Source organism: Paucibacter sp. KCTC 42545 (genome assembly GCF_001477625.1).
In the GTDB taxonomy this organism is placed as follows: domain Bacteria; phylum Pseudomonadota; class Gammaproteobacteria; order Burkholderiales; family Burkholderiaceae_C; genus Paucibacter_A.
In genome coordinates this window covers 2,225,049-2,281,034 of the sequence record NZ_CP013692.1, presented here as the reverse complement: position 1 = coordinate 2,281,034, position 55,986 = coordinate 2,225,049, and the positions used below count along the sequence as shown (strand labels likewise).

The window sequence follows — 55,986 nt, the reverse complement described above, 5'->3', positions numbered from 1 at the left end:
TTGGCGGTGGAAGATGCTTTTGTCGGGATTGTGGGTGGCACGACCTCCGAGCAGGGCGATCGTTTTGTCTACAACCTGTCCACCGGCCGGCAGAGATTCACCATCGGTGAAGGGTTTCTTTTAGTCAATACGGCGGCCAATGGCCTGAATCGGGCGGCTTTGCAGTCGAATCCGCGCTGGGCGGGTGATCGCGTGACGTTGGGCCGCTTCGCCTTCAATAACTGGAAGCTTGATCTGTTTCACGTCGAGCCGGACGAGATGCCCGAGCTGGATTCCAAAACCCAGATTCAAGGCGTGAACCTTGAGGCCTCGGCGCTTGGGGACTTCAATTTGGGCTTTACCGCACTGCATGTGCCAAAGTCCAAGTCGGTTTATTACAAAGACGCCAATCAGTTGCCGCGCGAAGGGCTGCGTGTGGCTGATATGCGCATGCGCTGGCAGCCCGCGCCTGCGGGCAAGGCGGGGCCATTCGCGGCGGCAGAGTTGGCGCGCCAAACGCACAGCAAGTTTGATATGGAGGCCTGGGCCTATTTTGGCGAACTCGGCTATGTGTTTGCGCAAGCGCCGTGGACGCCTACCCTGAGCTACCGCTATGCGCGGTTTTCGGGTGATCAGGCCGATTCCCAGAAATTCGGTCGCTGGGATCCTTTGTTGTCGGGCGGCAATGGGGAAACCTGGGTTCAAGGCATCAACCACTACAAGATCTTCCAGGATTCGAATCTGGTGGCGCATCGCATCCAAATGCGACTGCGGCCGCAGCAGCAGATTGAACTGGTGCCGCAACTCTGGTTCTTCAGCGCCGATTCGCTGACCAATTTGGGTGGCAACCCGGCCTTGTCGTTCTTGAAGTCCAAGAATCTGGGCACTGAGCTCAATCTCACCGCCAAGTACTTCATGTCCAGGAATGTGATGTTTCAGGGACATATCGCCGCCACTTTTGCGGGCGACGCGATCAAACAAGGGCTGGGCACTTATTCCAGCCCCTGGATCAGCACGATGTTCTTTGTGCGAATCGGTTACTAGTCTTGTCCACCAACCCATGGAGATAGCGATGGAACGCAGAGATTTGATGAAGGGTGTTGCAGTGATGGCGGCCGCAGGCGTGGCAGCAAGCAACGCATCCGCGCAGTTTCAGGCCAGCAAGCAGGCGCCGGTTGGCGTCAAGGATGTGGACCCGGTGGCTGAGGACTATTTCATCCCCGGCCGCTTCAAGGGAAAGACCCTGATCGTGACCGGTTGCGCCCGAGGCATGGGTGAGGCTGTGGCTATTCGCGCGGCGCGGGAAGGCGCTAATGTTGTTGGCGTCGACTGGATCAAGGACCTGGGCGCCCGCACCATTGACCGCATCAATTCGGCGGGCGGCAAGGCCGTGTTCGTGCATGGCAGCGTGGGTGATTCCGCGACCTGCGATCTGATGGTCAAGGCCGCAGTCGATAACTTCGGCGGCTTGGATTTCGCCATCAACAACGCCGGGGTGATGGACGGTGTCTACTCGGGTGACCCCATCGACTACGAGAAGCAAAAGTCATTGATCTTTGCCCCGATCCACGAAGCCACCGATGAGTATTGGGACCGGGTGTTCCTGAGTAATGCGGCCGGTGTCTTCCGCAGCTTGCGTGCCGAACTCAAGCAAATGGTCAAGCAAGGGCGAGGTGGTGCCATCGTCAATGTGGGCTCCATCGCCGGCTTGACCGGTTTGGCCGGCAATCCTGCTTATGTGGCCAGCAAGCACGCGGTCAATGGTTTGACGCGCAATGCGGCGATCGACTACGCGCCCTACGGCATTCGGGTGAATTCGGTCAATATGGCCGCTACCGACACGCCGATGGTGGCGCGTGCGGGTCAGTTGGTGATGGCAGCCTCCAAGGCCTCTACAGGCCCCAAGATGGGCACCATCAAGACGCAGAGTGTCTTGGCTTACGCCGATTCCAAGCGTCGCCCGGCGACCGTGGGTGAGCAAGTTGGCGTGATGCTGTTCTTGTTGTCCAGCGAGGCTTCCAACCTGACCGGCGCGATGTACGCCACGGATGGTGGCTGGACCGCCTACTGAGGGTCTAAGCAGGAGCCGCTGCGGACTGGGCTTGCCAGCGCAGCGAGTTGAGCTCCGGCGGGATCTAATGATTCCGTATGGGCCTGCCTGAGCGGCAGGCCTACAGGATTGGGCTTTGAGCGGAGGAGGGCGCAGCCCTCCGGCTCGTCTTGCAGTTTGCTTGCAACGCTTTCTTGCCAACGGCCGCTGGCGCCCATGCCGGCTCAGCGGCCGTCAAGCTGGCTCAGTGCAAAGGCTGATCCGCCGGTGCGCCGCCAATCACGCTGAACACGGCTTCGCCCAGGGTGCCGGCTTCGATCTCGGCTTCCGTGGCATCACGCACATCCAGCACCTTCATATGCATGCGAAGGCCGAGGCCGGCCAGCGGGTGGTTGCCGTCCAGCACCACATGCTCGGGGTAGACATCGGTGATGGTGTAGAGCGCGTGCTGGGGCATATCGGGCGTGGCTGCGCCTTCAGGCAGGCCTTCGAGTTGCATGCCGGGCTCCACTTCGTCGGGGAAGAGGGTGCGTGACTCGAAGCACACCAGGCTGGAGTCGTAGTCACCAAAGGCTTCTTCGGGCTGCAGGGCCAGGCTCACTTCGTAGCCGGCGCCTTGGTCCAGCAAGGCTTCCTCGACCTTGGCAAAAAGGTCGCTGCCGCCGTAGAAAAACTCCAGCGGCTCGGCCAATTCGTCGATCAACTGCCCTTGGGCATCTTCAAGTCGCCAGCTCAAGGCGACAACACAGGGGGCGGAAATTTTCATGCCGCCATTGTTTCACATGCCTCGCCGGGCTGCATTCGGCGCGCGCGGCATCAAGCACAATGTCGGCCATGGATATCTCCGCAAACTTGGCTCTTTTGGGTGGCCTCACGCCCGAACAATTCATGCGCCAGTACTGGCAGAAGAAGCCCTTGGTGGTGCGCCAGGCCATGCCCGGCGTCAAGCCGCCGGCCTCGCGCAGCGAGTTGGCCGCCCTGGCCGCCAGTGAAGACACCGAGTCTCGCTTGGTCAGTGCCTTTGATGGCCGCTGGGCCATGCGCAAGGGCCCGATTGCCAAGCTGCCGCCGTATTCCAAAGCCGGTTGGACCTTGCTGGTGCAAGGCCTGGAGCAGCATTTGGATGCCGCCTACAACTTGCTGGAGCAGTTCCGTTTCGTGCCCGAAGCGCGGCTGGATGATTTGATGATCTCCTACGCTACCGATGGCGGCGGCGTGGGGCCGCATTTTGACTCCTACGATGTGTTCCTGATTCAGGTTCATGGCCAGCGCCGCTGGCGCATCGGGCAGCAAAAGAATGCTGAGCTGCGCGACGATGTGCCGCTGAAGATCATCGCCAACTTCGAGCCCGAGCAAGAGTATTTGATGGAGCCGGGCGACATGCTGTACCTGCCGCCGGGCTGGGCCCATGACGGCGTGGCTGTCGGCGAATGCATGACCTGCTCGGTGGGTTTTCGCACGCCGTGGCGTGCCGAGCTGGCCAAGGACTTGCTGAGCCGCTTGATGGATGATGAGGATCAGCATTACGCCAACAAGATGTATGCCGACCCCAAGCAGCCCGCCACCGCCACACCGGGCTTGGTGCCCCAGCAATTGCTGGACTTTGCCCGTGACGCGGCCGAGCGCGCGCTGCGCGAACCCTTGGCGCTGGAGCGGGCTTTGGGTGAGGCCTTGACCGAGCCCAAGCCAAAAGTTTGGTTTGAATCCGGCGAGCCCTTGCCTGAAGGCGCCGACGCCGTGTTGGATCGTTGCAGCCGCATGCTCTACGACGCCGCCCATGTCTTCATCAACGGCGAATCCTTCCGCGCTGCGGGCCGCGATGCACGCTTGATGCGCACCTTTGCGGATGAGCGGCGCCTGACGGCCAAGCAGCTGGCGCAGTTGTCAGAAGGCGCGCGCGAACTGCTGGACCAGTGGGCGGAGGACGGCTGGGTTCGGGCTGCCTGAAGCTCGCCATCGTTTGACAGGCTAGATGAGCGAGCCTGCGAAGGAGCAATCCATGCAAGACCAAAGTGGCAGCTTTGAGGGGCGGCAGGCGTTTTCCTCAGCCATTTCGCAGGCCATCGCTTGGGCGGCAGAGCAGGGCTGCCGAGAGGTGTTCTGGTTGGATCGCAGTTTTGCCGACTGGCCCTTGTCGGATGCAGCGGTGCTGGCGCATTTACGCCAGTGGGCCCAGCCCGGGCGGCGCTTGCACTTGCTGGCCGAGCAATATGACGACGTGGCTCGCCGCCACCCGCGCTTTGTGCAGTGGCGGGCTCGCTACGGCCACTGCGTTCATGCCCGCGCCTTGGATGAGCCGGGGCTGCCACCCGGTACTCGCCACCAAGCCTTGTTGATCGTCAAAGGCGCGGCCGGGCAGTTGGGCCTGCGTTTATTCGACCAAGGTCATTGGCGCGGTCATATTTCCCTGGACAGGGCCGAGGTGCAGGCATTAAGCGAAGAGTTTGATGCAAGCTTGCAACGGTCTTACGAATCATTCGGCTCAAGGACCTTGGGCCTGTGAGGCGTGACAAAAGTACCAGCTATACTTGTAGGCTAGGCGATGGAAGCGCTCGAGGTTTCCTCGTCTTGTGACGTCGAGGCACGCGACGGCTTGATTCTTAAGGGAATCGATGCAATCGCGATGCTTCAAAAAATTACCGGTAATTGAATCGTCGTTTAACGAATTTTGAGGACAAGTATGAACAAGTCGATCCTGTTGGCTACCCTGTTGGCTGCTGTTGCCCTGACCGCTTGCGGCAAGAAGGAAGAAGCCGCTGTTGTGGCTCCCGTCGCTGAAGCCGCTTCGGCTGCTGCCAGCGCTGTTGACGCTGCTGCTTCCGCTGTTGCTGCACCGGTTGCTGACGCCGCTTCGGCTGTTGCTGACGCTGCTTCGGCCGTTGGCGCCGCTGCTGCCAGCGCTGTTGACGCTGCCAAGAAGTAATCGACTCCCGTCGGTTCTCTGAAAAAACCGCCCGGCGCAAGCCCGGCGGTTTTTTTACGTCTGGGCTTTTCAGTCGATCGTGAACCAGTCGCTGCCCAGCTTTTGATCGGCCACCGGGATTTCGTCTGCGGTGCCGCCCAGCACCGACGCCAGGGCGGCGGCGGCCAGCTCGGGTCGGTTGTTGCGCTCACTCAAATGGGCCGCCAGCACGGTTTGCAGGCCGGTATGCAGGCATTGCTGCAGCAGCGTGGCCGATTGGGCATTTGAGAGATGGCCGTGGCTGCCTAGGATGCGGCGCTTCAGGTTGGCCGGGTAGCTGGAGTTTTTCAGCAAGTCTTCATCGTGATTGCACTCCAGCAGCATGGCATCCAGCCCTTGCAAGGCGGCGAGCACCGAACTGCTCGGGCAGCCCAAATCGGTCAGCAAGCCCAGGTGTTTGGCGCCGTCGTTGCAGCGCAGGTGCAATGGCTCGTTGGCATCGTGCGGCACGGCGAGCGGCTGCAGTTGCAGATCGCCCAGCTCAATCAATTCGCCGTCGCGGGCGAAGTGCAGCAGGCTGGGCTCAAAGTCCGGGTTGCCGACGGCACGCCAGGTGCCGCGACTGGTCCACAGGGGCACTCGGTATTGTTGGCAGAGCCTGAGCGCGCAGCCGATGTGGTCGCCATGCTCGTGGGTTATGAAGACGGCGGTCAGTGCCTCGGGCGCGCTGCCGGCGCGCTGCAAGCGGCGGGTCAATTCGCGCAGGCTGAAGCCGCAGTCCACCAGCAGCTGCGTGCTGGTGATGCCTTGGCTGGCTTCGACCAGGGTGGCGTTGCCGCCGCTGCCGCTGCCTAGGCTGCAAAAACGCATGCGTGGCCTCGTTGGAATAAGCTGATGAGTGGGAAATGAAAAACGCCACCAGCCCGAGGGTGGTGGCGTTGGGATGGTTTCGCAGCGCTGTGGTTTAGCGCAGGTCGTCCATCAGCAAATTGAGAATGCGCTTGGAGATCTCGCTGCTCTGCTTCTGGCCCTTGTCATCCAGCACGGTGACGGTGCTGCGCTCGCCCTCGGACTTGACCGAGACCCGGTAACGCACCTTGGCCGGGCCGTCGTCCTTGCTGAACAGGCGTTGGAAGAAGTTGGGCTCTTCCTTGCCGGCTTGGCTGGGGTCGGCATAGCGCAGATAGAACAGGCCTTGCTTGCGGTCGCGGTCTTCGATGGTGAAGCCGTGGCGATCCAGCGATTGGCCGACGCGGCGCCAGGCGCGCTCGAAACCTTCATTGACCTTCAACTCGTCCGGCACATCGGCCAGGCTGCGGCTTTGCGCTGAGACAGCGGCTGCGGCGGTGCCGGCCACCGCAGCCGTGGCCACGGGGGCGGGCGCTGCTGCGGCTGCCACAGCCGCCTTGGCGGCTTCGTCCTTGGCGCCCAACTTGACCATCAGGCGGGACAGCATCTCGGCTTCCAGCTGCGGGTCATTCGGGCGGGGTTGCCAGGCGGTGGCTTCCTTTTGCTGATTGGTATAGACCTCTTGCATGCCTTTGTGGGCAATGAAGATGTCGGTGCCGCCCTTGGGCGAGCGTTCGACGCGGGTGCGGAACATATCGCGCTCACCGGTCGAGTAGAAGCTGTCAAACACCTTGCCGATGGTGGAGCGGATCACGTCTTGCGGCAGCTTGGCGCGGTTCTCGTTCCAGTTGGTTTCCAGCAGGCCGATGTCGGCTTGATCCTTGGCGAGCTCGAAGCCGCGCTCAACCCAGAAGTCCTTCAGGGGTTGCCACAGCTGCTCGGGCGTTTGGTCCACATGCAACCAACGCTCATCGCCAACGCGCTCCAACTGCACCTTGCCGGCGGCGTTCAGAGCGACGGTGTTGGCGGCGGCTGTGGCAGGTGCAGCCTTGGCGGCGGCGCTGCTTTGTTGGAAGCTGGCGGCGCTGACGGCCGCACCGGGCGCGCGGGTATCGCGGGCCAACTGGGTCAGGTCGGGCGGGATGTCCAGGCCGGTGGTCTGCTTGGCGCCGCTGCGGTAGTCCACCTTGTCGGTGGAAATCACGTTGTCAATCGACGAGCAGCCGGCGGCCAGCGAGCCCACCAGCATCAGCGTGGCCATGCGCAGCGGGGTGCTTTGGGCGGTAAGGGGTGCAGAACGAGTCACGCTAGACATCTCCGGGAGTCAGGGTTGCAGCTGCTGGGCCAGGCCAACAGCGGCGTCGAATTCAGTGGGGCGATTAGAGCAGAAGAAGCTGCGGGGCCGCATGTGTTGCCGCCCCGCATGCCCTGCCTCTACAGCAGGCCGCCCTCTTTCATGGCTTGTTCAACCACGGCTTGGCCGGCCGGCGTCAAGCCGGTGATGGGCAAGCGCAGATGAGGCTGAATGCGGCCCAGCTTGGCCAGCGCCCACTTGGTGGGGGCTGGGCTGGGCTCGCAGAACAGGTTCTTGTGCAGGCTCAAGAGTTGGAAGTGGATGCGGCGGGCGGTGGCGATGTCACCGGCCAGCGCAGCCTTGCACAGCTCATGCATGGCGCGTGGCGCGACGTTGGCCGTCACGCTGACATTGCCGTGGCCGCCTAGCAGCATCAGGGCGATGGCGGTGCCGTCGTCGCCGGAATAGATCGAAAAGCCCTTGGGGGCGTTCTTGATCAGCCAGGCGGCGCGCTCGATATTGCCGGTGGCTTCCTTGACGCCGAACACGCCGGGCAAGCTGGCGCAGCGCAAGGTGGTTTCGGGCTGCATATCGGCCACGGTGCGGCCGGGCACGTTGTAGAGCATCATGGGGATGTCTACGGCCTCGGCGATGGCCTTGTAATGCTGGTAGATGCCTTCTTGCGAGGGCTTGTTGTAGTAAGGCACGACGGACAAGGTGCAGTCGGCGCCGACTTCCTTCGCGTAGCGGCTCAACTCAATGGCTTCCGAGGTGGAATTGGCGCCGGTGCCGGCCATGATGGGCACGCGGCCCTTGGCATGCTCAACCGCAGCGCGAATGATTTCGCGGTTTTCTTCCATGCTGACGGTGGGCGACTCGCCGGTGGTGCCGACCACGCAGATGCAGTCGGTGCCTTCGGCGATATGCCAGTCAATCAGCTTGCGCAGGCTGGGGTAATCAACGCTGCCATCTTCAAGCATCGGCGTGATGAGTGCGACGATGCTGCCAACTAGTCCGTTCATTGAGCAATCCTTGTAATCAGTCGATTCTACTCAGCCGCAAACCTTTTTACGGGCGGGGCAGGGCATATCGCTGGAAAACCCCCTCGTCTTCAGACGCGGCGCGAACAGCCGCAACGCGCTGGACGAAGCGGCCGTTGACCGCCGCTGGGCTAATTTCACCGGGAGCAGACTCAAAACCATCTTCATAGCCCACCACGCGCAAGCCCGCGCAGGCGCGCAGCAACTCGCCGGGCTGCAGCAGAAAGTCGGCACGCGCTGGGCGGCCAATGCTCTGCTGGCCATGGGCAAAGGTTTCGTAAATCAACCAGCCGCCCGGGGCTACTGAGGCGATGATTTGCGGCAGCAGCGGGCGCCAGAGGTAGTTCGTCACCAGCACCAGATCGAATTGCCGCCCGGCCAGTGGCCAGGGGCCGGTTTCGATGTCGGCGGTGATGATTTCGGCCAGGGCTTGCAGCGGGGCGGTGGCCGCGCTGTCGCGGTCGACACCGGTGACGCGCATGCCTTTCTCAGCCAGGTAGCGCAGATGGCGGCCGCTGCCGCAAGCCAGATCCAGCGCGGTGGCGCCGGCAGGGGCGGCTGCGGACCAGCGCAGCAGCCAGGGGGAAATGTCAGAGGTCAAAAGCAAGCCCAGATTTGTTCGGAAAGATTGATCATCAATGCGGGCTGAATATAGGCCAGGAACACCAAGGCCAGCAGCACGGCGGCCAGCAGGCGCCACCACCAAGCCCGCGCGATCCGTTTCATGCTGGTGCCATCCGCCGCTCAATCGCGGTTTCGCGCACGGGCAGATTCACCAAGGCCGCCATCACGCCCAAGCCCACCGCCAAGTACCAGACCACGTCGTAACTGCCGCTCAGGTCATAGAGCCGCCCGCCCAGCCAAACGCCCAGAAAGCTGCCGATCTGGTGGCTCAGGAACACAAAGCCGCTGAGCATGGACATGTGCTGAATGCCGAAGATCTGCGCCAGCACCGCATTAGTCGGCGGCACGGTGGATAGCCACAAAAAGCCCATCACGCCCGAGAACAGATAGACCGAGGTGGGCGTCAGCGGCACGCTCAAAAAGCAGACGATGGCGACGGCGCGCAAGGCGTAAATGGCCGAGAGGATGTAGCGCTTGGGGAAACGCTGGCCCAGCGAGCCGGCCGCGTAGGTGCCGAACACATTGAAGAGGCCGATCAAGGCCAGGGAATAGGTTGCCACCTGCGGGCTCAGGCCGTGATCTTTCAGGTAGCTGGGCATGTGCACGCCGATGAACACCACTTGAAAACCGCAGACGAAATAGCCCAGCATCAGCAGCTGGAAGCTGCGGTAGCCAAAGGCCTCGCGCAGCGCTTGGCCAATGCTTTGCTGGTGGCCCGGTGCTGCTGCGGCGCCCTTGGGTTCACGCAGGCCCAGGGCCAAAGGAATGGTGATCAGGGCCGCGCAGCCCAGCACAAATAAGGCGTTCTGCCAGCCGGTATAGCCGATCAGCCAGTTCTCCACCGGCACCATCAGGAACTGCCCGAAACTGCCGGCCGCTGCGGCCACACCCATGGCCCAGGAGCGCTTTTCCGGCGCCACATTGCGGCCGATCACGCCGTAAATCACGGCGTAGGTGGTGCCTGACTGCGCAATGCCCAGCAAGAGCCCGGCGCTGCCGGTGAAGGCCAGGCCTGAGGTGGACAGTGCCATCAGCACCAAGCCCAGGGCGTAAAGCAAGCCGCCGACCATCAGTACCCGGAAAGGGCCGTAGCGATCCGCCAGCATGCCGGTGAAGGGCCCCGCCAAGCCCCAAGAGAGGTTTTGAATCGCCAGCGCGAAGGAGAAGGTCTCGCGCGTCCAGCCGCGGTCCATGGTGATGGGCTGCAGCCACAGGCCAAAGCCGTGGCGTATGCCCATGGACAGGGTGACGATCATGGCGCCGCACAGCAGCACCTGAAACATCGAAAGTTTCGCAGGGGCTGGGGATGCTGGAGGCAGAGGGTGGGGATGTGCGGCAGTCATCCCAGCACTCTAGCCAGAATTTGGCTTTCAGGTTGTCCCGCAGGCGAAGTCGTCTGCGGCGCGACCAGGCTTACTGGCTCAGCAAACGACCTTGTTTGACCCGCAGCAGGATGCGGCCCAGGCTGTCCAGGTCATTCAGAGGGTTGCTCTTCAGCAGCAAAAAGCTGGCCTCGCAGCCCTCGTCAAAACAGGCGATGCGGCGCTTGGGGAACAAGGCGCGCGGCGTGTCGACGGTAGCGATGCGCAAAAGCGTGGCGCGATCCATCACCGCGAGGCTGTCGAGCTGGCGCAACTCGGCAAACGCGGTGCCGTTGTAGAGGTCGGAGCCCAGCAGCAGGCTGACTTTCGCATCCAGTAAGCGGCGCAGGTTTTCGGCCTGCAACTGACGCAAGGCGGCTAAGCCGGTATCGCTGGGCTCGAAGAATCGGCTGCCCGAGATGGCGGTGATCACCGCCACATGGCGCTTGGCGGCTTCACTGGCGGCCTCGGCGCTGATGCGGTAGCGCTCTGGTGTTGTGCCTTCAAAAAAATACAGGCCCGGCAGGCGCGCCACCAGGTCCACCCCGCTTTGCACCGCCACCGTGAAGTCGGTCGCGGTGTCGGCCTGGGCCACCACCTTGAAACCATCTTGCTTGGCGCGTTTTACGATGGGGGCCACCAACTCGGGCTTCAGCCCTAAGCGGCCGAACTGTTTGGCGTCGGCACGCAGTTCGGGGCTTTCGCTGCGGCTGAGCATGAGCTTGACCCAGTCGGTCTTGCGCCCGGCCACCAGCGGCCACTTGGCGTTCAGGTCGGCGCTGCTGTCCATCACCAAGACCGCCTTGTCGGCGAAATCTTCGGCCTTGAGCTTGGGGTCGTCGCCGATCAGTTGGGCCAGCGGTTGGCCGTCGGGGGAGGTGATGCAGACGGAGGTGAACAAAACCTCGGGCGAGGCCGGCTGCGCGGCGATGGGCCGCATTTCCGCTACCGCCTTGGGCTCGCCGCATTGCATGGCGGCGTAAAACACACCGTCGCGCAGATAGCTGCTGGCATAGCGGGCAAAGCCCCAGAGGGTCTGCAAATTGTGGTTGTGCGCATCGGCCAGCGGCGGTAGCAGGAATTGGCCTTTCAGGTCCATCTGGCGCTGCGGCTTGCCCTTGGGCTTTTTGCGGGTGAAGCGGCCTTCTTGCACGTACAAAGTGCCTTGCTGGACAAAGCCCTTGCCATCGAACCATTGGGCGTTCTTCAGCTCCATGCTCATGGGGGCGCTAGCCTTGAAGTAAGGCGTTTCAGGCTCGGGCAGCGGGGCCGGGGCGCTGTGGGCCAGTTGGCTGAGGCCGAGCGCGGCAAGAATGAGAGCGAGAGCACATTTCGTCATAGGGGCGCCATGCTAGCCCGGATATTTCACAAGGTCGGCCCCGGCGGACTTGAAACAGCAATGTCCAGCAGGTTTTCTCCGCTCAATATCCGATCCAATTTGCATCCAGGGGTCTACGCGGGCTTGCGCGGCACAGGGCTGGCTGGCCCTCAACTCCTCGTCAATGCCTTTGGGCATTGCCTGTGGCCGTCTCGGGCCATCCCGCTGCGCCCTGCACCACACAATTCCCGCGTCCCTTGTGAAACATCCGGGCTAGTGCAAACTGCAGGCATACCCAGTTCAAAGGCGCTTGAGCTTGCGCCGAGATCTGCTTGCAGCTACCCGAGGACCCGTCTTGAAAACCATCTACAACGACAAGCATCCGGCGCACGCCGCCACCCATGAATTCTTCCGCGGCCGCCTAGTGCCGGCTTTTGAGACGCCGGCGCGGGCTGATTTCATTCTGCAGGCGGTGCAGGGCGCCGACTTGGGGCCTATCCTGGCCCCGGTCAATCATGGCTTGCAGGCCTTGGCGCGGGTTCACAGCTCGCGTTACTTGAACTTTCTGGCCGGCGCTTGGGAGGAGTGGCAGGCCTTGGGCGGGGAGGGGGATGCTTTCCCTGCTGTGTGGCCGGTGCGCAGCTTGCGTCACGATATCGAGCCGCAGAGCTTTGCCGCCCGCATGGGGCTTTATTCCATGGACAGCGGCACGCCGCTGACCGCCGGCGCCTGGGATGCCGCTTTTTGGGGCGCCCAAGCCGCGCTGACCGGACTGGACCTGTTGCTGGCCGGTGAGCGCAGCGCCTATGTGCTGACACGCCCGCCCGGCCATCACGCGGGCAGCGACTTCTTTGGCGGCTATTGCTTCGTCAATAACGCGGCGGTGGCGGCACAGGCTGCGCTGGACCAAGGCCTGAAGAAGATCGCCATCCTGGATGTGGACTACCACCACGGCAACGGCACTCAAGCGATCTTTTACGAGCGCGCTGATGTCTTTTTCGCCAGCATTCATGGCGACCCGCAGACCGAATACCCCTTCTTCCTGGGTCATGCAGACGAAGCCGGCGCTGGCGCCGGCCTGGGCTTCAATGCCAATTTCCCGCTGCCTGCCGGCGCCACGAATGAGCAGTGGTTTGAGCGCCTGGAGGCCGCGCTGGCCCGGCTGCAGGCCTATGCGCCCGAATTGCTGATCGTGTCCCTGGGCGTGGATACCTTTGCCGGTGACCCGATTTCGCATTTCCAGTTGGACCAGCCGGAATTTACCCGCCTGGGCGAGCGCCTGGCTCGTTTTGGCTTGCCCACGCTGTTTTTGCAAGAGGGCGGCTATGCCACCGAGGCGATCGGGCTCAATGTGCTGGCGGTCTTGCAGGGCTTTGAACAGGGGGCTTAAGCCTTCTTGGATCCGACGGCGCCCTTTTTCGGGGCAAGGTGGGAATCCTGCTCTCTACAATCGCCGCCATGGCGACGACTAAAGGCACTACCAATTCCTCCCCCGCTTCCTATGGCGAAGCGTCCATTCGCGTGCTCAAGGGGCTTGAACCCGTCAAGCAACGCCCGGGCATGTACACCCGCACGGACAATCCGCTGCACACCATTCAGGAAGTGATCGACAACGCGGCCGACGAGGCCCTGGCCGGTTTCGGCAAGCGCATTGACCTGACCCAGCACCAAGACGGTTCGGTGACCATTGCCGACGACGGCCGTGGCATCCCCTTCGGCCTGCACCCCGAAGAGGGCGTGCCGGTGGTGGAAATTGTGTTCACCCGGCTGCACGCCGGCGGCAAGTTCGACAAGGGCTCGGGCGGGGCTTACAGCTTCTCCGGCGGCCTGCACGGCGTGGGCGTCAGCGTGACCAATGCGCTGGCCAAACGCCTGGAAGTGACGGTCTGGCGCGAGGGCCAGGTGGCCACGCTGGCCTTTGAGAACGGCGATGTGGTGGAGCCCGTGGTGGCCCGGCCCGCCGTGCGCGGCGACCGCAAGCAGGGCACCACTGTGCGTGTCTGGCCCGATGCCAAGTATTTTGAAAGTGCCGAACTGCCCAAGCATGAGTTGGTGCATCTCTTGCGCAGCAAGGCCGTTTTGATGCCCGGCGTCATCGTGACGCTGACGAACGAGAAAACCGGCGATGTGCAGACCTGGACCTACCAGGGCGGCCTGCGCGACTATCTGCTGCAGACCCTGACGGCCGAGCCGCTGATCCCGCTCTACGAGGGCGAGCAATACGCCAGCAAGGCTGAGACCGAAAACTTCGCCGAAGGCGAGGGCGCGGGTTGGTGCGTGGCCTTCACCGAAGAAGGCGCGCCCATGCGCGAGAGCTATGTCAACCTGATCCCCACCGTGGCCGGCGGCACCCATGAGTCGGGGCTGAAGGACGGCTTGTTCGGCGCCATCAAGGGCTTTATTGAGCTGCACAGCCTCCTGCCCAAGGGCGTCAAGCTGATGCCGGACGATGTGTTCTCGCGTGCCTCCTTCGTGCTCTCGGCCAAGGTGTTGGACCCGCAGTTCCAGGGCCAGACCAAGGAACGCCTGAACAGCCGCGACGCACTGCGTCTGGTCTCCACCTACGTCAAGCCCGGCCTGGAGCTGTGGCTGAACCAGCATGTCGAGCATGGCAAAAAGCTGGCCGAGCTGGTGATCAAGCAGGCGCAAACCCGCCAGCGCGCCAGCCAAAAAGTCGAGAAGCGCAAGGGCTCGGGCGTGGCCGTGTTGCCGGGCAAGCTGACCGATTGCGAGAGCCGCGATCTGCTGCATAACGAGGTCTTCCTGGTCGAGGGTGACTCGGCCGGCGGCAGCGCCAAGATGGGCCGCAACAAGGAAACCCAAGCCATCTTGCCGCTGCGCGGCAAGGTCTTGAACACCTGGGAGGTGGAGCGCGACCGCCTGTTCGCCAATAACGAGATCCACGACATCGCCGTGGCGCTGGGCGTGGACCCGCATGGCAAGAACGACTCGCCCGACCTCAGCGGCCTGCGCTACGGCAAGGTCTGCATCCTCTCAGACGCTGACGTGGACGGCTCCCACATCCAGGTGCTGTTGCTGACGCTGTTCTTCCGCCACTTCCCCAAGCTGGTCGAAGCTGGCCATGTTTATGTGGCCCGCCCGCCCTTGTACCGGGTGGATGCCCCGGCGCGCGGCAAGAAGCCGGCCGCCAAGATTTACGCGCTGGACGAGGGCGAGCTCACCGCCACCCTGGACAAGCTGCGCAAAGAAGGCGCCCGAGAAGGCAGCTGGAGCATCAGCCGCTTCAAAGGCCTGGGCGAGATGAGTGCCACTCAGCTGTGGGACACCACCCTGAACCCCGAGACCCGCCGCCTGTCACCGATCAGCTACGGCCACTTGAGCCTTGGCGAGACCGAAGTTGCCATCAACAAGCTGATGGGCAAGGGCGAAGCGGCCTCGCGCCGTGAGCTGATGGAAATCAACGGCGACGCGATTGAAATCGACGTCTGATTGAGCCATGAGCCCGCCCACGCCCCGCATCCATCTGCGCCCCACCATGCTGTCCGATCTGGACTTCGTGGTGTCGGTGGAGCAGGACGCGGCCAATGTGCCCTTCATCACGCCCTGGGAGCGCACCCAGCATGAGGGGGCGCTGCGCTTCCCGGATTCACGCCACTTCATCGTCGAGATGGGGCCTGAGGCCAAGCGCGGCGGCTATGTGATTTTTCAGGGCTGCCGCAACCCGCATCGCTCGGTGGAGCTCAAACGCATCGTCTTGCTGCCCAAAGGCCAGGGCCAAGGCCTGGGCCGGGCGGCGATGCGCTTGCTCAAGAAAATGGCCTTCACGCAGTTGCACGCGCACCGCTTCTGGCTCGATGTGAAGGCGCTGAATCAGCGCGCGTTGCGCCTGTATGCCAGCGAAGGCTTTGTCGAGGAAGGGCGTTTGCGCGAGAGCGTCAAGCTCAGCGGCCAGGGTGCCGACGGCTATGACAGCCTGATCGTCATGTCCATGCTGGACCGCGAATACCAAGCGCGCGTGGCGCTGGGGCAGGAGGCTGGGTGAAAGCGCGCTCGCTGCTCCTGTCCAGCATCATGCTGCTGCTTGGTGTTGCTGCGCCCGTGCAGGCCGAGCTGTGGGGCTTTGTCGACGGCAAGGGCGTTGCCCATCTGGCCAGCAAGCCTTTGAACGGCAGCTATTCCCTGGTGCTGGCCGGGGCCGGCAAGCCCGCTGGCGCGGAAGCAGGAAATGGCCGCGTGCCGGGCAAGAGCGACGGCAGCCAGGGCCTGCTGACCTGGCTGGAGATTGCGCCCGAGGTGAAGTCGGTGCAGCCTTTTTTGCGCGAGGCCGCCGCGGCCCATGGCGTGGACATGGAGCTGCTCAAGGCCATCATCGCGGTGGAATCGGGCTATAAGCGCGATGCCCTGTCGCCACGAGGCGCTGTGGGGCTGATGCAGATCACCAGCATCGCCGCCAGCCGCTACGCCAGCGCCGGCTTGGTGGCCAACGCCAATGCCAATTTGCAGCAATTGCTGTTTGACCCGCGCACCAATGTCATGACCGGTGCGCGCATGTTGGCGGATTTGATCAAACGTTTTGGCCGCATCGATGCGGCCTTGGCGGCCTGGAATGCTGGCGAGGGCGCGGTGCGCCGCGCCGGCGGGCGCGTGCCGCCCATCGCTGAAACCCAGGCCCATGTCCATTTGGTGCTAGAGCTTTACTGGGCCCTGCTGCAAAGCCGGCTGCCGGCCCAGGCTCAGCACTTGAAGATTCACTCATCCTGACCATGAACCAGACCCCTATTGATTTTGATTCGCCGGAGCAAGTGCCGGAAAACAAGCCGGACAACAAGCTGGAAAGCGCAGCGGAGCAAACGCCGGAACAGATGCTGAGCGATGTGAGTGCTCAAACGCCGGACTCGCAAGCCGCCGCGCCTGCAGTGCCACCCGCGCCGCCCGTGCCCCCTGATGCCGGCAGCGGCTCAGGCTCGGGCGATGAGCCCGGTGATGCCCTGACCCTGGGTCGCTACGCCGAGCGGGCGTATCTGGAATATGCACTGAGCGTGGTCAAGGGCCGCGCCTTGCCGGATGTTTGCGACGGCCAAAAGCCGGTGCAGCGCCGCATCCTCTATTCCATGGACCGCATGGGTCTGAGCTTCAGTGGCACCACCGGCGCCAAGCCCGTCAAGGGCGCGCGCGTGGTGGGTGATGTGTTGGGCCGCTTTCACCCGCACGGCGACCAGTCGGTGTACGACGCCCTGGTGCGCATGGCGCAGGACTTCTCGCAGCGCTATCCGCTGATCGACGGCCAGGGCAATTTCGGTAGCCGTGACGGCGATGGCGCGGCGGCCATGCGTTACACCGAAGCCCGCTTGGCGCCCATCAGCCGCTTGCTGCTGGACGAAATCGACGAAGGCACGGTGGACTTTGTCCCCAATTACGACGGTTCTACCCAAGAGCCCAGCCAGTTGCCGGCGCGCCTGCCTTTTGTGCTGCTCAACGGCGCCAGCGGCATCGCCGTGGGCATGGCCACCGAAGTGCCCAGCCACAATCTGCGCGAGGTGGCCTCGGCCGCCGTGGCTTTGCTGAAGAACGACAAGCTCTCGGATGATGAGCTTTACACCTTGCTGCCCGGACCGGACTATCCCGGCGGCGGCCAGTTGATCAGCTCGGCCGACGATATCCGTTCGGCCTACCAGAGCGGCCGCGGCAGCATGAAGCTGCGCGCGCGCTGGAAGATCGAAGACCTGGCGCGCGGCCAATGGCAGTTGGTGGTGACCGAGTTGCCGCACGGCACCAGCTCGCAAAAAGTGCTGGAAGAGGTGGAAGAACTCTCCAACCCCAAGGTCAAGGCCGGCAAAAAGACGCTCAGCCAAGAGCAGTTGCAGCTCAAGGCCAGCTTGCTGGCGGTGCTGGACTGCGTGCGTGATGAGTCGAGCAAAGACTCCGCCGTGCGCCTGGTGTTCGAGCCCAAGAGCCGCACGGTGGAGCAGCAAGACCTGATCACCACGCTGCTGGCGCACACCAGCCTGGAGACCTCGGCCTCAATCAATCTGACCATGATTGGCGCCGATGGCCGTCCCACGCTGAAGAGCTTGCGCCAGATCCTGAGCGAATGGCTGGGCTACCGCCAGGTGACGGTGCAGCGCCGCACCCAGCATCGCCTGAACAAGGTGCTGGACCGCATCCATGTGCTGGAAGGCCGGCAGCTGGTGCTGCTCAATATCGACGAGGTGATTCGCATCATCCGCAATGCCGATGAGCCCAAGCCGGCGCTGATCGAGCGCTTCCGCCTGAGTGAGCGTCAGGCTGAAGACATTCTTGAAATCCGCCTGCGCCAATTGGCGCGCCTGGAGGCGATCAAGATCGAGCAGGAATTGAGCGCGCTGCGCCTGGAGCAAGGCAAGCTGGAAGACATTCTGGGCAACCCCGGCAGCTTGAAGCGCACCGTCATCAAAGAGATCGAGGCCGATGCCAAGCAGTACGGCGATGAGCGCCGCACCCTGATTCAGGAAGAAAAGCGCGCGACGGCCGAGGTGCGCATCGTTGATGAGCCGGTGACGGTGGTGGTCAGCCAAAAGGGCTGGGTACGTGCGCTCAAGGGCCATGAGGTGGCTCCGGCCGCCTTGGCATTCAAATCTGGCGACCAGCTCTACGGCACCTTCCAGTGCCGCAGCGTGGATCCGCTGATCGTGTTCGGCAGCAATGGCCGGGTTTATTCGGTGCCGGTGTCGGTGCTGCCTGGCGGGCGCGGTGATGGCCAGCCCATCACCACCTTGATCGAGCTGGAATCCGGCACGCAAATCGCGCATTACCTGGCCGGCGCCGGCAATCAGCGCCTGGTGCTGGCCGGCAGCGGCGGCTTTGGTTTGGTGGCGCAGCTGAGTGATCTGGTCGGCCGCCAAAAAGCCGGCAAGACCTTCCTCAGCCTGGAAGGCAACGAGAAGCCGCTGCCGCCGGCCTTGCTGCCCGCCGGCGAAGTGCTGGGCCTGCAACTGGCTTGCTTGTCTGAACAGGGCCGCTTGCTGACCTATGCCTTGGACGAGCTGAAGCATCAGCCCAAGGGCGGCCGTGGCCTGACCCTGATGGACCTGGAAGGCAAGGATCAACTCCTGGGTGTGGCGGCATTCAGCCAAAGCCTGCTGGTGCAGGGCCTGGGCCGCGGCGCCAAGCCCAAGGAAGAGATTCTGAAGGGCGTTGGCTTGGCTGCTTATGCCGGCAAGCGGGCGCGCAAGGGCAAGGCCGTCGAAGCCTTCCAAAAAGTCTTGCGGGTGCAGGCGCCTTGAAGGGCCTATTGAGCGGCGCTGACATCGCACGGCGAGCCCTGCTGATTTCAGGCCTAGGCTTGGCCTCGGGCGTTTGGGCGGCCGAGTCTGAGTTGCAGGCCCGACTTGACGCGCTGCAAAAGCGCAGCGGTGGCCGCATCGGCCTGTTTGCGCTGAACAGCGGCAGCCGGGCGCAGATCGCTTTTCAGGCCGATCAGCGCTTTGCTTTTTGCTCCACCTTCAAGCTCTTGCTGGCCGCGGCCGTGTTGGCGCGGGTGGATGCGGGTCAGCTGAATCTGGACAAGCCCATCCGCTACAGCAGCAATGACATGCTGGCCCATGCGCCCATCACCTCGGCCCGTTTGGTCAATGGCCGGGGTGTGATGAGTGTGGGCGAGTTATGCGAGGCCATCGTGACGGTCAGCGACAACCCTGCTGCCAATTTGCTCTTTCCCTTGGTGGGTGGCCCGCCCGGGCTGACGCGCTTCCTGCGCGAACTGGGTGATCCGCACACCCGCTCGGACCGCATCGAGCCGGCGCTGAACAGCAATCAAGCCGGCGATGAACGCGACACCACTACACCGGCCGCCTTTGTCAACAGCATGGAAGCCTTGCTGCTGGGCAATCGCTTGAGCGAAGAGGCCCTTCAGTTGCTGGTGGGGTGGATGGTGGGCAGCACGACAGGCTTGCAGCGCTTGCGCGCCGGTTTGCCCGAAGGCTGGCGCGCCGGCGATAAGACCGGCACCGGGGCGGGTGGCGCCGTCAATGATGTGGCCATTGCGTGGAAGCCTGAGCAGGCGCCCTTGCTGATGGCGGTTTTTATGAGCGGTTCAGCGCAAAGTGTGGACGAGCTCAACGCCATTCACGCGGAGCTGGCTGGCTTGGTGGTCAAGGCCATCGGCTAAGCACGAAAAGGGCGAGCCATAGCTCGCCCACTTTCAGCCCCTCTGGCCTCACTGCGCCGCCATTTGGCGCCCCAAAAAGCGCTCGACCCGGCCCCAGAAGTCCTTGTGGGTCTCTGGCCCGCGCCAGCCATGGCCTTCCTCGGGGTAGAGCACCCATTCCACTTGCTTGTTGCCGCTGGCTTGCAAGGCGTCGCGCATCTTCACGCCATGTTCCATGGGCACGCGGCGGTCGATGGCGCCATAGGCCATCAACAGGGGCTGCTTCAGGCGCGCGGCTTGTTGCAGGGGCGAGTTCTGCTTGAGCATCTCGCCATCGGCCTTGGGGTCACCCACCATGATGGGCATGTCGTAGCTCAGACCCAGGGCGCCTTGATCGCTGTTGAGTGAGGTGTAGAGCAGCGCGAGGTCGGACACACCGACCCAGTTGATGCCGCACTTGAAGGTCTCGGGATAGCGGATCAAGGCCATCATGCTGGCGTAGCCACCGTAGCTACCGCCGGCGATGCAGATGCGCGCGGCATCGGCATAGCCCTTGGCCACGGCCCAGCGGGTGGTGTCCACCACATCGTCCACCATGCCTGTGCCCCATTGCTTCCAGCCCGCGCGCTCGAAACTGCTGCCATAGCCTTCGCTGCCGCGGAAGTCGGTTTCGATCACCAAATAGCCGCGCGAGGCCAGGTATTGCGGGATGGCGCTCCACTCCCAGTGATTGCCGCGGGAGAAGGGGCCGCCATGCACCAGAACCACGGTGGGCAAGGGTTGGCTGGACTTGGGGCGGGTCACTAGCGTGGGCAGCATCAGGCCGTCGCGGGCCGGAATACGCACGTTCTCCCGGGCGGCCATGGCGCCGGGCTTGATCCAAGGTCGGGACAGCAAAATCGTCTTGAGGCTCTTGTTTTGACGGTCGTAAATGCTGAAGGCCATGGGTTGGCGGTCGGAGTGAGACTTCACCACCACCAGGTCCGAGTTCAGGCAATCGCGGCAAAGGATTTGATTCACCGTGCTGCGCATGGCTTGGTCGACCTCGGCTTGCAGGGCTTTCATCGCAGGATCGAGCCAGACGCTGTCTTGGGTCTCGGCCTCGAAATGAGCGCCCAGCAGGCGGCCGGATTTTTCGTCCAGCACCAACTCACCGCGGAAGTCATAGTCTTTGATGCGCAAGAGTTCTTGCAGCTCTTGCTGGGGCTTCTTGGGGTCTAGCAGCAGCAAGGCCTCTCCCGCGCCGGGCGATTTGCCGGCGCCCACCATATAGATTTCGCCGGTGCTGGAAATATCTAGCCAGCGGGGAATGCCTTCCTCCACGCGAGGGGCGCGGCGCCACAGCTGCCAGCCCGAGCCTTCTTTGCGAGCCAGGTAGAGCGCAATCTTGTCTTTTTCCTGGGTGATGGCGCCGACGGCCTTGCCCGCGCTGTCCGTCAGCCAGTGATGGACATGGGCGGGTGCGTCGTCCACCAACTGCTGTTTTTGCGCGCTATAGGTGTTGATGCGGGCTAAGCTGGCGGAGCTGAATTCGCCATTGCCGTCATAGTTGTTTTGCCGCAGGATGACGTCGGCGCTGCCGTCGCGCACCACATCTTGCAGACGCCAGGTCCAGGGCAGCAAGGTTTCGCTGCGCTCTTTGAGGCGGGAGTTGGCCAGGCGGGAGCCCCCCTCCATATTCGTATTGGGCACGCTGGAGCGGGCATTGACCAATTGCCTGAAATCGCCGCCGTCCCGGTCCACGGCCCACAGGCCGCGAGCCGTGGGCTTGTCGGTCGCTTCTTGCAGCTGCGCGATGTCAAACACCAAGCGCTTGTTGTTCACCCAGTGGACCTGGTGGATGTCGCTGTCATCCATGGTGACCAGGGCGCGGGCACTTTTCAGGTCACGCAGATTGACGACGATCAGTTGGGTGCGTCGACCTTCGGGTGAGGCGATGACGGCCAACCATTGGCCATCAGGCGACAGCTCGCCGCCAAAGTACTGCGGCAGGCGGAAGAAGTCCTCTATGGGGGGCGCTGTGGATGCTGCTCCGGCCGCAGGGCTTTGCGCCCAGCTGGTTTGACCGGTGAAGGTCGCTAATGCCACGCTGAGCAAGCACAGCGAGCGTTGCAAGCCCAGAGTCTTTCGCTTCAATATCCTCATCGCACCATCCCTCATCAATTTATGTTCAATGAGGTTCACTGTGACAGTGCTTGCGAAGTTAGCTTGTGGGGAATAGCCCTTGCTTTGTCGGCTCCGCTACTCACCCCAAAGGGTGAAGGGCTTGTTGGCCAACTGCGAGTTGAAGTAGCGCGCGTCCTCGGTCACTTCCGCACCCAACCAGGGCGGGGCTTCGAAGGCCTGATCGGCCGTGCTGAGTTCAATCTCTGCCACCACGAGTCCGGTGTTCTCACCCAAAAACTCGTCCACCTCCCAGCTCATACCTGCATGCGGAACCAGACGGCGGATCTTGTCGATCAGCGGCCCTTCGCACAGGCCAAGCAGTTGCTGCCCATCTGCCAAGGGGATCTCGTACTCAAACTCGGCGCGCGTGGTGCCCTGGTTGCGGCCTTTGATCGTGAGCCAGGCTTGGCCACCGACCACCCGCACCCGCACGGTGCGTGCCGGGTCACGGTTCAGATAGCCTTGGCTGTAGCGCTGGCCCGGCGTCTGCTTCCAGTCTTCGCCGACGACCAGGAATTTGCGTTCGATTTCGATGCCCATGGAGAATTTTCTAAGTGTTTTTGAAACTAGGCCCAGGAGGCGTTTGGCATTGCAAGCATGTCAGACCTTCACTCTTGCGGCGTTTTTGCAGCAAACCCGGTCGCAAAACGGATCTCGAGCCCAGGGTCGGCGGCTTGGCTAAGCCCAACAGACGGTCCCGTCGAGCCGCACCGTCCTCAAATTTCCACTGGGGCAGTCGAGTGACGTCGTGCTGACTTATTCATCTCGTACGGTGGCAATGCGGCTTGTTCCAATTCGCCTCCCCCCTTTCCTAGGGGGTAGCGTCGAAGGCTGGCTCGGCTACATTTTCCTCTGTTCGCCAGCAGGCGCGGTGCATGTTGGTTGCGGGCATCAAGGTAGAGGAACCCTTCATGAAGTTTAAGAAGATTTCTAGTTTGCTGGCCCTGGTGGTCGCATTCGCTTCGACTGGCGCGATGGCGGATGACCAGACCGTGAGCTTTGCGAGTGCATCTGGCGGTGGTGTTGCGCTATCTGGCCAGCCTTCCTGGACGGCTGCTTTCCAAAGCGTGGGCACGGCCTTGGCCGGCGGTGATGACCTGATCAGTTTCGTTGGCCTGGCCAACGGCAAGTATGAGTTCAAGCTGAATCTCTCGGGCCAGAACTACATCCTGGGCGACCTGACCTTGAATGGCCAGAAGGCTAATTTTGGCCAATACGGCAATTTCAATTTTGGTTTCCTTGAGGGCACGGGCACTGCGCCCTTCAAGCTGAAGATCGTGGGCACGAACCCGATTGCCTCGACCCAGGCTGCTTACTCAGGCAACCTGACCGTCACGGCCGTGCCGGAGCCAGAAACCTATGCCATGTTACTGGCTGGCTTGGCTGCTGTCGGTTTTGTGGCCAAGCGCCGCCGCGTGGTCTGAATCAGCTGAGTCGGGCTTTTAGTCCCGCTGCCCCAAAAAAGAGCGCCGGATCGGCGCTCTTTTTTTTGGACCTTAGCTAGCGCAGCGAGGCGCCGGGCTTTGGCGGAGGTGCTGAGCCCTCAGACCCGCGCCAGCGCGCGGGCGCATTCGTTGACCAGCGCTGGGCCTTTGTAGATCAGGCCGGTGTAGATCTGCACCAGATCGGCGCCGGCCTGCACCTTGGCGCGCGCGTCCTCGCCGCTCATTACGCCGCCCACGCCGATGATGGGATAGCCGCTGCCGAGCGCTGCGCGCAGCAGGCGGATGACGCGGTTGCTGGCTTCAAACACCGGCTTGCCTGACAAACCACCGGTTTCCTCGGCATGGGCCATGCCTTTGACAGCCTCGCGGGCGATGGTGGTGTTGGTGGCGATGACGCCGTCAATGCCATTGGATTTGAGGGTTTGGGCAATCACGCCGACCTGCTCTTCATCCAGATCGGGGGCGATCTTGACGAACATGGGCACATGGCGGCCGGAGGCCGCTTGCAGTTTGAGCTTGCGGGCTTGCAGCGCGCCCAGCAAGGCGTCCAGGGCTGCGTCGCTTTGCAGCGCGCGCAGGTTCTTGGTGTTGGGGCTGGAGATATTGACCGTGATGTAGTCGGCATGTGGGAACACGCCCTCTAAGCCGATCAGGTAGTCGTCCACCGCGTTCTCGATCGGCGTGGCCGCGTTCTTGCCGATGTTCAGGCCGACCAAGCCGCCGCAAGCGCGAAAGGAGTGGGCGCGCTGCACATTGGCCAGGAAGCTAGCCAAGCCTTCGTTATTGAAGCCCAGGCGGTTGATCAGGGCTTGCGCCTCGGGCAGGCGGAACATGCGCGGCTTGTCATTGCCGGGCTGGCCTTTGGGCGTGACCGTGCCGACTTCGATGAAGCCAAAACCCATGGCACCCAGCCCGTCGATGCAGCGGCCGTTCTTGTCCAGGCCTGCGGCCAGGCCGATGCGGTTGGGGAATTTCAAGCCGGCCAGCTCCAGCGGATCCTGGATGCGCGGCTGCGACCACAGGCATTGCGCCGGGGTGTTCTGCAGCTTGGCGATGGCGCCCAGGGTGAGCTCGTGGGCATGTTCGGGATCAAGGCCGAACAAAAAAGGGCGGGTGAGGGCGTAGGGGATCAAAGACATGGCTGAATTGTCGCATTCGGCGCAGCGTCCTTGGCTCGGGCCAATCGGGCATATTGCGCGAGCGTTTGAGGCTTGAATGCTCGGCTGCACTGGTTGGGACTTTTGGGCTGCCGTCGGGACTGGTTGTTAGCGCTTTCTCGTGGATGAACTGTGCGGCTGAAGTGCCACAGGAGCAGGCGTTGATAATGGGGGCAATCAAGAAGTAGGAGCCCCGCATGAAGCCTTTGGACGACCCCCGCCACGACCGCGAAGTGGGTTCGCGCGATGAGACCCGCGACACCACCCGCACCGACGACACCCGCATCGGCGCCGTGCGCCCCTTGATCTCGCCCGCCTTGCTGCTGGACGAGTTGCCGCCGCCGGATGCGGCGCTGGAGTTGGTTGAGCGCGCTCGCCGTGACATCAGCGCGGTGCTGCATGGTCGTGATGACCGCTTGCTGGTGGTGGTGGGGCCTTGCTCCATCCATGACCACGAGCAGGCGATGGACTACGCCCGCCTGCTCAAAGGCCTCAACGATGAGTTGAAGGGCGATTTGCTGCTGGTGATGCGCGTCTACTTCGAAAAACCGCGCACCACCGTGGGCTGGAAGGGTTATATCAACGACCCGCGGCTGGACGGCAGCTTCCATATGAACGAAGGCCTGCGCCTGGCGCGCAAGCTCTTGTTGGACGTCACCAGCCTGGGCCTGCCGGCCGGCACCGAGTTCCTCGACCTGCTGTCGCCGCAATACATCTCTGACCTGATCGCCTGGGGCGCGATTGGCGCGCGCACCACCGAGAGCCAAAGCCATCGCCAACTGGCCTCGGGCATGAGTTGCCCGGTGGGTTTCAAGAATGGCACCGATGGTGGCATCAAGGTGGCGAGCGACGCCGTGCTGGCGGCTTCGGCCAGCCATGCCTTCATGGGCATGACCAAGATGGGCGCGGCGGCCATCTTCGAGACCCGTGGCAATGACGACTGCCACATCATTCTGCGCGGCGGCAAGGCCCCCAATTACGACGCGGCTTCGGTGGAGGCAGCCTGCGCGGCCATGCGTTCGGCGGGCTTGCGCGAGCAGGTGATGGTGGACTTCTCGCATGCCAATTCGAGCAAAAAGTTCGAGCGCCAGATCGATGTGGGCCGCGACGTGGCCGCCCAGATTGCGGGCGGCGATGCGCGCATCACCGGTGTGATGATCGAATCGCATCTGCAGCCCGGCCGCCAAGACCTGGCTGATGGCCAGACCAAGGCCGATTTGCTGCCCGGCGTGTCCATCACCGATGCTTGCCTGGGCTGGAGCCAGACGGAACCCCTGCTGCGCGAGTTGGCCGCCGCCGTGCGCAGCCGGCGCCAAGCCTCGCGCAGCTGACGCCCGCAATCGCCCCCTTCGCGCCGCCGGTTTGCGTTTGGTCGCAAGCCCGTCGTGGCGGCGGGGCGGCTTGCCTAGAGTTCGGTCATCCCAACCCGAGTTCTAAAGGCAAGCGATGAAACAAGCGTCTTTCACTGTGATGATCACCCTGGCGGCTGCGGCGCTGGGCTTTGCTACAGCCGCCCGTGCTGCCGATTTGGAACTGGAGCTGAGTGGCATCACCCAAGGCCAGGGCCAGATCATGGTGGCGGTGTTTGCCGATGCCGGCAGCTGGCTTGCTAAGCCCGTGGCCGTGGCCCGCGCCCAAGCGGCCGAGCAAAAGGACGGCCGCCTGCTCATCAGTCTGAATAAGTTGCCCGTCGCAGACGCGGGCAGCTTGGCCCTGAGCATCTATCACGACGTCAACGGCAACGGCCGCCTGGACAAGAACGGCATGGGCATGCCGACCGAACCTTACGCCTTCTCCAACAATGCCAGCGGCATGTTCGGCCCGCCTAGCTTCGAAAAGGCGCAGTTCAGCGTCAAGCCCGGCGCCCGCATCAGCGTGCAGTTCAACTGAGTCAGGGGGACGCCATGCGCATGCAAAGACGCGAACTCTTCAAAGCCGGCTTGGCCGGTGCTGCCAGCTTGGCGGGTTTGGACCCGGCATTGGCGGCATTGACGCCATCAACGGCATCAGCGGCCAAGCCCTTCAGCAGCGCGCCCGAACTGGCGCCGCTGCTGGGCTTGCCCGGCCAGGACCTGCAAGCTTCAAGCCTCAAGGTCGAAGGAAAGTTGCCCGCCGGCCTGCGCGGCGTGTATTACAAGAACGGCCCGGCCTTGATGGCCCGTGGCGATGAACGCTACCGCCACTGGTTTGACGGCGACGGTCTCCTGCAAGCCTGGACCTTTGGCGATGCCGGCGTGAGTCACCAGGCCCGCTTCGTGCAAACGGCCAAGTTCAAGGCCGAGTCAGCGGCAGGGCGCTTCCTGGTGCCTGGCTTCGGTACACCGATTCCGGCTCGCAAGCCGGTGCGCGGCGCCGACGATATGAACACGGCCAACACCAGTGTGCTGCGCCAGGGCGACAAACTGTACGCTTTGTGGGAGGGCGGCAGAGCCTATGAACTGGACCCCGCCACCCTGCAGACGCGCGGCCCGAAGAGCTGGTCGCCCGAGCTGGCCGGCATGCCGTTCTCGGCCCACCCCAAGGTGGAGACGGACGGCACGGTGTGGAACTTCGGCACCTTTGGCACGCGGATGGCGCTGTGCCAGATTTCGCCGCAGGGGCAGGTCTTGCGCAGCACGGTGTTTGAAGCGCCTGGTGCCATCGGCATGGTGCATGACTTTGCGGTGTCGCAGCGCTATTTGGTGTTTTTGCTGGCGCCCATCCACATCGACCAGCAAGCCTTGCGCGCAGGTGAGAGTTTGTCTGGCGCCATGCGCTGGCAGGGCCAGGACGCCACCCGCGTCTTGGTGGTGGACAAGGCCGACTTCGAACGCCGCCGGGTGCTGGAGATGCCGGCCGCCATGGTCTTCCACTTCGGCAATGCCTGGGACGATGGCCAGACCTTGCAGCTGGACTATGTGCAAAACCGCGAGCTGCCGCAGGCTCAGCTGGCCCTCACGCAAATCATGCGCGGCGAGCGCCCGTCCGCCGCGCAGCGCAACACCACCCCGCGCTTCATGCGCATCGACCTGGCCAGCGGCCGCATTGAGCTGCGCAGCCGCGAGGACGTGGTCGAGTTCCCTGTGGTGGACCCGCGCGTGGTGGCGCAGCGCTACCGCCATGTCTACTACCCCACGGCCATCGACATCGGCGAGCGCTGGGGTTTTAACGGCCTGCTGCATCTGGACTTGGAGAGCGGAAAGCGTCAGCGCTTTTGCTTTGGCAATGAGGTGGTGGTGGAAGAGCATGTGCTGGTGCCCAAGCCGGGCAGCCGCGTGGAGGGCGAGGGTTGGTTGCTGGGCCTGTGCTTTGATAGCCGGCGCCAGCTCAGCTTCGCCAGCGTCTTCGATGCCCAGGCGATCAGCGCCGGCCCCATCGCCAAGGTGTGGCTGCCCTATTGGGTCACTTATGGCTTCCACGGCAAGTTTTACGCTGCTTGAGGGGCATAGTTGGGCGATTGAAGGGCGGCTTGATGGGGTAGGCTTGAGCAGCATTGGGATAATGCTGCCCATCCCCCTCACTTTTTCGAAGCACAGCCATGACCCAAGACGAACTCAAGACCCTGGTGGGCCAAGCCGCCCTGCAATACGTGGCCGCCGGCAGCATCATCGGCGTTGGCACCGGATCCACCGTGGACAAGTTCATTGACGCGCTGGCCGCCAGCGGCATTCAGATCAAGGGCGCGGTCAGCAGCTCGGTGCGCTCCACCGAGCGCATGAAGGCTTTGGGCATCACCGTGTTTGAAGCGGCCGAGGTTGAGTCCCTGGGCGTCTACATCGACGGCGCTGACGAGATCGACCACGGCGGTCACATGATCAAGGGCGGCGGCGCGGCGCTGACGCGCGAGAAGATCGTGGCCGATCTGGCCGAGCAATTCATTTGCATCGCCGACGCGTCCAAGTTGGTGGATGTGCTGGGCCAGTTCCCGCTGCCGGTGGAAGTGATTCCGATGGCCGCAGCACAGATCGCGCGCCGCTTTGCCGCCCAGGGTGCCAGCGCTACGCTGCGCGCCGGTGTGGTGACCGACAACAGCTGCCACATCCTCGATGTGCGCGGCCTGCAGATCAAGGATGCCAAGGCCTTTGAGGCCGACGTGAATCAGTGGCCCGGCGTGGTGACGGTGGGCGTGTTTGCTCGCAACCGTGCTTCCGTGTGTTTGCTGGGCACGGCCGAGGGCGTCAAGACGCTCAAATTCGACTGAGCGAGGCCCTGTGACGGTTTGACCGTCCTGAAATAGAAAAAGCCCCGTGAGGGGCTTTTCTCATGCTGGGGCCTGCGCCGCTGGGCCAGGCCTTTGCGAGGCTTTGGCGAGGCTTGGGCTAGGCTTTAGAGGCGGAACACCGCAATGGCCGAGGCCAGGCGCGCGGATTGGTCGCGCAAGCTTTCTGCCGCGGCGGCCGACTCTTCCACCAGGGCGGCGTTTTGCTGCGTCATCTGGTCCAGCTGGTTCATCGCCGCATTGATCTGGTGAATGCCGTCACTCTGTTCGCGGGAGGCCGCGCTGATCTCGCCGATCACATCGGACACGCGCTGCACGCTGGCCACGATGTCGTTCATGGTGCTGCCGGCGTCTTGCACCAAGCGGGTACCGGACTCAACCCGATCCGCGCTGGCGCCGATCAGCACCTTGATCTCCTTGGCGGCTTCGGCCGAGCGTTGGGCGAGCGAGCGCACCTCGCTGGCCACCACCGCAAAGCCACGCCCTTGTTCGCCGGCGCGGGCGGCTTCAACCGCCGCATTCAATGCCAGGATATTGGTCTGGAAGGCGATGCCGTCGATGGTGCCGATGATGTCGTTGATGCGGCGTGAGCTGGTATTGATCTCCTCCATGGTGCTGACCACCTGGGCCACCACCACGCCACCGCGCCGCGCCACTTCCCCGGCGGAGCTGGCCAGCTGATTGGCCGTGACGGCCGACTCGGCGGTCTGGCGCACGGTGCCGTTGAGCTGGGTCATGGAGGCCGCGGCTTCTTGCAGATTCGAGGCGGTTTGCTCGGTGCGCGCCGAGAGGTCGTGATTGCCAGTTGCAATTTCGGCGCTGGCGGTGCTGATGCTGTCGGTGGAACTGCGCACTTCGCCGATCAAGCGGATCAGGGCAGTCTGCATGGTCTGCTGCGACTGCAGCAGTTGCCCGGTCTCATCCTGGCTGCTGACGTGGATGGTTTGGCTCAGGTCGAAGTTGGCAATCGCGTTGGACACCTCTGCCGCCTTGCGCAGCGGCCCGGTGATGGAACGCGTCAGCCAAATCGCCAAGCTGGCACCCACGGCCAGTGCGCAGAGCGAGAACACCAGCAAGCCGGTGCGGGCTTTTTGGATTGCCTCTTCATTGCGGGCGGCGCTGTGGTCGAGTTGCCGGCGCTGCATGTCCACCAACTCGCGCAAAGCCTCTTGATAGGTTTTGGCCATGGGCACGAACTCAGCGTCGAAAATTTCGCGGGCTTTGACGTCGTCCCCGGCTTTCTTGGCGGCCGTCATCGCATCACGGGCGCTGATATAGGCCTTGCGGGTTTTGCCGATCTCCTCGAAATGCGCCTTCTCCTCGGGCGTGCTCAGCATGCCTTCGACCTTTTTCTGCAACTCGCCGGTCTGGGCGGCCGAGGCCGCAGCGATGCTGGCGAAGTATTTGGCCAGTTTGTCGTCACTGGCCACGGCCACAGCTGTGTTGCGGATGATGCCGGTGGAGACATTGCGATGCCAGTCGCTGGACAGGCGCTCCGAGACCAGATTGACTTGGTACATCTCATTCGCCTCGGCAGCCACGCGCGTGAGCGTCCAGTAGCCGAGTGCCGAGCCGGCCAATGAAATGAGCAAGACAGCGGACAGCACAAGGCCGAGACGTTGGCCGATGCTGCGGCCGCCGAGGGAGATGAATGACATAGGAGACTGCTTCCAAGACAAAGTGCCAACTCAGCGGCCAAGGGGATTTGGGCCAAGTCAGCACATCAATCAATTAGGGTAATTTGGTATGGTATCGGTACGTCTGCACCAAGCTTGAGTGAGGCAGGGGGCTTGCGCGTCTTTGTGCACGCTTTTGGCGCACGGCGCGCGGGGGCGTGCGAGCCGACTGTTGGATTCCCGCATGCTTTGGATAAAGGCGGGCGCTGAATTGGCGGGCATTTGCTGGGCCTGAAACAGCCTTGGTTTTCCCCGGCGGTCCGCCCAAAAACAAGAAAAGCCCCGTCAGGGGCTTTGTTCGTTTTGGGGCTTGTGCCGCTGTGCGCAGCCTCAGAGGCGAAACACCGAGATGGCGGAAGCGAGGCGGCCCGATTGGTCGCGCAGGCTCTCGGCTGCAGCGGCCGACTCTTCCACCAGGGCGGCATTTTGCTGCGTCATTTGGTCGAGCTGGCCGACGGCGCTATTGACCTGGTTGATGCCATCACTCTGCTCGCGCGAGGCGGTGCTGATCTCGGCAATGATGTCGGACACGCGCTGCACGCTGGCGACGATATCGCTCATGGTGGCGCCGGCGTTTTGCACCAGCTGCGTGCCAGACTCCACCCGCTCGGCGCTGGCGCCGATCAAGGTTTTGATTTCCTTGGCCGCTTCGGCCGAGCGCTGGGCCAGGCTGCGCACTTCGGAGGCCACGACCGCAAAGCCGCGCCCTTGCTCGCCGGCTCGGGCCGCTTCCACCGCGGCGTTCAGGGCCAGGATATTGGTTTGGAAGGCGATGCCGTCGATGGTGCCGATGATGTCGGTGATGCGGCGCGAACTGGCGCTGATGTCTTCCATGGTGCTGACCACCTGGGCCACCACAGTGCCGCCGCGGCGCGCCACTTCGGCGGCCGAGTTGGCAAGTTGATTGGCGGTAACGGCCGACTCAGCAGTCTGGCGCACGGTGCCGGTCAATTGCGCCATCGAGGCGGCGGCTTCTTGCAGGCTGGCCGCTGTTTGCTCGGTGCGGGCCGACAGGTCGTGATTGCCGGTGGCAATCTCGGCGCTGGCCGTGCTGATGCTGTCGGTGGAGCTGCGCACCTCGCCGATCAGGCGAATCAGCGACTCCTGCATGGTCTTCTGCGCTTGCTGCAGCTGGCCCGTTTCATCGTTCGAGTCCACGACGATGCGGCGGCTCAGGTCGAAGTGTGCAATGGCGTCGGCGGAGGCCGCTGCCTGGCTCAAGGGGCGAGCGATGGAGCGGGTCAAGCGCAAGGCCAGGGTCGCGCCGACCAGCAGGGCGCAGACTGAAAAGACCAGCAGCGCAATGCGTGCCTGGCTATTGGTATTGGCCACCCGTTTGGCCGCGGCGTCCAGCTGATTGCGTTCTTCCTGCACGATCAGTTTGATGCTGTCCTGGAACTGCGCCGCTGCGGGCAGAAACTGCTGCTTGAAAATCTCTTCAGCACCCTCGGCATCGCCCGCTTTTTTGGCCTTTGTAAGGGCGTCGCGCGAGGCCAGATAGGGCTTGCGGTGCTGGCTCAGCTGTTCAAACAGCTTGCGTTCTTCCGGGCTGGTGAGCAGGACTTCCAACTGCTTTTGCAGCTCGCTGGACTGGCGCGTGGACTCAGCCGCCGCAGTGCTGAAGTACTCGGCCAGGCTGTTGTCCTTGCTGACCGCGATGGCGGTCGAGCGGTTGACGCCGCTGACGATATTGCGCTGCCAGTCGCCGGCCAGGCGCTCGGCGAGCAAGGTTTCTTCGTACATGGTGGCGGTCTCATTCGCCACTTTTTGCAAGGACCAATAGCCCATGGCGGAGCCGGCCAGGGCAATCAACAAGACGATTGAGAAGGCGATATTCAGGCGGCGGCCAATCGAGTGGCCTGACAACAGGGTGACGGACATGCAAACTCTTTTCAAAGAAAGGTCGAGTCGCGAACCGATGCGACTTAGAGGGAGGTCTCTAGCAGATCGGCATATCCCGATAGAAGTTGAGGTTATTCGTTCGCAGATCGCACCTGCCTTAGCCCGTGCCTGTGGCCGGGCGTGAGTCGCGCGCGGTTCTCAAGGCAAAGCGGACCGGGTCCAGCGCGTCCAGCAAGCTGGCCTCGAGGGGGACTGGCGCGCCGGTGACCTGTGCGGCCATCACTTGCGCGCATAGGGCTGCCCAGGCAATACCGCGTGAACCCATGGCGGTGCACAAGGCCAGGCCCGGCTGGCGCGGGATGAAGCGGGCCTGGTCCTGGCGGCCGTTGTAGCCAGGCAGCGGCAGGCCGCCGACCAGGGGCAGCCGGTCCGGCGTGGCCAGGCGCCAGCCCACGCGACCGCCTTGCAGCAGTGCTTCCAGACCAGTTGCCGTGCCAGCTTGGCCGCTGAGTTCGGCCCATTGCGCCAGATTGCGTTGGTGGTCGGCCAGGCGCAGCTGTGGCTCGGTGTCAGCGGCCTGGCTGGTGGCGCCGCACCACAGGCCTTGGTCGGTATCGGCAATCGCGTAGCCCAGGCCTGCCACCGGCAGGCGCGGGCGAACGCTCATCGGGCTGAGATGGCTCAGCTGCCCGCGTAACACCGAGAGCTGGGCCGCCAGTTCAGGCGCTTGCTGCGCCAGCAAGACCTGACCCTCATGCCCGCCGGCCAACACCAGCAGCTCGGTCTCGCCGATCAGCTTGTCCTCGGCATCCCACAGCCGCCAACTCGCGCCGACGGACTCGATGCGCGCGACCCGGCAGTTGTAGCGGCTGTTGACGGCCGGCCCGGCTGCTGCCAACAAGGCCTGGGCGTAGGCGGGCGGCGGCAGCGCGCCACCGGCCGGGTAGAACCAGGCTGGGCCGGGCAGGTCAAGCCCGCTCAGCGTAGCGGCTTCCGCTTGACTCAGTGCCTGCACATAGTCGGGCGGCAGGCCTAAGCGCGCCAGCAAGGCCTCCATTTGCTTCGGTTCACGGGCCTGCTCCAGTCGCAGCAGCCCTTGCTGATGCCAGGGCAGCATGGGCAAATGGCGCAGGGTGTGGGCCGTTGCCAATGCCGCCGCGCGATTGAAGCGCGCATGCAGGCCGTCGTCTGGGTTGAGCGTGCCGTGATAGAGGCCGCCGGGGTTGCCCGAGGCGGCTTGCGCCGGTCCGGGGCGAGCGTCGATCAAGGTGCTGGCAATGCCCTGGCCTGCCAGCGCCCAGGCGCAGGCCGCGCCGGCCAGGCCGGCGCCGAGGATGAATGCATGCTTGGCTTTGGGCGCCAGTGGCTCGCGCCCAGCCGGCTTTTGCGCTTGATGGCGGGGCTGGTAGCGCGCCACACACATGCCGCCCTTGTTGGCAAAGCCGCGCTGGCGCTCTTGGCTGAAGCCGGCGGCCATCAAGCCTTCGCGCACCTGCGGGGCCACGCTCCAGCTGGCGGCGGTGGCCTCGGGCGCGGCGCGCCGGCCCAAGGCCTTGAGCACATGGCCGTCCCACATCTCGGCATTGCTGGAGGGGTTGAACCCGTCCAGATAGAAGGCGTCCACCTCGGCCACCAACTCGCGCATCCAGCGGTGCACATCGCCCAGGCACAGCAGCAATTGCACTGCGCCGCCTTCGAATACCAATCGGTGCAGATTGGGCGTCAGCGGCGGCCAAGCCTCAAGCAGCTGAGCGCTCAATTCGGGCAGCGGCGAGCTTTGGTGGGCCTGCGCCAAATCTGCCTGGCGCAGCGGGTGCTTTTCAATGCTGATGAAGATCAGCTGCTCGCAGCGTACCGGGTCTTGCAGCCAGGCCTCCCAGGTGGCCAGGAAGTTGTGGCCCAGGCCGAAGCCGGTTTCCAGAATCACAAAACGCGGGCGGCCCGCCCAGCGTGCGGGGAGCTGGTTGCCGCCCAGAAACACGTGGCGGGACTGCGCCAGGGCGCCAGCGCGGCTGTGATAGACGTCGTCAAAAGCTGGCGCGCGAGGTGCGGCCGGGTCCGCGAAGTCGACCTCGGCGGGAATGATGGCTTGGGTTTTCACGAAAACGAGGGCTAAGCGAGGATCATCAGCAAGGCCAAGCCGGTCAGGCCCAGGCAGGCTAGCAGCACAAGTGAGATGAGCATGCCGAAGCGGCGCCCGCCAGCCAGGGTGGCGGTGATGGCGCGGGTGATGCTGTTGCAGGCAATGGCCAGCATCACGCCTTGGGCCAGCTGTGCGTGGCTGATCTGCCCGGCATTGCTCAGGCCCGCCAGCGAGGCCACCGGCGCGTGCGCATCGGCAATCGCGGCCAAGGCCACCGCGCTGAACAAGCCGGCGCTGCCGAACTGGCGCTCGGCCCAGCTGACCAGCAAGGCCACGGCGCTGAGGGTCACGGCGATCAGCGCGGCTTCTTTCAAGCGCAATGGGCCTTTGTCAGCGGCGGCTGGCGCCTCTGACTTGCCGGGTGCGGGCGCCTGGCCGTCGGCGCCCTGGGCTGCTTTGGCCCGGCGCGCCAGCAGCAGGCCTGCTGCGCCGGCGGCCAACATGCCCACCCCGCTGACGGGCAAGAACAGCTGCGCGGCTTGCGGCGCCAGGGCCAGCAGCATCAGGCTGACCTGCAGCCAGGTGGCGGCGGTGGACATGACGGCACCGGCGCAGCAGGCCCAGAACAGCGCCGGCTCGGCCCGGGTGCGGTGGCCCATGGCGGCGATGGTGGCGGTGCTGGAAATCAGCCCCGACATCAAGCCCGCCAAGGCCAGGCCGGTCTGCGCGCCCAGCACCCGCAGGGCCAGATAGCCAAAGGCTTGCAAGCCCAGCAGCAGAAGCAGCAAGCCCATCATGGTGGACGCCCGCAGGCCGGCCAGCCAGGGGAGGGGGTCTGTAGGCATCAGCGGCAGCACGATCAGGGCCAGTGCGGCCAGCAGCAGGCCGTCGCGCAACTCCGCCTCACGCAGCCAGTGGCGCGCAAAGCGATGCAAGCGCTCGCGGGCGCTGAGCAGCGCCGCCAAAAGGACTGCCGCAGGCGCACCCAGAGCGGGGGATTGCACGCACAGCACACCGATCAAATAGGCTGCTAGCAAGGCCGCCTCGGTGCTCAGGCTGATGTCTTTTTCGCTGCTGCGGAAGTAGGCGATGGCCACCAGGGCCGCCACGGCCAGTGCGCCCACCGCCACCAAGCCGGGGATGTCCAAGCCCTGTGCCAAGGCGCCGCTGAGGGTGATGATGGTGAAGGTGCGCAGGCCAGCGGCTTGCATCACCGGCGCGGCGCCGCGCGCCCGGTGGTGTTCACGCTCCAAGCCCAGCAGCAGGCCGGCGCCCAGCGCCACCAGCAAACCCAGCACCAGCGGGCCTTGCGCGCCCAGCAACTCACTGAAGCGGTTCAGCATGCTTGTGTGCCGGCCAGCGCTTGCAATTGATCGGACTCCAAAATGCGCAGGCGCGGCCCGCTTTCATTCGTAACACTGAGCCAGAGCGCACGCGCCACCGCACTGGCCGCGATGGGGCGCCAGCGCGCCGGGATCAAGCCGCGCAAGGGGCGGCTCAAGCGCTCGGCCCATTGCTCGCCGGCTCGGGCCGGCTGGCCGAGACGGGCTCGGTCGCCCACCAGCAGGGAGGGGCGGGCAATCAGCAGCTGCGGGAAGTTCAAAGCCATCAGGGCCTGCTCCATCTCGCCCTTGACGCGGTTGTAGAACACCCCGGACGCAGGGTCGGCGCCAAGCGCGGAGACCACCGCACAGCGGCTCACGCCGGCCTCGCGAGCTGCACTTGCCACCGCCAGCACCGCGCCGAAGTCCAGGGCGCGAAAGGCCTCTTGCGAGCCGGCCACCTTGATGGTGGTGCCCAGGCAAATGATCAGTGCGTCTGCTGCCGGCAAGGGGCTGCTGAGGCCCAGCGTTGGGGCGGCAAAGTCGACCTGGTGAGCATGCAGATGCGGGCTGTTCGGCAACTCGGGCGCGGCGCGGCGCAGCAGGGCATGGACCTCGCAGCGGTTTTGCAGGGCGAGGTCCAGCACTTCGCGGCCGATCAGGCCGGTAGCGCCGGCCAGCCAGAGACGTTGGGGCACAGGGTTTGTCATGCCGGAATCCTAAAACACAAAAGCCCAGGCTTTGGTGCCTGGGCTTCGTAGCGTGATCTGACCTTGGTCAGCTGGGCTTCAGCGTTATTTGGTGCTGCTCAGCGCATTTTTAGCGTTTGGGGCTGGTCAGACGCGCACCGCCGCCGCCGCCACCGCCGCTGCGGCCACCACCACCGCCATTGCCGCGCGGTGCGCCGGAGCGCGCGCCGCCACCACCGTTGCCGCCGCCGTTTCCACCACCTGCATGGCCACCACCAGCATTGCGCTGGCCTTGCGGCGCTGCTTGACGCGGCGCGCGCTGCTCACCTTGCGGTGAACTTGGGCGGCCACCACCGGCCGGGCCACGGCCCGCTGCCGGACGCCCACCGCCGCTGCCGCCACCGCCACGCGAATTGCCGCGGCCACCGCCACCACCGGCGCTGGAACGGCTGCCGTTGCCGTTCAAAATCATGCGGCCCAGCACGATGGGCTCGGCGCGCTCGTTGGGGTCGGGCGCGAAGCCGGGCACGATTTCCTTGGGGATCTCGCGCTTGATCAGCTTTTCGATTTCACGCAGGAAACCGTTCTCGTCCACGCAAACCAGCGAGACGGCCTCGCCCTGCGCGCCGGCACGGCCGGTACGGCCGATGCGGTGCACATAGTCTTCCGAGACATTGGGCAGTTCGAAGTTCACCACGTGCGGCAGTTGGTCGATGTCGATGCCGCGGGCTGCGATGTCGGTAGCCACCAGCACTTGCAGATCGCCGCTCTTGAACTCGGCCAGGGCCTTGGTGCGGGCACCTTGGCTCTTGTTGCCGTGGATGGCCATGGCGCTGATGCCCTGGTCATTCAGATAGTCGGTCAGGCGGTTGGCGCCATGCTTCATGCGGGTGAAGACCAGCACTTGGTGCCAGTCGCCGGTCTTGATCAGGTGGACCAGCAATTCCTTCTTGCGCTCGCGGCCAACGGGGTGGACCTTTTGCGCAATCGACTCATTGGTCTGGTTGCGGCGGGCCACTTCGATCAGGGCGGGCTGGTTCAGCAGGCGGTCGGCCAGGTTCTTGATGTCATCGCTGAAGGTGGCGCTGAACAGCAGCGACTGCTTCTTGGCCGGCAACAGGGCCAGCACCTTCTTGATGTCGTGCACAAAGCCCATGTCCAGCATGCGGTCGGCTTCGTCCAGCACCAGCATTTGCACTTGGCTCAGGTCCAGCGTGCCTTGTTGGGCGTGGTCGAGCAGACGGCCGGGCGTGGCCACCAAAATGTCAACGCCATCGCGCAGGCGGTTGATTTGCGGCTGCATGCCGACGCCGCCGAACATCACCATGCTCTTCAGGGGCAGGTATTTGCCGTAGGTCTTGACGCTTTCTTCGACCTGGGCAGCCAGTTCGCGAGTCGGGGTCAAAACCAGGGCGCGGATGGCCGGCTTGCCGCGCTTATTGGTGACCGGTGCGCCGGTGCTGAGCAAATGCAGCATGGGCAGGGTGAAGCCGGCGGTCTTGCCGGTGCCGGTTTGGGCGCCGGCCATCAGGTCGCCGCCCTTCAGGACGGCAGGAATAGCTTGTGCTTGAACGGGGGTCGGCGTGGTGTAGCCGGCGTCTGCGATCGCTTTGAGCAGGGGGAGGGCGAGGCCCAGGGATTCAAAAGTCATTGATTACTTTTAGACGTTGCAGCGCCCATGCCTGTGGATCACAGGCAGGACAGCTGACAACTGTTTGGGGGGCACGAGTCCCTGATGCCGGGCCGCGCTGCGTGGAGCAGCGCCAGTCTTCGAGCCTGCGTGGGATGCGTACTTGAGCTTTGGAAAAGCAAACGCCGCGCAAGACTGAGAAGCGTGGCGAAGCTGGCATTATAGGGTTGGCCCGTAGCTCGGCCCCGGAACTAGTTGGCAGGCTGGGTCTTGCCCTCGCTCTGGGGCGGTCTCCTCGCCTGGCCTTTTTCCAGTGCCGCGCGACCCTGGCGCGGTTGCGGCTCCTTTCACTGTCACCTTGGGGCTAGGCAGGCCCAGGCGGCTTTGATCACAATGCCCGGACTTCACCACGCTGCGTGGTCAAACCCAAACAAAGGCATCCCGATGATCGTCGTACACCACCTGAATGAATCGCGCTCGCAGCGCGTGTTGTGGCTGCTGGAAGAGCTGGAACTCCCTTACGAGATTCGCCACTACGCCCGCGACGCCCAAACTCGGCTGGCGCCGCCGGAGTTGATGGCCGTGCACCCGCTGGGCAAGTCGCCGGTGATTGAAGATGGTGGTCAAACTTTGATCGAGTCGGGCGCCATCGTGGACTACTTGATTCGCCGCTACGGTGGCGGCCGCCTGCAGCCGGCGCTGTCAACACCGGCCTTTGAGGTCTACAACCAGTGGCTGCATTACGCCGAAGGCTCGGCCATGTTGCCGCTGCTGCTCAAGCTTTACGTGTCGCGCCTGGGCGAGGCCGGCGCGCCGCTCGCGCCGCGCATAGACAGCGAGTTGAAGAACCATTTGGGCTATGTGGACCGGGCCTTGCAAGGCCGCGACTGGTTGGTCGGCGACAGCTTGAGCGGTGCCGACATCCAAATGAGTTTTGTGGGCGAGGCCGCGCGCGGCTTGCGCGCCAGCTACCCGAATCTGGATGCCTGGGTGCGCCGCTTTCAGCAGCGCCCGGCCTACCGGCGCGCGCTGGAGCGTGGCGGCCCCTACTCGATGGCGGAGTGAGTGGCGCATCCGCAAGTGCGCATAGTGCTTGGCGAAGTGCTGAGCAAGTGCTGCGCTTGCGGATGACTCTGCCGCGGAGTCCTAGCGCCTGCTAGCGCGTCGCGGTCAAGCTGGCTCAGGGCAGCTTGAAGACATGCACCGCGACGGAGAGTTGCTCGGCTTGCTGGCGCATGCCGCTGGAGGCGGCGGCAGTTTCTTCGACCAGGGCAGCGTTTTGCTGCGTCATCTGGTCGAGTTCATGGATGGCCTTGCCCACCTGATCGATGCCCAGGGCTTGCTCGCGGGCGCCGCTGGAGATGTTTTGCAGGAGCGTACCGACTTGGCCGGTGCTGTCGACGATGGCCCGCATGGTGCTACCCGCTTCGCTGACGATGCGGTTGCCGACCTCGACCCGCTCGCCGCTGGCCACGATCAGCTGCTTGATTTCTCGCGCAGCGGCGGCGCTGCGCTGGGCCAGGGCGCGCACCTCGCTGGCCACCACCGCAAAGCCGCGGCCTTGTTCGCCGGCACGGGCCGCCTCCACAGCGGCATTCAATGCCAGGATATTGGTCTGGAAGGCAATGCCGTCAATCACGCCGATGATTTCGCCGATGCGGCGGCTGGAGTCCTGGATTTCGGCCATGGTGCTGACCACTTGCGCAATCACCTGACCACCCTGGTCGGCCAACTTCACATTGTTACCGGCGACGCCGGCCGCTTGGGCCGCGCCATCGGTGGTCTGCTTGACGGTGGAGCCGATTTGCTCCATGGCCGAGGCCGTTTGTTCCAGATTGGCGGCCGCTTGCTCGGTGCGCTGCGATAGATCCATGCTGCCGCCGGCCACTTCATCGGCCGAGAGCTTGATGGCATCCGCCGCCTCGCGCACCTGCTTGACGGTGCCGCGCAGGGCCTCCTGCATGTCGGCCAGGGCGGTCATCAAATGGGCGGTTTCATCGTGGCCCTTCGGAATCAGGGTGGCGGTCAGGTCGCCGGTGGCGATGGCGTGCATGCGCTGCACCAAAGTGCCCATGCCCGAACTCATCACCCGATAGAAGCAGTAGAAGAAGTAGAGTCCTGCCAGCAGCAGGGCCAAGCTGAGTACCGAGCCGAGCAGCATGCGCTGCATCAGGCGCTGTTGGCGCGCTTCCAGCAGTTGGTCGAGTTGGTCTGCCAAGCTGCGCTGAGCCTGGCCCAAATCGAGTAGGGCGGCGTTGGCCTGTTGCACCACCAACTCCGGCTTGACGCTGGGGGGCTCGTCCTGCCGCAGCAGGGCCTCGTTATTGCTGACATAGGTTTCGGTGCTGGCCAGGCGAGCGTCGAGCTTGAGCTTGGCCAGCGCTGGGTTGAAGTCGATGGCATGGCTGACGGCCTGCTGGAGATTGCCGATCAGTTCCCGGTCCACGGCGACCCGCGCGGCGGCCGCCGCCAGCAAGCTGTTCTTGGGTTGAGCCAAGTAGGCGCTCATGGCGCCACGGGACAGTCCCAGGTTCTCCATCGCCTTGGGTAGATTGATGGTGGCTGCCAGCATCAGGTAGTAGGTGTCGCCTTCCGGGTCCAAGGCCAAGCCGCTGGCGTCCACCACATCCTGGGTCAGTTCGTCGAGCTGCTCGGTCATGCTGGCATAGGGCTTGCGCACCTCGGCTGCGCTCAAACCCTGTTCGCTGCTTTGGCGGCGGGCCTCCTCCAGCGTTGCCATCAGCGGCTGCCAGTGTTTGTTGGCCTTGTTCGCAAAGCTGTCCAGGAGGGGCTTGCCTTCTTTATTGAGATGCGCAAACGCCTTGTTGAACTGCTCGCGCAGCGCTGCCAAGTCATTGCGCTCAACGCCATTGGCCTGGTCGACCAAGGCGCGGCGCAACTGCCGTGTCGCATCCGCCGCAGGCAAGATGGTTTGGATGGCGGCCAAGCCGGTGCGCTCCGCAACGGTGGCCTGCCAGGCGGCGTAACGGTCTGCGGTCAACACACCTAGCGTGCCCAGCATGGGCAGCACCAGCAGGACCAGAATCACCGCTGCCTTGGTCGGGAACATCACTTTGCGGAACCAATACACGCCGGGGCGGGCCCAAGCGGGCGTGCTGGCAATCGGTTCGGAAAGTGTGGATGGGCTCATGTCGATGATTCAAGGTTGAGGGGTGTTTCGCAGTCATTGCTGGCGCAGCGGACGCACTGATCGCAATGAGAATTGGCGCTTCCATCTGCCAAAGCGAATGCAACTACGCGCCTCAGCAAGCGGCCATGTTGCGGATGCAGACTTTGATGTCGGGTAATGCTGGCTGATTCTTGAGTCCTCGACGAGAGGGGAATGCCCTGTCATGGAGGCATTTTTTAACGACGCGGTCTTGGCCGCCCGCTCGTCGACGCATGCCGGGCCAGATCCGCCGGGGCAATTCAGCCCGCCCAAGTCAGGTCTGAACGGGCGAGGCCGGGTCTATCTGACGCGTTTTCGTGGTTTGAACACGCAGCCAATGTCGGCCGAGCGCCGGCGGCGGCTGTGAAGCTGCGACAATAGCGGGTTGAATGATCGCCTCGCACCGCCTCAGGACGAGCGAGGCGCAGCGGGCGGCAGGGATGCAGGGTGCCAGGAATAAGGGGACGCGTTTCGACCCCAGCCCTCAAGCCCTGACCCTAAGCGCACAGGAATGACTCATGGTCATGCCGGTGGACGCTTCAGCCCGCAGCCCTACACCTTCTCGAAACCCCAGGATCTTCGCCATGGCTCAATATGTCTTCTCGATGAACCGTCTGAACAAGACGGTTCCTCCCAAACGCCACATCCTCAAGGACATCTCGCTGTCCTTCTTCCCCGGCGCCAAGATCGGCGTGCTGGGCGTCAACGGTTCGGGTAAGTCCACCGTGCTGAAGATCATGGCCGGCGTGGACAAGGAATACGAAGGCGAAGCCATCGCCATGCCCGGCATCAAGATCGGTTATCTGCCGCAAGAGCCGCAGCTCAACCCCGAGCAGACCGTGCGCGAAGCGGTGGAAGAGGGCATTGGTGGCGTCTTGGCCGCCAAGAAGCGCCTGGACGAGGTCTATGCCGCTTATGCCGAAGAAGACGCCGACTTTGACGCTCTGGCCGCCGAACAGGGCGAGTTGGAGTCCATCATCGCCGCCGCTGGTTCGGAAAATACCGACCTGCAACTGGAACTGGCCGCTGACGCGCTGAACCTGCCGCCATGGGATGCCGTCATCGGCGTGCTGTCCGGTGGTGAAAAGCGCCGCGTGGCCCTGTGCCGCCTGCTGCTGAGCAAGCCCGACATGCTGTTGCTTGACGAGCCGACCAACCACTTGGACGCCGAGTCGGTGGAATGGCTGGAGCAGTTCCTGCAGCGCTTCCCCGGCACCGTGGTGGCCATCACCCACGATCGCTACTTCCTGGACAACGCCGCTGAGTGGATTTTGGAACTCGACCGCGGCCACGGCATCCCATGGAAGGGCAATTACTCCGACTGGCTGGACCAGAAAGAGAAGCGCCTGGAGACCGAGCAGAAGACCGAAGACGCTCGTACCAAGGCCATGAAGGAAGAGCTGAAGTGGGTGCGCTCCAATGCCAAGGGCCGTCAGGCCAAGAGCAAGGCGCGTCTGGCCCGCTTCGAAGAGCTGAGCGATGTGGAGTACCAACAGCGCAACGTCACCAACGAAATCTTCATCCCCGTGGCCGAGCGCCTGGGCAATGAAGTGATCGAGTTCGAAAACGTCAGCAAGAGCTTCGGCGACCGCGTGCTGATCGACAACCTCAGCTTCAAGGTGCCCGCCGGCGCCATCGTCGGCATCATCGGCCCCAACGGTGCCGGTAAGTCGACGCTGTTCCGCATGCTGCAAGGCGTGGAACAGCCGGACAGCGGCAATGTCAAGATCGGCAAGACCGCCAAGATGGCCTTCGTGGACCAGAGTCGCGAGAACCTCGAAGCCGACAAAACCGTTTGGCAAGACGTGTCGGGCGGCCTGGACAACATCACCGTCGGTAAGTTCGTGATGCCAAGCCGCGCCTATCTGGGTCGCTTCAACTTCAAGGGCAATGACCAGCAAAAGCTGGTGGGCAGCCTGTCGGGTGGTGAGCGCGGCCGACTGCACTTGGCCAAGACCTTGGCGCAGGGCGGCAACGTCTTGATGCTTGACGAACCGTCGAACGACTTGGATGTCGAAACCCTGCGCGCGCTGGAAGAGGCGCTGCTGGAGTTCGCCGGCTCGGCCATGGTGATCTCCCACGATCGCTGGTTCCTGGACCGCATCTGCACCCACATCCTGGCTTGCGAAGGCAATTCGCAGTGGTTCTTCTTTGACGGCAACTTCCATGAGTACGAAGCCGACAAGAAGAAGCGCCTGGGCGAAGAAGGCGCGCGCCCCAAGCGCATGCGCTTCAAGCCGATCAAGTAAGCGCCATTGCGCTGCACTGGGTGCTAAATCGAAGGGAGCCGCAAGGCTCCCTTTTTTCATGCCTGTTCACAGAACTTTACGGCCCATGCATGCCCGGCTTACCTGAGGCGCAGATGATTCATTCACGCCAGATCCTGGCTTGATTGATTGATGGTTTCAAGGAGTACGCCATGTTGAAGACGCTGAATTCCAAACTGAAGACCGGCCTGCTGGCCTCGGTGCTGGCCATGAGCGCTGGCTTGGTGATGGCTCAAGGCCACGGCATGCACGGTGGCCCCGGCGAGATGCGCGGCGTGGAAGAGATGAGCGAACGGGGCGATCGGGGCGGCCCCGGCATGATGATGGGCGGCCGCCACATGAGCCGCATGCTGGACATGGTGGACGCCACCGAGGCCCAGCGCGCCCAGATCAAGCAAATCATGCAAGCCGCCCGCGATGATTTGAAGGCTCAGCACGCCAGCGGCCAGAAGCTGCATGAGCAGGGCATGGCGCTGCTGACCGCACCCACCGTGGATGCGGCTGCCGTCGAGGCTTTGCGTCAGCAGGGTCAGGTCTTGCGTGAGCAAGCCAGCAAGCGCATGAGCCAGGCCATGGTGGATGCCGCCCGCGTCCTCAGCCCCGAGCAGCGTGCCAAGCTGGGCGAAAAGATGAAGGCCATGCAAGCGCGCCGCGCCGAGCATCGCCATGAGCCAGCCGGCCCGATGGGTGCCAAACCCGCCAAGCCTGCACCCGCGCTGAATTGATGGCGGCGCTGCGAGGCTCGCTTATGCTTAGCCCTTCACTCGAGGCGCAAGCGGCCGCGCGGGCTTTGTCCGCACGCAAGCCGGCCTCTCAATCACACTGCAACGCCAGCGCCACCATGCCTTCCAGACTGCTGCTCATCGACGACGACACCCGACTCACCGCCATGCTCAGCGATTACCTGAGCAATGCCGGCTTCGAGATCAGCGTGGCAGGGTCTTTGGCCATGGCGCGCACGGTGCTGGCCTCGGGCGCTTTCGATTTGCTGGTGTTGGACCTGATGCTGGGCGATGGCGATGGCCTGGACTTCTGCCGCGAACTGCGCGCCCATGGGCATACGCGGCGCTTGCCGGTCCTGATGCTGTCCGCCCGCGGCGAGCCCATGGATCGCATCCTGGGCCTGGAGTTGGGTGCTGACGACTACCTTGCCAAACCCTTCGAGCCGCGTGAATTGCAGGCCCGCATCAAGGCCTTGTTGCGCCGGGTGGAGCCGCAAGCCGCCGAGGACGATGTGCTGCGCTTTGGCCGCCTGGAGATCGACCTGGCCGAGCGGGTAGCGCGCATCGACGGCAAGTCCTGCGATTTCACCAGCCATCAGTTCGACTTGCTGGTGGTGCTGGCCCAAAGCCCCGGCCGAGTGATGTCGCGCGACCAGATCATGGATGCTTTGAAGGGTCACCCGCTGGATGCTTTTGATCGTTCCATCGATGTGCATATCTCGCGCATCCGTGCCTTGATCGAGGATGACCCCAAGAACCCGCGCCGGGTCCTGACGGTGCGCGGTGCGGGCTATCTGTTCGCCCGCAAGCAAGATGCCGACACCGCGAGCTGAGCGCCCGTGATGCTGCGAATGAAGGCGCTTTACCTGCGCATCTACCTGACCCTGGTGGTCTTGCTGCTGGCTTTTGCATTTGGTTCGGCTTGGCTGTTTCAGCGCCATATCGAGCAGGAGCGGGGCAGCCAGGAAACCTCGGCCGGCGAGCGCATGGCGGCTTTGCTGGAACTCTTGGGCAATGCCTTGCCGGCGGCCGATGCGCCGCAGGTTCAGCAAGCCCTGGCGCTGGAGGACTGGAGCCAGCGCCTGCATCTGGCGGTGGCGCTGGAGAGCAAGCGCGGAGAGCGCCTGGCCAGCTCGGAATTGTTCTTGCGCCGTGAAGCGGAACTGAGCCAAGCAGCAAGCGAGGGCGCGCCTGTTGCCGCGCCCGTTCAGCTGGTGCTGGATGATGGCCGCAGCCTGCTGGTGCTGCGCCAGCGCCGTCCCATGCCCGGCCTGCCGCTGCGTGCGGGCGGCGATGTGCGTGGCATGCGCGGCCAGCCTGCCCATATGGAACCGGCTTGGTTCCAACCTATTTTTGGCCCGCGCCCGAACGGGCATGCCCTGCTGGCCTTGCTGGTGTTGCTGTTTTTTGGCGTGGCCATCGGTGCCTTTCCGGTGGTGCGTCGGCTGACGCGTCGGCTCGAATCCCTGAAGCAGGGTGTGGAGCGTTTCGGTGCCGGCAATCTGGCGCATCGGGTGGACGACCAGGGGAACGATGAAGTGGCCGCTTTGGCCGTGAGCTTCAATCGCGCGGCCAGCCAGTTGGAGACTTTGCTGCGTTCACAGCAGACCTTGCTGGCCAATGCCAGCCATGAGCTGCGCTCACCCTTGGCGCGTTTGAAGATGGCCTTCGCCATGTTGGACGATGCCAGCGAGGCCCAGCGTGCCCGGCTGACGGCCGAGATTCACACCAATATCCGCGAGCTGGATGCCTTGGTGGAAGAGGTGTTGTTGGCCAGCCGCTTGGACTCAGGTGTGTCCGGCGCCGTGGCTGAAAAAGTGGATCTGCTCGGCATGGCAGCCGAAGAGGCCGCCCGTGTCGGCGCGCAGTTTGAAGCCGAGCAAGGCTTGAGCCAGTTGCAACTGATGGGCGAGGACCGCTTGCTGCGCCGTGCCATGCGCAATCTGCTGGAGAACGCGCGCCGCTACGGTGGCGACGAAGTCTTGCTGCAATTGAGCCGGAGCGGCTCAGCCGCCGTGGTGCGCGTCTGTGATCGCGGCCCAGGCGTGCCCGAGGCCATGCGTGAGCGAATCTTCGAGGCCTTTTTCCGCCTGCCCGGCCATGCCGAACAAGCTGGCGGTGTGGGCCTGGGCCTGAGCTTGGTCAAGCAAATCGCCCAGCGGCATGGCGGCTCCGTGCGTTGCGAGTCCCGGCCGGGGGGCGGTAGCTGTTTTGTGCTGACCTTGCCGCTGGCTTAAGGCTCAAGCCTCACGTCGATCTCAAATCTGTCCGGCTGCCTCGCGGCCATGCACCCAGGCTAAGAATCCGCTCAAACCCAGGGCCGCCGAGACCAGCCCGGCGGTAGCGGCCGACCAAAAGCCGCGCGCGCCGTGAAACTCTGCTGGCACCCAGGCGGTGTCGCCAAACGCCAGCCAGTAGCCGCCGCCCAGGCCCAGGCCCCAGAGCGCCAGGGCATAAACCACCATGGGCACGACAGCAATGCGGTGGGCACGAAGCACAAAGGCCGCCACGGTTTGGCCGGCATCGCCGATGTGGAACACCCACACCCACAGCAGCAAGGGCATGGCGGCGGCGATGATGACCGGGTCCTGGGTATAAAAGCCCAGCACCTGCTCGCGGGCGAAAAACACCAGCGCGCCAACGCCAAAGGCCAAGGCCAGCGCAATCTCCAGGCTGTGCCAGCCCAGGCGGCGTGCGTCCGCTGCGTCATGCGCGCCTACTCGCTGGGCCACCAGCGTTTGGGCCGCATTGCCCAGGGCCAGCGGCGCCATGAACATCAGCGAGACCAGATTGACCGCCACCTGATGCCCCGCCACCGGCGTGGTGCCCAGGCGGGCGATGAAGATGGCCATGAAGGTGAAGCCGGTCACCTCGATCAAGATGCCTGCGCCCATCGGGATGCCTAGTTTCAACAAGGCCTTGATGTCGGCCGCTCGGGGGGCATGCAGGCCGCTGCCGTGCAAACCAAAGCTGGCGTAAAAGCCATCTCGGCGCAGCCAGACCAGGGCGATCAGCGCCTGCGCCCACATCACCAGTGCGGTGGCAATGCCGCAGCCCACGGCGCCTAGCGGAGGCATCTGCATGCCTCCAATGCTGAAGCCGTAGATCAGCAAAGCGGTCAGTGGCACTTTCAGTGCCAGGCCGACGAGCTGCATGGCCATCACCGCCTTGGGCCGGGACACCGCTGTGTTGAATCCGCGAAATGCGGTGAAGAGCAGGGCAGCGGGCAGGCTCAGGGCCAGGGCCTGCAAATAGCCGCGCACCTTGGCGGCGACCTCACGGCTGGCATGTGAGCTGGCCAGAAAAGGTTCGGGAAACAGGAGCACCAGGCAGCCCAGCACCGACAAGCCCAAAGCCAGCCACACCGTCTGATGCAGTTGCTCGCCGGCTTCATTCAGCTTGCGGGCGCCAAACAGCTGCCCGGCAATCGGTGAGATGGCCAGCACCACGCCCATCAGACCCACGAACACAGTGATGTAAATGGCCGCGCCGACGGCCAGCGCCGCCAAATCGGTGGCGGAGTAACGCGCCACCAGCACGGTGTCCACCGTGCTGAAGGCCAGCACAGCGACCTGACCGATGAACACCGGCCAAGCCAAGGGCGCCAGGCGGCGCAAGGTATCCAGATGGCCGGGCGCGGCGGGTGCCGTCGTGCCGGTCAAGACTTGACCCCGGGCTGCGATGGGGAGGGTGATGGTGCTTGGGGATGATCGACGCCGGTGAACTCGCGTGCGCGCTCCGCATAGCGGTTGAAGCGCCAGGCGGTGGCCTCAATGGAAATGCGGCGCCAGGTGACGCGCTTTTCTGCGGGCGTCATCACCGGCCAGTTCTGCACTTCGTCAAACGTGCGGCCGCAGCCCTTGCACAGCTCGTCGCCCTGGCTGGTGGAGCAAATGGCGATGCAGGGGGCGTCGGGCGTGCTGTCGTACCACTGCATCCAGGCTTCGAGTGCGGCGGCGGGCATGCTGGCGTCGTCGCATTCGGTCTCGCGGTAGTAAACCAGTTGACCGTAGACCTCGGCCAGGGCGCAGACCTCGGCGCAGGCCTGCAGGCCATCGGCGGAGGGCTGGCGCTCCCGCCACCAGTTGATGGCGGACTCGATGTCGGTGATGTGGATGCCGGCCATGCTTGCTTCGGGGGAGTTCTGCGGCCGCATTCAGTACGCCAAACCCATGGCCGTGCGCACCTCACGCAGGGTTTTGCGGGCCACGGCGCGGGCGCGCTCGGTGCCCACTTCCACAATCCACTGCACTTGCTTGGGGTTGGCCAAAAAGGCCTCGGCGCGCTCGCGCCAGGGCTTTTGCTCGGCCTGAATCGCTTCGATCAAGGGCTTTTTGCAGTCCAGGCAACCGATGCTGGCCTTGCGGCAGCCTTCGCTGGCCCAGGCCTGTGTGCTGGCGTCGCTGTAGAGCTGATGCAAGGGCCAGACCGGGCAGCGGCTGGGCTCACCGGGGTCGCTGCGGCGCACGCGCTGTGGGTCGGTGGGCATGGTGCGCACTTTCTCGTCCACCACTTCGGGGCTGTCGCGCATGGCGATGGCATTGCCGGCGCTCTTGCTCATCTTCTGGCCGTCCAGGCCGGGCAGGCGAGGTGTGGCCGTCAGCAGCTCTTGCGGCTCGGGCAGGATGGCGCGCTCGGGCGAGTAAATGCGGTTGAAGCGGCGCGCCACTTCGCGGGTCACTTCCACATGCGCCGTCTGGTCTTCACCCACCGGCACGCAGGCGGCCTTGTAGATCAAGATGTCCGCCGCTTGCAGCAGCGGGTAGCCAAGGAAGCCGTAGGTGGCGCCTTCGCCGTTGGGCCGGTTCTTCTCGAGCTGGTCTTTGTAGCTGGGGATGCGCTCCAGCCAGGCGGTGGGCGTGCTCATCGCCAGCAGCGTGAACAGCTCGGCATGCTCGGGCATGCGGCTTTGAATGAAGAGGGTGGCTTGCTCGGGGTCGATGCCGGCGGCCAGCCAGTCCACGACCATGTCGTAGACATTGCGCTCAATCGTGCCGCGGTCTTGGTAATGGGTGGTCAGCGCATGCCAGTCGGCCACGAAGAAAAAGCAGTCGTGCGTGGCCTGCAGCTTGACCCAGTTCTTCAGGGCGCCGTGGTAATGGCCAAGGTGCAGTGCGCCGGTGGGGCGCATGCCGGAGAGCACGCGCGGGCGGCTGCTCAGGGTATCGGTGGGGGCTTCTGACATGGGTTGGCATTGTAGGGAGGTGTTGTGGTCGGGCGCCCTTGGCCTACACTTCGGCCCCATGAAAAACATCGTGATTCTGATCTCCGGCCGCGGCTCAAATATGGAGGCCATCGTGCGCGCTTGCGCGTCTGAGGCCTGGCCGGCGCGCATTGCCGCCGTGATCAGCAATCGGCCCGATGCGGCGGGCTTGGCCTTTGCGCAAGCGCATGGCATCGCCACGGCGGTGGTCGATCACAAGGCCTTCAGTGGCGCGCAAAAGCGCGAGGAATTCGATGCGGAGCTGCAGCGCGTGATCGACGGCTTCGCGCCTGATTTGGTGGTGCTGGCAGGCTTTATGCGCATCCTCACGCCCGGCTTCACCGCGCACTATGCCGAGCGCATGCTCAATATCCACCCGTCCTTGCTGCCGGCCTTCACTGGCTTGCACACCCATGCGCGTGCGCTGGAGATGGGCTGCAAATTCGTCGGTGCAACTGTGCATTTCGTCACCGCCGAGTTGGACCACGGCGCCATCGTGGCGCAGGCCGTTGTGCCGGTGTTGGCGGGTGATGATGAAGACAGCTTGTCAGCCCGGGTGCTCAAGCTGGAACACCGCATGTATCCGGCGGCAGTACGCTGGTTTGTGCAGGGCCAGTTGGCGTTGGAAAACGGCCAAGTGCGCCAGTTGGCGGGTGAGGCCCAGGCCTTCAGCTGAGTTTTAGCTGAAATCCAACTGAATCTCAGTCAATAGGCTGGAAGCGCTGCACGGTCTGACCCGCCACCTCCAGCGTGCCAAAAAACATGGCGTGCGGCCGCACCCACAGGCCGGTGGCGTTGTAGATCGGCCGGTAAACCACCAAGGGCTCCAGCGTTTCACTGTGACGGGCCACGCCGATCACCTCGTATTCGCCGCCCTTGTAGTGGCGGTAGCGGCCCAGCTTTGTGGCGGGCAATGCGGGCAAGTCGTCATCATTCATTGGGCTTGTGCTCAGGTGCTGGGATAATCGGGGCATGCATCCTAATGCCCTCCTTGAAATGAGCAGCGAACTTCTGCGTGAAGTTCTCAAACTCGACGCGCCTGCAGACACCGTGGTGTCCGCCTTTTTCCGTCAACACAAAGGCCTTGGCCAGCGTGAGCGCCACGCTTTGGCCGAGACAACTTACGCCGTTCTGCGCCGCCGCCCGCTCTGGCAGCATCTGGCGCAGTCGGGCCGCGGCCCGACCGAGCGCCGCCTGGCGATTCTGGCCTGGCAAGGCAACGACACCTTTTTGCGCGGTGCCCTGACGCCGCAAGAACAGGAATGGTTGCAGCAGGTTCAAGCCATCGATCAAAGCAGCCTGCCGGCTAAGCTGCAGCACAACTTGCCCGAATGGTTGGCAGCGCCCTTGCTGGAACGCTTGGGTGAAGAGCAGTTCTGGGCCCTGGCCAATGCGATGAACGAGCCCGCGCCGCTGGATCTGCGCGTCAATACGCTCAAGAACAAGCGCGAAGAGGCGCAAGCCGTGCTGGCTGCCGCCAATATCCAGGTCGAGCCCACGCCGTTCTCGCCACTGGGTTTGCGCATTCCCGGCAAACCAGCTTTGAACAAGCTGGAACTGTTCACCGGCGGCGGCGTTGAGGTGCAGGATGAAGGCAGCCAGTTGCTGGCCTTGATGCTGGATGCCAAGCGTAGCGAAATGGTGGTGGACTTCTGCGCCGGCGCGGGCGGCAAGACCTTGGCCTTGGGTGATGCCATGCGCAACACCGGCCGCCTGTATGCCTTTGATGTGTCGGGCCATCGCTTGGCATCGCTCAAGCCGCGCCTGGCGCGCAGTGGCTTGTCCAATGTCTATCCGACTCAAATCGCGCATGAGCGTGACGAGCGTATCAAGCGCCTGGCCGGCAAGATCGATCGGGTGCTGGTTGATGCACCTTGCTCGGGCCTGGGCACGCTGCGCCGTAATCCCGACCTCAAGTGGCGCCAAACGCCGCAGGCGGTGGCCGAGTTGCAGGTCAAACAAGCAGCGATTTTGGCCAGCGCCGCGCGCTTGCTGCAATCCGGTGGACGCTTGGTCTATGCCACTTGCAGCTTGCTGGATGCCGAGAATGAGGTGATCGCGCAGCAGTTCGAGGCCGCCCATCCGCAATTCACCAAATTGCCGGCCGGTGAAGTCTTGAGCAAAGCGCATGTCAATCGCGCTGATGAGTTGGTGGAAAACGGCTATCTGCGCCTGTGGCCCCATCGCCATCAGACCGACGGCTTCTTTGCGGCTGTCTGGCAGAAAAACTAAGCGCGCGCGATCGACATGGCTTGATTTGGCTCAGCCCTCCGGCCGACGGAAGGGCTGGGAGATTTGGGTCATGTCCTCTACAATCGTTGGACAAATTTTCCAAGCAAGGTGTGTACGGTCGTCCCGTAAAAGCGACATGTCCGCCCCGAGGGAGCATCCGGTGAATTCGATCTCAGAATGAAGCGCCGGCTACCAGTTTAAGGATCGAATGAACCTCTTGACGACGATACATGACGGCCTTGTGGCTTGGCTCAGCAACGGCTTGCTGGATGCCAGCGCTTGGCAAATAGTTATCTACACCTTGGTCGTGACCCACTTCACGATTCTGGGTGTGACCATTTTCTTGCACCGTGCGCAGGCGCACCGTGCCTTGGATTTGGGCCCCATTCCGGCGCACTTCTTCCGCTTCTGGCTGTGGCTGACCACCGGCATGGTGACCAAGGAATTCGTCGCCGTTCACCGCAAGCACCACGCCAAGTGCGAGACCGAAGAAGATCCGCACAGCCCGCAAACCCGCGGCCTGAAGGCCTTGCTCTTGACCGGCGTGGAGTTGTATCGCGCCGAAGCGAAGAATCCGGAGACCGTGACCAAGTATGGCCTTGGCACACCTAACGACTGGATCGAGCGCAACCTCTACACCCGCTATTCCTGGCAAGGTGTTGGCCTGATGTTAATCATCAATCTGGCTCTGTTTGGCGCGATTGGTGCCACGATCTGGGCGATCCAAATGGCCTGGATTCCGGTTTGGGCGACGGGCGTGATCAACGGCATTGGCCACTTCTGGGGCTACCGCAATTTCGAAGCGCCCGATGCCTCGACCAATGTCTCACCTTGGGGCATCTTGATCGGCGGTGAGGAGTTGCATAACAACCATCACACCTATCCGACCTCGGCCAAATTCTCGGTCAAGCCTTTTGAGTTTGACATCGGCTGGGGCTATATCCGTGCCTTTGAAATGCTGGGTTGGGCCAAGGTGCGCAAGACGGCGCCCAAGCTGCTGACGGGCGCCATCAAGCCAGCCGACAAGCAGACGCTTGAGGCCATCATCGCCAATCGCTATGAAGTCATGGCCAGCTATCGCCGCGGCCTCAAGGCGGCTTGTGCGGCCGAGTTGGCCAAGCTGAAGGCGCAGGGCGAGGAGCACAGCGCGCAGTGGGCCCAGTTCAAGGCCGCTAAGCGTTGGCTGCATCGTGATGAGGACCGTATCCCCGCCGACTTGCTGCCCCAGCTGGCAGGTGCCCGTGCGGCAAGCCCGGCCCTGGACAAGCTGATGACGATGCGTGAAGAGTTGCGTCAACTCTGGACCCGCACCAATGTCTCGGCCGAGCAGTTGGTCAGCGACTTGCAGGCTTGGTGTCGGCGCGCGGAAGAGAGTGGCATTGCGGAGTTGCGTGCTTTCTCGATGAGCTTGCGCCAGGCGCGCATGGCGGCCTGAGTTGTGTCTTGAGACTCCAGCTGGCTTAGTCTGCTTGGTCTGCTTGAGTTGACGAGCAAAGTAAGTTCACAAAGCCGGCACAGAAAGGGCACCCAAGTGGGTGCCCTTTTTCATGGCTGACGCCTAGACTTGGGCGTGACTTGTTTCAAAGAGGAGATCGATCGATGAAGCTCAAAACTAGACAGGCAATGCCCATGGTGGTGTTGAGTAGCGCTCTGCTGTTGGTTGGTGCCGCGCACGCGCATGTGGAAGTGCGCTTCCTTGAGCCGCAAAAGTTTTCCGATGTGGGTCAGTCGACGGTGGATCGGGAGCGCGTGCTGCAAGAGCTGCAAGCGCATCTGCGCTCCTTGGGTGACCGCTTGCTGCCGGGGCGTGATCTGGTGATCGATGTGAGCGATGTGAATCTGGCCGGCGAGCTTGAGCCGCATGGCCGTTCGATGGAGATGCTGCGGGTGATGCGCAATGTGACCATCCCGTCGATGGAGCTGCGCTACACGCTCAGCGAAGGCGGCAAGGAAGTGCGGTCAGCCAAGGCGCGCTTGCAGGATATGAGCTACCTGGGTAGCTTCAATCGTGTGGATGCCAATGACTCGCTGCGTTTCGAGAAGAAGATGATGGACGACTGGTTTGCCAAAGAGTTTGCAGCCGAAATTGCGGCGGGCAAACAGGTGAAGTAATTTGCCGCTAGGGCAGCTCACTTGCCCAATGAAAAAACCCCGCCAGCTTGCGCTGCGGGGCTTTTTTGTGAGGCTGGCGAGGCAGCCTCGGGAGTCAAGGCTGAATTACTTCAGCTTGATTTCCTTGTACAGAACATGCTTACGAGCCTTGGGGTCGAATTTCATGAATTCGAGCTTGCCGGTCGTGGTCTTCTTGTTCTTGTCGGTCGTGTAGAAGTGACCCGTACCTGCGGTCGACTCCAACTTGATCTTTTCGCGTGCGCCTTTTGCCATGATTTTGTCCTTGCTATATCAGTTCTAGATCAGGGCTTGGCTTACAGCTCGCCCTTGGCGCGCAGATCGGCCACGACTTTTTCGATGCCGACTTTGTCGATCAAACGCAGGGCAGCATTGCTGATGCGCAGACGAACCCAGCGGTTCTCGGTCTCCAGGAAAAAGCGGCGGTACTGCAGATTAGGCAGAAAGCGACGCTTGGTTTTGTTATTGGCGTGGGAAACATTGTTTCCCACCATGGGCTTCTTGCCCGTGACTTGACAGACGCGTGCCATGACGCTTCTCCTGTATCGAAATATTGACCAGCCAACCCAGCTTGCTTTGCAAACCGGCATTGACCACATGACCACTTATTACCTGCTAAACCCTTTGATTTGACTCATCGAGCGTGGTCCATCCAGCAAGCAAGCCCGCGAGTATAGCGCAAAAGTGGGTGATGCGCCAGGGCTGCTAGGCCGCGGCGCCAATCAGCTGGCCGCGGAGGCGATCTTGACAGGTGAAGGGCAAGGCTGGTGAAGCCGTCCTTCGGGTGCACGGGTCCGACGGGAAGTCGTGTGGGAGTGGGGCGGGGTAGCTCGTAGGCCAAGTGCCCCGGCATTCGCCAGTGGGGGCTTTCAGGTCAGCCCAGCACAGCACCAGACCTTGCACGCATTCGTGGCGATACGGGCGATAGCCTTGACGCAGTGGCCTGCACCGCCAAGAGTGCAGGCCACTGTTTGTCAGTCCATCAAGCCTGTTCTTGCTCCAAGAAGCGCTGTGCATCCAGTGCGGCCATGCAGCCGGTGCCGGCGCTGGTGATGGCTTGGCGGTAGACATGGTCCTGCACATCGCCAGCGGCAAACACGCCAGGCACGCTGGTCATGGTGGCCATGCCGCTCAGGCCGCTCTTGGTGACGATGTAGCCGTCCTTCATCTCCAGTTGACCCTTGAAGATGTCGGTGTTGGGCTGGTGGCCGATGGCAATGAAGCAGCCTTGCAGGGCCAGGTCTTGCGTGCTGCCGTCGGCGGTGCTCTTGATGCGCACGCCGGTGACGCCGCTCTGGTCGCCCAGCACTTCGTCCAGGGTGTTCCACAGATGCAGCACCACATTGCCCGACTTGGCCTTCTCGGTCAGCTTGTCGATCAGGATGGGTTCAGCGCGGAACTTGTCGCGGCGGTGAATCACATGCACCTTGCTGGCGATATTGGACAGGTACAGCGCTTCCTCAACGGCGGTATTGCCGCCGCCAACCACGCACACTTCCTGGCCGCGGTAGAAGAAACCGTCGCAGGTGGCGCAGCCGCTGACGCCGCGGCCCATGAAGGCCTCTTCAGAAGGCAGGCCCAAATACTTGGCCGAAGCGCCGGTGGCGATGATCAGGGCGTCGCAGGTGTAGATGCCGCTATCGCCCTTGAGGGTGAAGGGGCGCTTGGTGAAGTCGACCTCGTTGATGTGGTCGAAGATGATTTGCGTTTGGAAGCGCTCGGCGTGTTCCTGGAAGCGCTCCATCAGTTCGGGGCCTTGCACGCCCATCACATCGGCGGGCCAGTTGTCCACCTCGGTGGTGGTCATCAATTGGCCGCCTTGGGCCATGCCGGTCAGCAATGTGGGCTTCAGATTGGCGCGTGCGGCATAGATTGCAGCGGTGTAGCCAGCGGGGCCGGAACCGAGAATCAGCAGCGAGTGGTGTTGGGTGGTTGAGCTCATGACATTACTATGGGGTTGTATCCCGCACACACAAGGCGCCTGGATCGGGTTTTTCCGCTGCAGAAGGCATGTGATTGCAAGAAGGTATTGGCACAATCGCTGAGCGCATTTTAGGTACGCTTCATGCTTTGGGGTTTGTGCCGATTTCAAACCATTATTCAAAGGAGGCCGTTAATGGCAATGTTGTCCAATCTGGACCTGATCCGCAGGGTGCCTTTGTTTTCACTGCTGACGACCGATCAGGCGCAGTCCATTGCGGACAGTGTGGTCAAGCGGCGCTTCAAGCGCGGCGAGTTGATCGTTGAGCAAGGCACCAAATCGAATGCCTTGTTCATTTTGCTGAATGGCCGAGCCCGTGTGCTGACGGCGGATACCCGTGGTCGTGAGGTGATTCTGGCGGTGCTGCAACCGGGCGACTATGTGGGCGAGATGAGTTTGATCGACCACGAACCGCATTCCGCGACGGTGCGTGCCGAGGTGCAAACCGATATGTTGGTGCTGGGGCGCTTGGAGTTTGCGCGCTGCCTGCCGGACACCAGCAGTCTGTCCTACGCCATTTTGCGTGGCCTGGTGGCGCGCTTGCGCAATGCGGATCGACAGATTGAATCTT

General features: G+C 63.5%; 50 protein-coding genes and 1 pseudogene (2 of these 51 running past the window's edge). 26 read left to right on the top strand and 25 right to left on the bottom strand.

Annotated elements, in window-relative coordinates:
* Both AT984_RS10030 and AT984_RS10025 read left to right on the top strand, forming a co-directional pair.
* Positions 1-1,023: the 3' portion of an alginate export family protein gene (locus tag AT984_RS10030; protein ID WP_082679927.1), read on the top strand. It extends 702 nt beyond the left edge of the window; the window shows 1,023 of its 1,725 coding nt (coding positions 703-1,725); its start codon lies off the left edge, out of view; the stop codon is at positions 1,021-1,023.
* A gap of 28 nt (positions 1,024-1,051) precedes the next feature.
* Positions 1,052-2,050 carry an SDR family NAD(P)-dependent oxidoreductase gene (locus tag AT984_RS10025; RefSeq protein WP_058719975.1) on the top strand — a complete coding sequence of 333 codons (999 nt, stop codon included), beginning with the start codon at positions 1,052-1,054 and terminating at the stop codon, positions 2,048-2,050.
* 223 nt (positions 2,051-2,273) lie between these two features.
* On the opposite strand, the gene AT984_RS10020 is transcribed toward AT984_RS10025, so the two are convergent.
* Positions 2,274-2,795, bottom strand: coding sequence for an FKBP-type peptidyl-prolyl cis-trans isomerase (locus AT984_RS10020; RefSeq protein ID WP_058719974.1), 522 nt, complete (start codon positions 2,793-2,795; stop codon positions 2,274-2,276).
* 68 nt (positions 2,796-2,863) lie between these two features.
* On the opposite strand from AT984_RS10020, the gene AT984_RS10015 reads away from it, so the two are divergent.
* The 3 genes from AT984_RS10015 to AT984_RS10005 all read left to right on the top strand — a co-directional run bounded on the left by AT984_RS10015 (position 2,864) and on the right by AT984_RS10005 (position 4,952).
* Complete coding sequence (locus AT984_RS10015; protein WP_058722215.1) at positions 2,864-3,976, top strand: JmjC domain-containing protein; 1,113 nt, start codon at positions 2,864-2,866, stop codon at positions 3,974-3,976.
* Positions 3,977-4,028: 52 nt separating this feature from the next.
* Complete coding sequence (locus AT984_RS10010; RefSeq protein ID WP_156421979.1) at positions 4,029-4,532, top strand: hypothetical protein; 504 nt, start codon at positions 4,029-4,031, stop codon at positions 4,530-4,532.
* A 177-nt stretch (positions 4,533-4,709) separates the two neighbouring features.
* A complete protein-coding gene (locus AT984_RS10005) occupies positions 4,710-4,952 on the top strand; it encodes a hypothetical protein (protein WP_058719972.1) in 243 nt (80 codons plus the stop codon).
* A 69-nt stretch (positions 4,953-5,021) separates the two neighbouring features.
* Here the strand turns inward: AT984_RS10005 and AT984_RS10000 are convergent, their stop codons facing one another.
* The 7 genes from AT984_RS10000 to AT984_RS09975 all read right to left on the bottom strand — a co-directional run bounded on the left by AT984_RS10000 (position 5,022) and on the right by AT984_RS09975 (position 11,438).
* Complete coding sequence (locus tag AT984_RS10000) at positions 5,022-5,801, bottom strand: MBL fold metallo-hydrolase (RefSeq protein ID WP_058719971.1); 780 nt, start codon at positions 5,799-5,801, stop codon at positions 5,022-5,024.
* Positions 5,802-5,895: 94 nt separating this feature from the next.
* Complete coding sequence (gene bamC, locus AT984_RS09995) at positions 5,896-7,095, bottom strand: outer membrane protein assembly factor BamC (protein ID WP_058719970.1); 1,200 nt, start codon at positions 7,093-7,095, stop codon at positions 5,896-5,898.
* 119 nt (positions 7,096-7,214) lie between these two features.
* Positions 7,215-8,096, bottom strand: a complete 882-nt coding sequence (dapA, locus tag AT984_RS09990; protein WP_058719969.1) for a 4-hydroxy-tetrahydrodipicolinate synthase — start codon at positions 8,094-8,096, stop codon at positions 7,215-7,217.
* Between the two features lie 46 nt (positions 8,097-8,142).
* The gene (locus AT984_RS09985; protein WP_442952175.1) at positions 8,143-8,721 is read right to left on the bottom strand and encodes a class I SAM-dependent methyltransferase; all 579 of its coding nucleotides are present in this window, start codon (positions 8,719-8,721) and stop codon (positions 8,143-8,145) included.
* Entirely contained in the window at positions 8,712-8,840 is a 129-nt protein-coding gene (locus tag AT984_RS23775; RefSeq protein WP_257721177.1) for a hypothetical protein, read from the bottom strand. The genes AT984_RS09985 and AT984_RS23775 overlap by 10 nt, the downstream gene beginning before the upstream one ends.
* Positions 8,837-10,021: an MFS transporter gene (locus tag AT984_RS09980; protein WP_058719967.1), complete on the bottom strand. Its 1,185-nt coding sequence runs from the start codon at positions 10,019-10,021 to the stop codon at positions 8,837-8,839. The genes AT984_RS23775 and AT984_RS09980 overlap by 4 nt, the downstream gene beginning before the upstream one ends.
* Positions 10,022-10,151: 130 nt before the next feature.
* On the bottom strand, positions 10,152-11,438 hold the full coding sequence (locus tag AT984_RS09975; protein WP_058719966.1) for an amidohydrolase family protein: 1,287 nt from the start codon (positions 11,436-11,438) through the stop codon (positions 10,152-10,154).
* 334 nt (positions 11,439-11,772) lie between these two features.
* Here AT984_RS09975 and AT984_RS09970 point away from each other — a divergent pair, with 334 nt between their 5' ends.
* From AT984_RS09970 to bla, 6 genes are all read left to right on the top strand, one after another.
* Positions 11,773-12,807 (top strand): histone deacetylase family protein, encoded by a 1,035-nt coding sequence (locus tag AT984_RS09970; protein WP_058719965.1) that lies wholly within the window; start codon positions 11,773-11,775, stop codon positions 12,805-12,807.
* A gap of 68 nt (positions 12,808-12,875) precedes the next feature.
* Positions 12,876-14,867, top strand: coding sequence for a DNA topoisomerase IV subunit B (locus AT984_RS09965; protein ID WP_058719964.1), 1,992 nt, complete (start codon positions 12,876-12,878; stop codon positions 14,865-14,867).
* A gap of 7 nt (positions 14,868-14,874) precedes the next feature.
* Complete coding sequence (locus AT984_RS09960; RefSeq protein ID WP_058719963.1) at positions 14,875-15,420, top strand: GNAT family N-acetyltransferase; 546 nt, start codon at positions 14,875-14,877, stop codon at positions 15,418-15,420.
* Complete coding sequence (locus AT984_RS09955; protein ID WP_231741630.1) at positions 15,417-16,139, top strand: lytic transglycosylase domain-containing protein; 723 nt, start codon at positions 15,417-15,419, stop codon at positions 16,137-16,139. The genes AT984_RS09960 and AT984_RS09955 overlap by 4 nt, the downstream gene beginning before the upstream one ends.
* A 2-nt stretch (positions 16,140-16,141) precedes the next feature.
* Entirely contained in the window at positions 16,142-18,640 is a 2,499-nt protein-coding gene (parC, locus tag AT984_RS09950) for a DNA topoisomerase IV subunit A (protein ID WP_231741628.1), read from the top strand.
* Complete coding sequence (gene bla, locus AT984_RS09945) at positions 18,637-19,524, top strand: class A beta-lactamase (RefSeq protein WP_058719962.1); 888 nt, start codon at positions 18,637-18,639, stop codon at positions 19,522-19,524. Before parC ends, bla begins: the two co-directional genes overlap by 4 nt.
* Positions 19,525-19,572: 48 nt before the next feature.
* Here the strand turns inward: bla and AT984_RS09940 are convergent, their stop codons facing one another.
* Positions 19,573-21,648 (bottom strand): S9 family peptidase, encoded by a 2,076-nt coding sequence (locus tag AT984_RS09940; RefSeq protein ID WP_197418293.1) that lies wholly within the window; start codon positions 21,646-21,648, stop codon positions 19,573-19,575.
* 96 nt (positions 21,649-21,744) lie between these two features.
* Positions 21,745-22,209: a CYTH domain-containing protein gene (locus AT984_RS09935; protein WP_058719960.1), complete on the bottom strand. Its 465-nt coding sequence runs from the start codon at positions 22,207-22,209 to the stop codon at positions 21,745-21,747.
* Between the two features lie 569 nt (positions 22,210-22,778).
* Here AT984_RS09935 and AT984_RS23960 point away from each other — a divergent pair.
* Positions 22,779-23,093 (top strand): annotated as a pseudogene (locus AT984_RS23960) (FxDxF family PEP-CTERM protein); the annotation flags it as partial.
* Positions 23,094-23,212: 119 nt separating this feature from the next.
* Here AT984_RS23960 and AT984_RS09925 read toward each other — a convergent pair.
* On the bottom strand, positions 23,213-24,253 hold the full coding sequence (locus tag AT984_RS09925) for a quinone-dependent dihydroorotate dehydrogenase (RefSeq protein WP_058719958.1): 1,041 nt from the start codon (positions 24,251-24,253) through the stop codon (positions 23,213-23,215).
* A 215-nt stretch (positions 24,254-24,468) separates the two neighbouring features.
* On the opposite strand from AT984_RS09925, the gene AT984_RS09920 reads away from it, so the two are divergent.
* The 4 genes from AT984_RS09920 (at position 24,469) to rpiA (ending at position 28,451) form a co-directional block, all read left to right on the top strand.
* Positions 24,469-25,602: a 3-deoxy-7-phosphoheptulonate synthase gene (locus AT984_RS09920; protein WP_058719957.1), complete on the top strand. Its 1,134-nt coding sequence runs from the start codon at positions 24,469-24,471 to the stop codon at positions 25,600-25,602.
* A gap of 115 nt (positions 25,603-25,717) precedes the next feature.
* A complete protein-coding gene (locus tag AT984_RS09915) occupies positions 25,718-26,161 on the top strand; it encodes a DUF2141 domain-containing protein (RefSeq protein WP_082679925.1) in 444 nt (147 codons plus the stop codon).
* Between the two features lie 14 nt (positions 26,162-26,175).
* Positions 26,176-27,690: a carotenoid oxygenase family protein gene (locus AT984_RS09910; RefSeq protein WP_058719955.1), complete on the top strand. Its 1,515-nt coding sequence runs from the start codon at positions 26,176-26,178 to the stop codon at positions 27,688-27,690.
* 98 nt (positions 27,691-27,788) lie between these two features.
* Positions 27,789-28,451, top strand: coding sequence for a ribose-5-phosphate isomerase RpiA (rpiA, locus tag AT984_RS09905; RefSeq protein ID WP_058719954.1), 663 nt, complete (start codon positions 27,789-27,791; stop codon positions 28,449-28,451).
* 125 nt (positions 28,452-28,576) lie between these two features.
* Here the strand turns inward: rpiA and AT984_RS09900 are convergent, their stop codons facing one another.
* From AT984_RS09900 to AT984_RS09875, 6 genes are all read right to left on the bottom strand, one after another.
* Positions 28,577-30,127: a methyl-accepting chemotaxis protein gene (locus AT984_RS09900; protein WP_058719953.1), complete on the bottom strand. Its 1,551-nt coding sequence runs from the start codon at positions 30,125-30,127 to the stop codon at positions 28,577-28,579.
* A gap of 348 nt (positions 30,128-30,475) precedes the next feature.
* Positions 30,476-32,026 (bottom strand): methyl-accepting chemotaxis protein, encoded by a 1,551-nt coding sequence (locus AT984_RS09895; protein ID WP_058719952.1) that lies wholly within the window; start codon positions 32,024-32,026, stop codon positions 30,476-30,478.
* Positions 32,027-32,144: 118 nt separating this feature from the next.
* Positions 32,145-34,088 (bottom strand): FAD-dependent 5-carboxymethylaminomethyl-2-thiouridine(34) oxidoreductase MnmC, encoded by a 1,944-nt coding sequence (gene mnmC, locus AT984_RS09890; protein WP_058719951.1) that lies wholly within the window; start codon positions 34,086-34,088, stop codon positions 32,145-32,147.
* 11 nt (positions 34,089-34,099) lie between these two features.
* On the bottom strand, positions 34,100-35,413 hold the full coding sequence (locus tag AT984_RS09885) for an MgtC/SapB family protein (RefSeq protein WP_058719950.1): 1,314 nt from the start codon (positions 35,411-35,413) through the stop codon (positions 34,100-34,102).
* A complete protein-coding gene (locus tag AT984_RS09880) occupies positions 35,407-36,102 on the bottom strand; it encodes an NAD(P)H-binding protein (RefSeq protein WP_058719949.1) in 696 nt (231 codons plus the stop codon). Before AT984_RS09880 ends, AT984_RS09885 begins: the two co-directional genes overlap by 7 nt.
* A gap of 109 nt (positions 36,103-36,211) precedes the next feature.
* Positions 36,212-37,732 carry a DEAD/DEAH box helicase gene (locus AT984_RS09875; protein WP_058719948.1) on the bottom strand — a complete coding sequence of 507 codons (1,521 nt, stop codon included), beginning with the start codon at positions 37,730-37,732 and terminating at the stop codon, positions 36,212-36,214.
* A 423-nt stretch (positions 37,733-38,155) separates the two neighbouring features.
* Between AT984_RS09875 and AT984_RS09870 the strand changes: the two genes are divergently transcribed.
* Positions 38,156-38,776, top strand: a complete 621-nt coding sequence (locus tag AT984_RS09870) for a glutathione S-transferase family protein (RefSeq protein WP_058719947.1) — start codon at positions 38,156-38,158, stop codon at positions 38,774-38,776.
* A gap of 115 nt (positions 38,777-38,891) precedes the next feature.
* Here AT984_RS09870 and AT984_RS09865 read toward each other — a convergent pair whose 3' ends face one another.
* Entirely contained in the window at positions 38,892-40,862 is a 1,971-nt protein-coding gene (locus tag AT984_RS09865) for a methyl-accepting chemotaxis protein (protein WP_058719946.1), read from the bottom strand.
* A gap of 602 nt (positions 40,863-41,464) precedes the next feature.
* On the opposite strand from AT984_RS09865, the gene ettA reads away from it, so the two are divergent.
* The 4 genes from ettA to AT984_RS09845 all read left to right on the top strand — a co-directional run bounded on the left by ettA (position 41,465) and on the right by AT984_RS09845 (position 46,106).
* Positions 41,465-43,129 (top strand): energy-dependent translational throttle protein EttA, encoded by a 1,665-nt coding sequence (gene ettA / locus AT984_RS09860; protein WP_058719945.1) that lies wholly within the window; start codon positions 41,465-41,467, stop codon positions 43,127-43,129.
* A gap of 170 nt (positions 43,130-43,299) precedes the next feature.
* Positions 43,300-43,872 carry a Spy/CpxP family protein refolding chaperone gene (locus AT984_RS09855; protein WP_156421977.1) on the top strand — a complete coding sequence of 191 codons (573 nt, stop codon included), beginning with the start codon at positions 43,300-43,302 and terminating at the stop codon, positions 43,870-43,872.
* Between the two features lie 116 nt (positions 43,873-43,988).
* The gene (locus AT984_RS09850) at positions 43,989-44,702 is read left to right on the top strand and encodes a response regulator (protein ID WP_058722212.1); all 714 of its coding nucleotides are present in this window, start codon (positions 43,989-43,991) and stop codon (positions 44,700-44,702) included.
* A 9-nt stretch (positions 44,703-44,711) separates the two neighbouring features.
* A complete protein-coding gene (locus tag AT984_RS09845) occupies positions 44,712-46,106 on the top strand; it encodes a HAMP domain-containing sensor histidine kinase (protein WP_442952174.1) in 1,395 nt (464 codons plus the stop codon).
* A gap of 21 nt (positions 46,107-46,127) precedes the next feature.
* On the opposite strand, the gene AT984_RS09840 is transcribed toward AT984_RS09845, so the two are convergent.
* The 3 genes from AT984_RS09840 to trpS are packed head-to-tail and all read right to left on the bottom strand — an operon-like array spanning position 46,128 to position 49,054.
* Entirely contained in the window at positions 46,128-47,531 is a 1,404-nt protein-coding gene (locus AT984_RS09840) for an MATE family efflux transporter (protein WP_231741624.1), read from the bottom strand.
* Positions 47,528-47,995: a DUF3717 domain-containing protein gene (locus tag AT984_RS09835; RefSeq protein WP_058722210.1), complete on the bottom strand. Its 468-nt coding sequence runs from the start codon at positions 47,993-47,995 to the stop codon at positions 47,528-47,530. The genes AT984_RS09840 and AT984_RS09835 overlap by 4 nt, the downstream gene beginning before the upstream one ends.
* Before the next feature lie 30 nt (positions 47,996-48,025).
* Positions 48,026-49,054 carry a tryptophan--tRNA ligase gene (gene trpS / locus AT984_RS09830; protein WP_058719942.1) on the bottom strand — a complete coding sequence of 343 codons (1,029 nt, stop codon included), beginning with the start codon at positions 49,052-49,054 and terminating at the stop codon, positions 48,026-48,028.
* Between the two features lie 58 nt (positions 49,055-49,112).
* On the opposite strand from trpS, the gene purN reads away from it, so the two are divergent.
* Entirely contained in the window at positions 49,113-49,748 is a 636-nt protein-coding gene (gene purN / locus AT984_RS09825) for a phosphoribosylglycinamide formyltransferase (RefSeq protein ID WP_058719941.1), read from the top strand.
* A gap of 25 nt (positions 49,749-49,773) precedes the next feature.
* Here the strand turns inward: purN and AT984_RS09820 are convergent, their stop codons facing one another.
* The gene (locus AT984_RS09820; RefSeq protein ID WP_058719940.1) at positions 49,774-50,010 is read right to left on the bottom strand and encodes a DUF1653 domain-containing protein; all 237 of its coding nucleotides are present in this window, start codon (positions 50,008-50,010) and stop codon (positions 49,774-49,776) included.
* Positions 50,011-50,044: 34 nt separating this feature from the next.
* Here AT984_RS09820 and AT984_RS09815 point away from each other — a divergent pair, with 34 nt between their 5' ends.
* The 3 genes from AT984_RS09815 to AT984_RS09805 all read left to right on the top strand — a co-directional run bounded on the left by AT984_RS09815 (position 50,045) and on the right by AT984_RS09805 (position 53,416).
* Positions 50,045-51,304, top strand: coding sequence for an RsmB/NOP family class I SAM-dependent RNA methyltransferase (locus AT984_RS09815; RefSeq protein WP_058719939.1), 1,260 nt, complete (start codon positions 50,045-50,047; stop codon positions 51,302-51,304).
* A gap of 208 nt (positions 51,305-51,512) precedes the next feature.
* On the top strand, positions 51,513-52,739 hold the full coding sequence (locus AT984_RS09810) for a DesA family fatty acid desaturase (protein WP_058719938.1): 1,227 nt from the start codon (positions 51,513-51,515) through the stop codon (positions 52,737-52,739).
* 164 nt (positions 52,740-52,903) lie between these two features.
* Positions 52,904-53,416: a DUF3016 domain-containing protein gene (locus tag AT984_RS09805; RefSeq protein ID WP_082679923.1), complete on the top strand. Its 513-nt coding sequence runs from the start codon at positions 52,904-52,906 to the stop codon at positions 53,414-53,416.
* Between the two features lie 105 nt (positions 53,417-53,521).
* Here AT984_RS09805 and rpmG read toward each other — a convergent pair whose 3' ends face one another.
* The 3 genes from rpmG to trxB all read right to left on the bottom strand — a co-directional run bounded on the left by rpmG (position 53,522) and on the right by trxB (position 55,376).
* A complete protein-coding gene (rpmG, locus tag AT984_RS09800; RefSeq protein ID WP_058719936.1) occupies positions 53,522-53,689 on the bottom strand; it encodes a 50S ribosomal protein L33 in 168 nt (55 codons plus the stop codon).
* A 41-nt stretch (positions 53,690-53,730) separates the two neighbouring features.
* The gene (gene rpmB, locus AT984_RS09795; protein WP_058719935.1) at positions 53,731-53,964 is read right to left on the bottom strand and encodes a 50S ribosomal protein L28; all 234 of its coding nucleotides are present in this window, start codon (positions 53,962-53,964) and stop codon (positions 53,731-53,733) included.
* 452 nt (positions 53,965-54,416) lie between these two features.
* Positions 54,417-55,376, bottom strand: coding sequence for a thioredoxin-disulfide reductase (gene trxB, locus AT984_RS09790; protein ID WP_058719934.1), 960 nt, complete (start codon positions 55,374-55,376; stop codon positions 54,417-54,419).
* Between the two features lie 174 nt (positions 55,377-55,550).
* Here trxB and AT984_RS09785 point away from each other — a divergent pair, with 174 nt between their 5' ends.
* Positions 55,551-55,986 carry the 5' portion of a Crp/Fnr family transcriptional regulator gene (locus AT984_RS09785; protein WP_058719933.1) on the top strand. Its footprint extends 230 nt past the window's final position, so the window shows 436 of its 666 coding nt (coding positions 1-436); it begins with the start codon at positions 55,551-55,553; the stop codon falls past the right edge of the window.

What these genes read in the sequence shown, in the direction of transcription:
- AT984_RS10025 (WP_058719975.1), top strand. Translation starts at nt 1,052, where the DNA reads ATGGAACGCAGAGATTTGATGAAGGGTGTTGCAGTGATGGCGGCCGCA.
- AT984_RS10020 (WP_058719974.1), bottom strand. Translation starts at nt 2,795, where the DNA reads ATGAAAATTTCCGCCCCCTGTGTTGTCGCCTTGAGCTGGCGACTTGAA.
- AT984_RS10015 (WP_058722215.1), top strand. Translation starts at nt 2,864, where the DNA reads ATGGATATCTCCGCAAACTTGGCTCTTTTGGGTGGCCTCACGCCCGAA.
- AT984_RS10010 (WP_156421979.1), top strand. Translation starts at nt 4,029, where the DNA reads ATGCAAGACCAAAGTGGCAGCTTTGAGGGGCGGCAGGCGTTTTCCTCA.
- AT984_RS10005 (WP_058719972.1), top strand. Translation starts at nt 4,710, where the DNA reads ATGAACAAGTCGATCCTGTTGGCTACCCTGTTGGCTGCTGTTGCCCTG.
- AT984_RS10000 (WP_058719971.1), bottom strand. Translation starts at nt 5,801, where the DNA reads ATGCGTTTTTGCAGCCTAGGCAGCGGCAGCGGCGGCAACGCCACCCTG.
- bamC (WP_058719970.1), bottom strand. Translation starts at nt 7,095, where the DNA reads ATGTCTAGCGTGACTCGTTCTGCACCCCTTACCGCCCAAAGCACCCCG.
- dapA (WP_058719969.1), bottom strand. Translation starts at nt 8,096, where the DNA reads ATGAACGGACTAGTTGGCAGCATCGTCGCACTCATCACGCCGATGCTT.
- AT984_RS23775 (WP_257721177.1), bottom strand. Translation starts at nt 8,840, where the DNA reads ATGAAACGGATCGCGCGGGCTTGGTGGTGGCGCCTGCTGGCCGCCGTG.
- AT984_RS09980 (WP_058719967.1), bottom strand. Translation starts at nt 10,021, where the DNA reads ATGTTTCAGGTGCTGCTGTGCGGCGCCATGATCGTCACCCTGTCCATG.
- AT984_RS09975 (WP_058719966.1), bottom strand. Translation starts at nt 11,438, where the DNA reads ATGACGAAATGTGCTCTCGCTCTCATTCTTGCCGCGCTCGGCCTCAGC.
- AT984_RS09965 (WP_058719964.1), top strand. Translation starts at nt 12,876, where the DNA reads ATGGCGACGACTAAAGGCACTACCAATTCCTCCCCCGCTTCCTATGGC.
- AT984_RS09960 (WP_058719963.1), top strand. Translation starts at nt 14,875, where the DNA reads ATGAGCCCGCCCACGCCCCGCATCCATCTGCGCCCCACCATGCTGTCC.
- parC (WP_231741628.1), top strand. Translation starts at nt 16,142, where the DNA reads ATGAACCAGACCCCTATTGATTTTGATTCGCCGGAGCAAGTGCCGGAA.
- AT984_RS09940 (WP_197418293.1), bottom strand. Translation starts at nt 21,648, where the DNA reads ATGAGGATATTGAAGCGAAAGACTCTGGGCTTGCAACGCTCGCTGTGC.
- AT984_RS09935 (WP_058719960.1), bottom strand. Translation starts at nt 22,209, where the DNA reads ATGGGCATCGAAATCGAACGCAAATTCCTGGTCGTCGGCGAAGACTGG.
- AT984_RS09925 (WP_058719958.1), bottom strand. Translation starts at nt 24,253, where the DNA reads ATGTCTTTGATCCCCTACGCCCTCACCCGCCCTTTTTTGTTCGGCCTT.
- AT984_RS09920 (WP_058719957.1), top strand. Translation starts at nt 24,469, where the DNA reads ATGAAGCCTTTGGACGACCCCCGCCACGACCGCGAAGTGGGTTCGCGC.
- AT984_RS09915 (WP_082679925.1), top strand. Translation starts at nt 25,718, where the DNA reads ATGAAACAAGCGTCTTTCACTGTGATGATCACCCTGGCGGCTGCGGCG.
- AT984_RS09910 (WP_058719955.1), top strand. Translation starts at nt 26,176, where the DNA reads ATGCGCATGCAAAGACGCGAACTCTTCAAAGCCGGCTTGGCCGGTGCT.
- rpiA (WP_058719954.1), top strand. Translation starts at nt 27,789, where the DNA reads ATGACCCAAGACGAACTCAAGACCCTGGTGGGCCAAGCCGCCCTGCAA.
- AT984_RS09900 (WP_058719953.1), bottom strand. Translation starts at nt 30,127, where the DNA reads ATGTCATTCATCTCCCTCGGCGGCCGCAGCATCGGCCAACGTCTCGGC.
- AT984_RS09895 (WP_058719952.1), bottom strand. Translation starts at nt 32,026, where the DNA reads ATGTCCGTCACCCTGTTGTCAGGCCACTCGATTGGCCGCCGCCTGAAT.
- AT984_RS09885 (WP_058719950.1), bottom strand. Translation starts at nt 35,413, where the DNA reads ATGCTGAACCGCTTCAGTGAGTTGCTGGGCGCGCAAGGCCCGCTGGTG.
- AT984_RS09880 (WP_058719949.1), bottom strand. Translation starts at nt 36,102, where the DNA reads ATGACAAACCCTGTGCCCCAACGTCTCTGGCTGGCCGGCGCTACCGGC.
- AT984_RS09875 (WP_058719948.1), bottom strand. Translation starts at nt 37,732, where the DNA reads ATGACTTTTGAATCCCTGGGCCTCGCCCTCCCCCTGCTCAAAGCGATC.
- AT984_RS09870 (WP_058719947.1), top strand. Translation starts at nt 38,156, where the DNA reads ATGATCGTCGTACACCACCTGAATGAATCGCGCTCGCAGCGCGTGTTG.
- AT984_RS09865 (WP_058719946.1), bottom strand. Translation starts at nt 40,862, where the DNA reads ATGAGCCCATCCACACTTTCCGAACCGATTGCCAGCACGCCCGCTTGG.
- ettA (WP_058719945.1), top strand. Translation starts at nt 41,465, where the DNA reads ATGGCTCAATATGTCTTCTCGATGAACCGTCTGAACAAGACGGTTCCT.
- AT984_RS09855 (WP_156421977.1), top strand. Translation starts at nt 43,300, where the DNA reads ATGTTGAAGACGCTGAATTCCAAACTGAAGACCGGCCTGCTGGCCTCG.
- AT984_RS09850 (WP_058722212.1), top strand. Translation starts at nt 43,989, where the DNA reads ATGCCTTCCAGACTGCTGCTCATCGACGACGACACCCGACTCACCGCC.
- AT984_RS09845 (WP_442952174.1), top strand. Translation starts at nt 44,712, where the DNA reads ATGCTGCGAATGAAGGCGCTTTACCTGCGCATCTACCTGACCCTGGTG.
- AT984_RS09835 (WP_058722210.1), bottom strand. Translation starts at nt 47,995, where the DNA reads ATGGCCGGCATCCACATCACCGACATCGAGTCCGCCATCAACTGGTGG.
- trpS (WP_058719942.1), bottom strand. Translation starts at nt 49,054, where the DNA reads ATGTCAGAAGCCCCCACCGATACCCTGAGCAGCCGCCCGCGCGTGCTC.
- purN (WP_058719941.1), top strand. Translation starts at nt 49,113, where the DNA reads ATGAAAAACATCGTGATTCTGATCTCCGGCCGCGGCTCAAATATGGAG.
- AT984_RS09820 (WP_058719940.1), bottom strand. Translation starts at nt 50,010, where the DNA reads ATGAATGATGACGACTTGCCCGCATTGCCCGCCACAAAGCTGGGCCGC.
- AT984_RS09815 (WP_058719939.1), top strand. Translation starts at nt 50,045, where the DNA reads ATGCATCCTAATGCCCTCCTTGAAATGAGCAGCGAACTTCTGCGTGAA.
- AT984_RS09810 (WP_058719938.1), top strand. Translation starts at nt 51,513, where the DNA reads ATGAACCTCTTGACGACGATACATGACGGCCTTGTGGCTTGGCTCAGC.
- AT984_RS09805 (WP_082679923.1), top strand. Translation starts at nt 52,904, where the DNA reads ATGAAGCTCAAAACTAGACAGGCAATGCCCATGGTGGTGTTGAGTAGC.
- rpmG (WP_058719936.1), bottom strand. Translation starts at nt 53,689, where the DNA reads ATGGCAAAAGGCGCACGCGAAAAGATCAAGTTGGAGTCGACCGCAGGT.
- rpmB (WP_058719935.1), bottom strand. Translation starts at nt 53,964, where the DNA reads ATGGCACGCGTCTGTCAAGTCACGGGCAAGAAGCCCATGGTGGGAAAC.
- trxB (WP_058719934.1), bottom strand. Translation starts at nt 55,376, where the DNA reads ATGAGCTCAACCACCCAACACCACTCGCTGCTGATTCTCGGTTCCGGC.